Genomic DNA, 57,671 nt, shown 5'->3' with positions numbered 1-57,671 from the left:
CCTGTACCCCGGGATGGGAGAGATGGCGACCGGCAGAGACCAGATAGTAAGAGAGGGTGACGTCGGTGAGGGTCGCAATCCGCTCCACTCCGTAGAGACGGCCAATCTCGTCGGCCATCGCCAGCGGCGCCGGGAAGATCCCCATCCCCGCCTTGCCGAACGACTTCATCAGGGTGGAGTCATCAAACTGCCCCACCAGATGGGGATGAATGCCCTGCTGGCGATACCACTCCAGCAGCCGATCGTGGGTGGCAGACTTCTCTCCGGGGATCAGCAACGGCAGCCCCTCCAGCGAGGCGGGAAAGCCGTCCCGCGCCCGCGCCGCCAGCTCCGGGCTGGCAAAGAGGGCCAGCGGGCTGCGCCCCAGCTCGTGGTTGTAGCCACGCACGCCGCTGTCGGGAGGGAGCGGGCGATCGATCAGCACCATGTCGAGCTTGTGGCGGGCCAGCTCGCTGAACAGTTGCTCGGCCCGCTCCTCGTGACACACCAGCCGCAGCGGCGTCGCCAGCGCCATGGCGGGAGCCAGCAGCTCGAACGCCAGGGTGCGGGGTACCGAATCGGCGATCCCCACCTGCATGGTCAGCTCCTGACTAGCGTGGCGCAGGGTGTGCTCCAGCTCGGCGCCGAGCGAGAAAATCGCCCCCGCCTGCTCCTGCGCCTGCCGTCCGGCAGCGGTCAGCACCAGACGCCGCCCCACCCGGTTGAACAGCGCCACTCCGAGGGACTGCTCCAGCTCTGCAACCTGACCGCTGATGGTCTGCGGCGTGAGATGCAGCTGTTCGGCGGCCTGTGTCACGCTGCCGCTGCGTGCCACATGCCAGAAGTAGTAGAGCTGTTTGTAGTTGAGCATGCCGTTCCCTATCAGTTTTTACCGAACAACCATCAGCGAGAATCTGATTTTATCGAAACATTGCGGGCTCTAGCATGCAACCATTATCTGAACTGCCCTGCGAACCATCATGCTGGACGTTGTTGTACTCTTCTTTCTGTTTGGTCTGCTGGCCGGTCTGGTGCGCTCCGAGCTCAAACTGCATCCTGCCCTCTACGACACCCTCTCTCTCTTTCTGCTGCTGGCCATCGGCCTCAAGGGCGGCGTCGGTCTGGCCCAGCAATCCCTGCAACCCCTGCTGCCGCAACTGGCGCTGGTGATCCTGCTCGGCGTGGTGCAGACCCTGCTCGGCTTTGCCGTACTGCGCCTCAAGATGAACCGGGTCGATGCCGCCGCCACCGCCGCCCACTATGGCTCGGTCAGCGTCGCCACCTTTGCGGTCGGGGTGAACTGGCTCACCGAACGGGGCATCAGCTTTGAATCCCAGCTCTCCATCTTCCTCGCGGTGATGGAGATCCCCGCCATTCTGGTGGGCATAGTGCTCGCCCGCGGCATCAGTCGCGAGACCCGCTGGCGCATGCTGGCCCACGAGACCTTCCTCGGCAAAGGGGTAACCCTGCTGCTGGGCGGCATGGCCATCGGCTATCTGGCCGGGCCGGACGGAATTGCTCCTCTCAAGCCGCTGTTTGTCGACCTGTTCAAGGGGGCGCTGGCGCTGTTCCTGCTGGAGATGGGCCTGATCGTCGCCCGTCAGTGTCAGGATCTGCGCCGCCACGGCCTGTTCCTGCTCGGCTTCGCCCTGTTGATGCCGCTCGCTTCAGCGGGACTGGGGCTGGCAGCTGGCCAGCTGATGGGGCTCTCCCTCGGCGGCCTGACCCTGCTGGCTACCCTGGCGGCCAGCGCCTCTTATATTGCCGTGCCGGCTACCATGCGCATCGCCGTGCCTCAGGCCAACCCGGGGCTGTCCCTCAGCGCTGTGCTGGGGGTCACCTTCCCGTTCAACATCATGCTGGGGATCCCGCTCTACCACAGCTGGGCCCGCCACTTCACGGAGTAGCCACATGCAGACCGAGACCCGCACACTGCTGACCGTCATCACGGAAGCCAATCTGGAACCTACCCTGCTGCGCACCCTCACCCGCGAGGGGCTGCGCGGCTACACCATCACAGATGCCCGCGGCCGGGGGGATCATGGCGAGCGCAACGCCAGCTGGAGCGAGAGCGGCAACATCCGGCTGGAGGCGATCTGCAGCCGGGAGCAGGCGGAGCGGCTGCTGGCCCACCTGCAGAGTCGCTACTACCCCGATTACGCCATGATAGCCTTTCTGCAACCGGTCGAAATCGTGCGACCCGAGAAATTCTGAGCCGGCTTGCCGGCTCTTTTTGCTTACCAAAAGAAAACGTTTAACAGCAAGGAACCAACACACATGAACACCCCTCCGCTGATCGGCCTGATAATGGGCTCCGACTCCGACTGGCCCGTGCTGCAGGCCGCCGCCCGCATCCTCAAGGAGCACGGCGTGCCCTACGAGGCGCAGGTAGTCTCGGCCCATCGCACCCCGGATCTGCTGTTCGAGTATGCCGCCACAGCCCGCGAGCGCGGACTACGGGCCATCATCGCCGGGGCCGGTGGCGCTGCCCATCTGCCGGGCATGGTCGCCGCCAAGACCACTCTTCCGGTGCTGGGGGTGCCCATCCCATCACGCCATCTCAAGGGGATGGACTCGCTACTCTCTATCGTGCAGATGCCCAAAGGGGTACCGGTCGCCACCTTCGCCATCGGCGAGGCGGGGGCCGCCAACGCCGCCCTGTTCGCGGTATCTCTGCTCTCCGTTGCACAAGACGGCAACGCCCCCCGCTACCGGCAGCAGCTCGACGACTTTCGCACCCGCGAGCGCGACCGGGTGCTGGCCCTCACGCTGGAGGAGCCGACATGATCCTGCCTCCCGCCACCCTCGGAATGCTGGGGGGCGGCCAGCTTGGCCGCTACTTCGTGATGGCCGCCCACCGCCTTGGCTACAAGGTAGTAGTACTGGATCCCAACCCGGCCAGCATCGCCGGTGTCGCCGCCGATCACCATATTGTCGCCCCCTATGACGACACCGCAGCCCTGCACGAACTGGCCAGCCGCTGCGAGGCCATCAGCTGCGAGTTCGAGAACGTGCCCGCCACCACCCTCGCGCTGCTCGAAAAACAAAAACCGGTACGCCCGGCCGCCAGCGCGGTGCGCATCTGTCAGGATCGCCGCGAGGAGAAAGTCTTTCTGCACGGAGCCAACATCCCGATCGCCCCCTATCTGGCGCTACTGCCGGAAGAGCCCATCCCCGCACAGGCCAGCGAACTCTTGCCCGCCATTCTCAAGACGGCCCGCGAAGGGTACGACGGCAAGGGACAGTGGCAGGTGAGTAATCTGGATGAGCTGGCGACGGCGCTGGCAGCTAGTGGCGTGCCCTGCGTGCTGGAACAACGGCTGGCGCTGGAGGGGGAGTTTGCCCTGACCCTGGCCCGCAGTCCGAGCGGCGCCATCAGCGCCCTGCCACTGGTGCAGAACTGGCACAGCGGCGGCATCCTCGATCAGACTCGCTCCCCGGCCAATGTGCCGGTGCTGGAGAGCGAAGCCAAAGGAATCGCTGAGCGACTGATCGCGGCCCTCGATTACGTCGGGGTGCTGACGGTGGAGTTCTTTCTGGTGGAGGGGCGACTGCTGGTCAACGAGCTGGCACCACGCCCCCACAACTCGGGCCATCCCAGCCTCGACAATGCCGCATGCAGCCAGTTCGAGTTGCAGGTGCGGGCCCTGTGCAATCTGCCGCTGCCAGAGCAGATCGCCGTGCGCCCCGCCCTGTTAATCAACCTGCTGGGGGATCTCTGGCAAAACGGCACCCCCGACTGGGCCGCCCTGCTGGCGCTGCCCGGCCTGCATCTGCACCTCTATGGCAAGGGCGAACCCCGCCCCGGCCGCAAGATGGGCCATATCACGGTAACCGGTGACGACTGGCCAATGGTGGAGGAGAGCTGCCGTCAGGCCCGCCAGCTGCTGGGGTTGCCGCCGCGCTGATCGACCATCGGAAATGCAAAGACCCGGGCATGGCCCGGGTCTCTGTTTTTGCTTGCTGTGGCAGGGAGGCTTATCAGGCCCGCTCCACCGCTACCGGTGCCGGCAGGCGGATGGTGAGGGAGAGCACCAGCGCCACCACCAGCAATACCAGGATCAGGTGGAAGGTCGCCATAAAGCCGCCAAACAGGGAGGCCACGATGGAGCCGATGATGCTGCCCAGACCAAAGCCCAGATAAATGACACCGTAGTTCTTGGTCAGGTTGTTGAGACCGAAGAAGTCGCTCACCAGCGAGGGGTAGACGGTGATGGTGCCGCCGAAACTGAAGGCCACACAGGCAACCGCCACGAAGAACAGATTGGCGTTGAGCGGTACAAACAGCAGCAGCGCCATGCCCGCCAGGGTAATCAGCTGGGCGATGGTGATGACCCGGATGCGGGACATCTTGTCGGAGAGGATACCCAGCACCAGACGGCCACCCAGGTTGGCCATGGCGATGATGGCGACGGCATTGGCGGCGACTACAGCAGGCAGACCCACCATCTTCTCGCCGATATCCTTGGCCACGCCGATAACGTAGAGGCCGCTCATGCAGGCGGTGAGGAACATCAGCGCCAGCATCCAGTACTGCGGCTTGCGCATCGCCTCGGCCAGAGTGAAGTCACGACTCTCGCTCTGCTGCACGGAAGCGGCCTGCTTGGGTGCATCCTTCATCAGCATGCCGCCCACCAGCACCATGGACATGGCGATCAGCCCCCACAGCTGGAAGGTGGTCTCAAGGCCGGAGCTGGAGAGCAGCAGCAGGTTGATATATTTGAAACCGAGACTGCCGAGACCATAGGCCCCGATGGAGCAGGCGGAGATGAGCCCCTTGCGCTCCGGGAACCACTTCACGCAGTTGGAGAGGGTCATCAGGTAGCCGGTACCGTCGGCAAAACCGACCAGAATGCCCGCGCAGAGGTAGAGCATCGCCAGATTGCTGGCATGGGCAGTGAGGAAGAAACCGATGCCGAGCAGCACACCGGCACCCAGGGTCACGTTACGCACCCCGAACCGCTCCTGCAGCTTGCCCGCCATGGAGGAGGCGACTGCCAGCGACAGGCTGAGCAGGCCGAAAGCGAAAGCGACCTGACTCACCGGCTCGTCCAGCTTGTCGGAGAGCTGGGCGTTGAACAGGCTCCAGGTGTAGACAGAACCCAGTGCAAACTGGGTGATGATGGTACCGATCAGTGTCAGGTACCGGGTGCGATTCAGATCGATGGTCATGATGCGTCTCGGTCGATGGCCTTAAGGAAATTGAGGCCACTATAGGCAAGACGCAGTTCGCGCCGATCGATTAAGGCATGAAATGCAGATCGGCGGGAATGAATGACAATCAGAGCCGCATCAGCTGACGGAACGCCTTGATGTTGCTGCGACTGACCGGCACCTCGAACGGCAGATCATGGAGCCGGATGAGATAGGTGCTGTTAAACCAGGGGACTATTTCGCGGATCTTGTTGATGTTGACGCAGTAGGAGCGGTGGCAACGGAAGAACCCCTCGGCAGGCAGCCGGCTGACAAACTCGCTGATGGTCATGGTCATCACGTAGCAATCATCGCGGGTGTAGACATAGGTGAGCTTCTCGTCGGCCTCGGCGTAGTAGATCTGCTCGCAGGGGGTGACGATGATGCGCTCCCCCTTCACCAGATTGACGGTGCGATTGTGGGGGCTGCTCCCCTCACCGCTCGCCTCCCCCGTGGTGGCTGGCTGCGACTTGCCCGCATGCTCTAGCTTTTGCAACAGATTGATGATGCGGGGCTCATTGTAGGGCTTGAGGATGTAGTCGAACGCCTCCAGCTCGAACGCTTCCACCGCAAACTCCTTGTAGGCGGTGACGAAGACAATGTGGGGCGGATGGCTCGACTTGTGCAGGTTCTTGGCCAGCAGCAGGCCATCGATGGAGGGGATCTGGATATCCAGAAACACCACATCCACCTCGTGATCCTGCAGGTATTTGAACGCCTCCAGCCCATCTTCGAAGCTCGCCACTATCTCGATCTGGCTGTGCTGCCCCACCAGATAGGCCAGCTCTTCACGGGCCAGATACTCGTCTTCCACAATGATCGCTTTCAGCATGACAACACCTCTCGCGGCACACACTTATCCTCAACCATGATGGCTCTCAGCATGGCATCGACTCCTGATCCGGCAGATAGAAACTCACCTCGGTACCCGGCTCCAGCCGCTTGAGATGCAGGCCATCGCCATAGAGCAACTTGACCCGCTGATGCACGTTCATCAGGCCGATGCTGCGGCTCTCCACCCGACCGGCGGCCACCCCGTCGATCACCGCCTGACTGATGCCGTAGCCGGTGTCCCGCACCGCTACCCGGATGCCGCCCGCCAGCTGCTTCACCTCGATGGTGACCCGACCCGGCGCGCTGCGGGGCTGGATGCCGTGCAGGATGGCGTTTTCCACCAGCGGCTGCAACAGCAGGCTCGGCACCTGAATGTGCACATCGTCCACCTCGAACACCACCTCCAGCTTGTCGCCGAAGCGAGCCTGCTCGATGGCCACGTAGTCGCGCACCTGCTGCAGCTCCTCCTGAATGTCGATGAGTTCATCCCCCTTGTTGAGGTTGTAGCGCAGGTAGTCCGCCAGATTGGCGATCAGCTGGCGCGCCTGCTGGGGCCGGATGCGGATCAGCGACGAGATGGCGTTGAGGGCATTGAACAGGAAGTGCGGGTTGATCTTGCTCTGCAGCGCGGTGAATTCCGCCTTGCGGGTCATCTCCTTGAGCTGCTCGATGCGCGACACCTCCATCTGGGTGGAGATGAGCTGGGAGAGGCCCACCGCCATCTCCCGCAGGGAACTGGTGATGCTGTGGGTACGGCGATAGTAGATCTTGAGGGTGCCGCTCACCGAGCCGTTTTCCCGCAGCGGAATAATGATGACCGAGTGGAAATCGGAGAGGTGATACTGGCGCAAATCGTTGTTGATGATGATCTGGTCGAGCAGCACCGCCTGCTGGGTCATGCCGCTGATGGCGTGGTGCTCATCCAGCTCGTAATAGTCCTTGCCCACCCCGACATAGGCCAGCACGTCATGGGTATCTGTGATGGCCACCGCATCGGCGCTGATGTCGCGCCGGATCACATCGCACACCTGACTGAGGGAGTGGCGATCGATGTTCTGGAAGAAGGGCAGCGTCTTGTTGGCGATATCGAGCGCCAGCTTGGCCTGCTTGGCGGCAATCAGCTCCTTCTCGTCATCCAGATCCTGCACCAGCTTGATGATGAGGCCGATGCAGAGCGCCCCGGCGATCATCGGATAGGCGATATGGTTGACGATCTCCACCCCCACCTCATGCGGCTCGGTCAGCAGCCAGATCAGCAGCATGGTCAGCCCTTCGCAGAGCATCCCCGCCAAAATGCCGTAGAGCCAGAGCCGTGACTTGCGGCAGCGCAGATGCAGCCAGGTAGCCAGCAGACCGGCGATGATGCTGGCGATGAGGCACGGGATCGAGGTGTGGCCATCCATGTCGATGAGGTAGCGGTGCAGCCCCGAGATGACCCCGGCCGGAATGCCAACCCAGGGGCCGAACAGGATGCCACCGGAGATGATGGCAATGATCCGCACGTTGATCAGCGCCCCCTCCACCGGAATGCCGGTGTAGGTACTGAACACCGCAAACAAGCAGAAGATGGAGGCCACCAGCACCAGCTCTGCCGGGGTGTGATCCCGCTTCTGGAACAGCCGCTGGAACGGCCGGGTGCGGGTCAGGAAGAAGAGGGTCATCAGCATCAGCGCCGCCCGTTCGAACACCGCCAACAACATCATCTGATTCTCAAGCATCTGCGCCCCCTTGCGGCAACCCGACCGATCACCATAACCCTGACCAATAAATCGGGGCCGGATAAACCAGCCCCTGTGACATCAACAGTACTGACCGGCCACCCAGCCGGAGGACCAGGCCCACTGGAAGTTGTAGCCACCCAGCCAGCCGGTCACATCCACCACTTCGCCGATGAAGTAGAGGCCCGGTACCTTGCGCGCTTCCATGGTCTTGGAGGAGAGCTCGTTGGTATCGACGCCGCCCAGGGTCACTTCGGCGGTGCGATACCCCTCGGTGCCGTTGGGCAGGATCTGCCAGTCACCCAGCAGGTTGGCGATCGCCTCAAGTTCCCGCTCGTTGTATTGGCGCATCGGCTTGCTGACCAGCTGACCCAGCTCCACCAGCTTGTCGACGAAGCGCTTGGGCAGCTCGCGCCCCAGCACGGTTTTCAGCTCCTGCGCGGGGTGTGCCTGCGCCCACTCACGCAGGGCGGCCGGAATATCCAGCTCCGGCAGCAGGTTGATGTGGATCTTCTCGCCGGCATGCCAGTAGGAGGAGATCTGCAGGATGACGGGGCCGGAGAGGCCGCGGTGGGTGAACAGCATCGCCTCCTTGAAGCGGGTGCAATCCTCGGCGGTCACCGCCACCGGCAGGCTGATGCCCGCCAGATCGGCGAACGCCTCTTTCTCTGCCTGATGGAGGGTAAAGGGCACCAGACCGGCGCGGGTCGGCAGCACCTTGAGGCCGAACTGCTCCGCCAGCTTAAATCCATAAGGGGTCGCGCCCAGCTTGGGCATGGAGAGACCGCCGGTCGCCACCACCAGCGAGTGACAGCCGATCTCACCCTTGCTGGTGGTCAGCACAAAACCCTCATCCTGTTTGCTGACAGTGAGGATCTCGGTCTGGAACTGCAGGGTCACCCCGGCCCAGTCACACTCGGTGAGCAGCACATCGACGATATCCTTGGCACTCTCGAGGCAGAACAGCTGCCCCAGGGTGCGCTCGTGATAGTTGACCCCGTGGCGATCCACCAGATCGATGAAATCCTGCTGGGTGTAGCGGGCCAGCGCCGACTTGCTGAAGTGGGGATTCTCCGACAGGTAGGCGTGAGCGCCAGCCTGATGGTTGGTGAAGTTGCAGCGGCCACCGCCACTGATGAGGATCTTGCGGCCCGGCTTCTTGGCGTTGTCGAGCACCAGCACGGAGCGGCCACGGTAGCCCGCCTGCGCTGCACACATCAATCCGGCCGCACCGGCCCCGATCACCACCACATCGACCTGCTTCATCATCACTCACTTATCAAAATAGAAACGGCACTTGGCCAGAACCGAGATTGCCTCTGGCGGAACACAGCCATAGTGGCTGCACACCAGAATAAATAACGGCCCTTAAAAGGGCCGTTATTGTACTGGCTGAACACTAAGTGTCCACGACTATCAGGCGTTGCTGTCCATGATGCTGGCAGGGGCGCCCTTGGCCAGTTCGGCCAGCTCCTTGTCGATGAAGTAGAGGCCTTTGCCATCTTCACCCACCAGACCCAGACGGTCGACGATGCTCTTGAACAGCTTCTCCTCTTCATGCTGCTCAGCCACATACCACTGCAGGAAGTTGAAGGTGGAGTAGTCCTGAGTGGTGAAGGCTACGTGGGCCAGACCATTGATGCACTTGGTGATGTGATACTCGTGCTCCAGAGTGGTGCGGAACACGTCGCCCAGCGACTTGAACTCGTGGGGAGGGGCATCGATGGCACCCAGCTTGGGCATGGCGCCGGTCTCGCTCACATAGGTGAACAGACGCTCCATGTGCTGGCGCTCCTCGACCGCGTGCTGACGCAGGAAGGTCGCCGCCCCCTCAAAGCCCTTGTCTTCGCACCAGGCGCTCATCTGCAGATAGAGATTGGAGGAGTAGAACTCCAGGTTAATCTGCTCGTTCAACTTCTCGATCATGGCTTGGGCCAGCATCTTGTTTCTCCTCAGTGATTTGGTATCGATTGTCGCCACACTCCCGTCACGAATCAACCCGCCAACGAGAGGGAGATCCCGTTTCTTTCAGCTCAGGGGGTCAGCTCCCCAAGGGAGGCGACATCCACCGGCGCAGCATAATCGACGCCCGGCAGCTCGAAGCCGTTGAGCTGCATGAAATCCTGCCGCAGCCCGGCAAAGTCCCCCAGCGCGTGGAAATTCTCCGGCGTCACCTTGGGCCAGAGCGCCGAAACGGCAGCCTGAATGGCCGAGTCGAGCTCGTGATCATCCATCCGGATCAGCCGGTTGCCATCGGCCACCACCCCATTGGGCCCGTACATCTTGGCGGCAAACAGTCGCTGCATCTGCTCGATGCAGCCTTCGTGCACACCGCGCTCCTTCATAACCCCCATCAGCAGGCCGAGATAAACCGGCAGCACCGGAATATAGGCGCTCGCCTTGGTCACCAGCGCCTTGCAGACCGACACCCAGGCGTGGCCACCGATCTCGGCCAGCTGCAGGTTGATGGTCTCGGCGGTGGCGTGCAGATGCTCCTTGGCATAACCGATGGTGCCATCCCGATAGAGGGGATAGGTGGATTCGGGGCCGATATAGGAGTAGGCGACGGTCTGCGCGCCGGGAGCGAGACAATCGGCCTGCTGCAACGCCTGCATCCAGAGCTGCCAATCCTCGCCCCCCATCACGGTGACGGTGTCGCGGATCTCCTCCGGCGTGGCAGGTGCCAGCGACTGCTGCACCAAGGTATCGCGCTCCAGATCCAACCCCCAACCGCTGAATGGTTGGCCGGTGGTCTTGAGCACCGAGCGCACTTGCGTGCCGTCGGGCAGCACCCGGATGCCGCTCGCGAGCGAGTAGATCACCAGATCCACCTGCCCCAGCTGCTGGCGGATGGTGTCGATGGCCTGCTGGCGCATGCCATCGGAGAAGGCATCACCAATCAGATTGATGGCGATACGCCCCTCTTGCTCCGCCGCGTTGCGAAACCAGATGTTGTTGTACCAGCCGGCGCTACCCAATCCTTTGTCGGAGGGGCCACGCTCGAAGGAGATGCCAATGGTGTCGGCACCGGCACCGAAGGCAAGCGCAATGCGCGACGCCAGTCCGAACCCGGAGGAGGCACCCAGCACCAGCACCCGCTTGGGGCCGTTGAACGGGCCAGCAGCCTTGATGCGTTCGATCTGCTGCTGCACGGCGGCGCGACAGCCGATGGGGTGACAGTTGCGGGCAACACAACCTTGAATCTGCGGATGAATGATCATGGGAAGGCCTCCAAAGAAACTGGCTACAGCATAACCAAATCGAAGGAGATTAACTTGATGCCGGATCGCTATCAGTCAGAAAAGCGGCAAGAAATGAGGCAGAAAAACAAAAGGGAGCACGTGGCTCCCCAAAGCGGTATTCAGATGCTTTTTGTTGTTTTGTGTTCATTGCGAAGCACGGGCCCATCCTATGCCTCTCCCCCCTGATCGGCAAGCCGAGGGGTGTGACCGGCGTCAAACTCTTGTTTAATTTATAGGCAAATAGTGGTTAATAACTGAGTGGCTGACCCTGTGTCACACGTCATTAAACTCATTTAAATCCCAAAACTGTGCCTGAGGCACCATTTTAGTTTCAGCAGAGATTGGTATAGTGGGCTGAAGGATCGGTAAGGAGAACCCCCATGAGTGGAACAACCTATTACAAGCATATTCTGGCTGCGATCGACCTCTCTGAAGACAACCGCAAGGTGATCGACAAGGCGGTGGACAGAGCCCGCTCCAACGGCGCCAAGCTGTCGGTTATCCATGTCGATGTGGACCTCAAGGATCTCTACACCGAGATGATCGATATCGACATCGACAACGTGCAGGATCAGGTGATCGCCGAAGCGAAAGAGAAGCTGGAGGCCTTCCTCGCCTCGGTGGACTATCCCATCGAGAAGAAGCTGGTGATCTGCGGCGATCTGAGCGAGCGAGTCAATCAGGCGGTCAAGGAGTACGAGATCGACCTGCTGGTATGCGGCCATCGCCAGAGCTTCTGGAGCCTGCTCACCTCGAGCGCCCGTCAGCTGATGAATACGGTGCCCTGCGATCTGCTGGTCGTCCCCTTGCAGAAGTAATGAAACCGGCGTAGTTTGATTTGCTATGAATATGACCGCATTCAATCACAACTACTGGTGGTGCTGCTCCTAAACAGGCGGCACCGCGTTTCTATTGTAAATTTCCCAAAGAAAACACCGTGACCGCCGAGAGGCGGTCAACTGTTTTTATCCCTTTGTCGCCTCCCGGCTCACCCAACTGGAGAGAGTGACATGCACAACCCCGTAATCCTGACTGGCGATCGTCCCACCGGCAAACTGCACATCGGCCACTATGTCGGCTCCCTGCGCCAGCGCGTCGAAGCCCAGCACCACTACCGGCAATTCGTGATGATCGCCGATCTGCAGGCGTTGACCGACAACGGCCACAATCCGGCCAAGGTGACCGACAACGTGCTGGAGGTGATGGCCGACTATCTGGCGGTCGGCCTCGACCCGGCCAAGACCACCTTCTGTTTGCAGAGCGCCCTGCCCGCCCTCGCCGAACTCACCTGCTACTACCTCAATCTGGTCAGCGTCGCCCGGCTGGAGCGCAATCCCACCGTCAAGGCGGAGATCCAGCAGAAAGGGTTCGAACGCACGCTGCCGGCCGGTTTTCTGGTCTATCCGGTCAGTCAGGCAGCCGACATCACCGCCTTTCGCGCCAGCCATGTGCCGGTCGGGGAAGATCAGCTGCCGATGCTGGAGCAGACCAACGAAATCGTCCGCCGCTTCAACTCTCTGGTAGGCAAAGAGGTGCTGACCGAATGCCAGCCGATCCTGAGCGACACCGGCCGCCTGCCCGGCATCGACGGCAAGGCCAAGATGTCCAAATCCCTCGGCAATACCATAGAGCTCGGCATGTCGGCGGAAGAGATCAAACAGGCGGTGTTCGCCATGTATACCGACCCCAACCACCTCAAGGTGAGCGATCCCGGTCAGGTGGAGGGAAATACGGTGTTCGCCTATCTGGATGCTTTCCATCCCGACAAGGCGCTGGTCGCCGAAATGAAGGCGCACTACCGGCGCGGCGGACTGGGGGACATGCGCTGCAAACAGGTGCTCAATGACTGCCTGCAGACCCTGCTCGCCCCGATGCGGGAGCGCCGGGCCGCGGCCATTGCCGACAAGAAGATGCTGCTGGAACTGCTCTATCAGGGCACCGAGCAGGCCCGCATCATCACCGATGAGGTATTGGCGGAGGTGAAAAGCGCCATGGGGCTGGATTACTTCGCCAGCATCCGCTGAGCGGGAGTCCCGAGCGCATCGTCGCCGTAGAGGTCGAACACCAGCTGGTGCAACAGGCTCTTGAACCAGCCGATCGCCTCGTCGTGGGCGGTGAGCGGGTGCCCCGCCATCAGGTAGACGATCGGGATGGCGGGGTCGAGCTGGTGCATCCGCAGCGGGTAGTAGCGGCAGAAGTGGCGTCCGATCATCTCGGGCACCACCACCAGATAGCGGCCGGTCGCCATCAGCGGCGGCACCGCCATAAAGCTCGGCAACCGCACGCCCAGCTCCCGCTCCACCCCGAAGCGGGCCAGCCAGAGCTCCACCATCGCCTGACTGTGACCCCAGCTGGAGGTGTGGATGTGGGGACGGCTCACCAGCTCGACCGGGGTCAGCACATCGGGCAACTCGCTGCCGAGCGGCGACAGGCAGACCAGCGGGTTGTTGAACCACTCCTCCCGCCACAAGCGGGGTGAGAGGTGATTAGCCCCGGCGAAACCTATCACCAGATCCAGCTCACCCTTCTCCAGCTCCCGCTCGTAGTTGCTGTCGGCCAGTTCGCACACCTCCAGCCGACAGTGAGGGGCCTGCCGATGGAGCCTCTCCACCAGCACCGGCACCAGCCCGTGCTCCACCGAGCCCGGGGTAGCGATGCGGAAAATCCGCCGCGCGGTGGCGGGATCAAACCCCTTGGCCTGCCGCAACCCCTGCTCCAGCATCGCCAGCGCCTGGCGCACCGGCCCTGCCAGCGCCTTGGCCCGCTCGGTCGGCATCATCTCGCGCCGACTCATCACGAACAGCGGGTCATCCAGCGCCACCCTCAGCCGCCCCAAGGCGTGACTGACGGTGGATTGGGAGAGATGCAGCCGTTCGGCGGCACGGGTGACATTGCGCTCCTGCATCAGCATGTCGAATACGGCGAGCAGGTTGAGGTCGAGACGGGCGAGCGAGCTATCCATCGATATTAGCCATAGTTAAATGCCAACAATTCATTTTTACCATAGTAACAGATTGCCTAGAATGCGCTGGCTTAATACATCGGAGATTCAAATGCGTAGCTATCTGTTATTGCTGGCCATTGGCCTGCTGTGGGGTTCCCAGTTCATTTTCATGCACCAGGCCGTTGCCGAGTTGCCCCCCATTCTGGTGGCTGCCGGTCGTGCCCTGTGCGGCAGCCTGACCCTGGGTCTGCTCTGCCTGTTCATGCGGCTCAAGAGTGAGCACACCCCGTGGCGCACCTATATGCTGATCGCCCTGCTGGATGCCACCATCCCCTTCATCATGGTCGCCTGGGGCCAACAGTATGTGGATAGCGCCATCGCCGCCGTGGTCATGGGTTGTATCCCGTTTGTGACCATTCTGGCTGCACCGCTGTTTATTTCTGGTGAAAGAATCACCAAAACCGGCCTGCTTTCCGTGATCATCGGCTTTGCCGGTGTGCTCACCCTGTTCTGGCCGAAACTCTCCCAAGGCATGAACGCCGGTCTGCTCGGTGCCATGGCCATCCTGCTGGGTGCCAGCTGCTTCGCCATCGGCCTGCTGATGATCAAGCGCTTCGCCAAGGACCATCCGGTCGTGGTCGCCCGCAATATCCTGATCTCCTCGGCAATCCAGTTGCTGCTGGTCGCCCCCTTCATGGTTGACCTCAGCAGCCTGACCCTGCCGAGCACCCAGGCTCTGAGCGCGATCACCGTGCTGGGTACCCTCTGTACCGGTCTGGTCTATTTCCTCTACATGGCGCTGATCCAGAAGGCCGGCCCGACGTTCGCCTCCTTCAGCAACTATCTGGTGCCGCTGTTCGGCGTGATGCTGGGTGCCCTGTTCCTCGGCGAGCAGATCCACCCCACCACAGGTGTTGCTCTGGCCCTGATCCTCGGCTCGGTCGCCATGAACCAGTGGGCCCAACAGCGTCGTGTACAGCGTGAGGCAACCCTATGTCAGGCATCTTGACCACCCTGTGCGGCGGTCTGGTCCTGATTGCCGGCTGGCAGTATCGCCAGCGGCTGGCCGGGATCCTGGGCCTGCTGATGGTACTGCTGCCCTGGTTCTTCGATAGCAAGTTGCAAGCCATGCTGAGCTATGCCCTGAATGCCTGAAGTCCATCTCTGAATGTGTGACGAGAGTCTATCTCTCCTGTTTTTGGGACTGTTTTAAAAAACCTCCGATTTGTCCCCCGCTACCGGCGCTCTGCGCCGGTTTTTTTATGCCTGCCAGCCGGCGTCAGATCAGATAGCGATAGCTGAGTCGCTCGTTCTTGCGCGGCCCGGTGATCTGCCAGCTCAGCAGAAAACCGCCGTCGATCTCGGTCAACTCGGCGCTGTAGTGATCCGCCCCGCACAGATGGGGCTCGGCGGTCAGCCAGCGGCCATCCCCCTGCGGCAGCAGCTCGAACAGTTCGACCGGCGCTTGATAACGCAGATGGGAGAGGCGGATCCCCCGTTCGCTGCGCTGCCACCAGAAGCGGTTGTGCATGGCGAGCTCCCTGCCATGAGGCGTGGTGTAGCGACCCCGCTCGTTAAAGAGCCAGCCCCCCTGATGATCGGTCACCTGCACACCCCCCTCGCCCCGACCATTCCAGTCGGTCGCCGACCCCTCGCCATTGTTGGCGGTAAAGGAAAATGCTCCGACCTGTGGCAATCGCCCCCATAAACGCTGGATTGCCGCTTCCATCTCGGCCATCATAGCCCCCTTAAAATTGACAACTGACGATAAATCAAACACATGAACTACTTGATAGGGGTCACCCTGCTCTGGTCATTCTCCTTCAGCCTTATCGGGGTCTACCTCGCTGGCCAGGTGGATGCCTACTTCTCGGTGCTGACCCGCATCGCCCTCGCCAGTCTGGTGTTTCTCCCCTTCCTGCGCCGCCGCTGGCTGCGCCCCGATCTGGCGGCCAAGCTGATGGCGCTGGGCGCCATCCAGCTCGGCATCATGTATCTCTTCTACTACCACTCCTTCCTGCTGCTGACGGTGCCGGAAGTGCTGGTCTTTACCATCTTCACCCCCATCTACGTCACCCTGCTCCACGATCTGCTGGAGCGCCGCTTCAAGCCTGTTTATCTGTGGGGTGCCCTGCTGGCGGTGCTCGGGGCTGCCGTCATCCGCTTCGACGGCCTGACCGAAAGCTATGTGCTGGGATTTCTGGTGGTGCAGGGGGCCAACCTCTGTTTCGCCCTGGGTCAAGTGGGCTACAAGGTACTGCTGGCAAGGGAGGCGGAGCAACCGCCGCAACTGGCGGTGTTCGGCTGCTTCTATCTGGGAGCGCTGGTGATCGCACTGCCCGCCTGGTGGCTGCTGGGCAAGCCGCAATACCCAACGTCAGGGTTGCAGTGGGGCATTCTGCTCTGGTTGGGGGTGGGTGCCTCCGGCCTCGGCTACTTCCTCTGGAACAAGGGGGCGACGCTGGTCACCAGTGGGGTGCTGGCCATCATGAACAATGCGCTCATTCCGGCCGGCTTGCTGGTCAATCTGCTGCTCTGGGGCAAGGATACCGACCTGACCCGACTGACCATCGGCGGCCTGCTGATGCTGGCCTCGCTCTGGATCTGCCAGCGTGACAAGCGCGCCCAACCCTGACCACACTCAGCCGACGACGGTGTTGTGCTCCCGTCTGGCCTGACTGTGACAGCTGGCCAGTCGGGCCAGCAGATGATCGAGCTGCTCGCCAGCCTGACTCTGCACCAGCCCGATACTGACGGTGACCGGTCGCTGCGACAGCAGGCTGGCATCGGCAATCTCGAGGCGCAGCCGCTCGGCGATCTCCAGCCCCTTCATCCGCTCGGTGCGGGAGAGCATCAGAATAAAGCCATCCTCATCCCAGCGGGCGAAGGGATCTTCCCGCCGCAATTCTTGACGCACAATACGCGCCAGCTTGGCCAGCATGGCGTCGCAAGCCGCTTCGCCAAACAATTGCTGAATTTTGGCCATGTGATCGACCGAGAACTGCAGTAGACAGAAAGTGCCGCTCTCGGTCGCCAGCCGCTCCTCCAGAAGCTGTTCGAAGCGGCCACGGCTCTCCAGACCGGTCAGCGGATCGGTGCCATGTCGCTCCTCCACCAGCACGACAGCGGGATCGAGGTGACGGACAACCCCCAGCAGATAGCCCCGCTCATCGCGACGCATCCGCTCTTCCAGCCGGATGTAGTGGCCGTGATGATGCAGAATGCGGTATTCGAGGCGCAGACCACTGCTGCGGCCACTCTGGCAGGCGAGCAGGGCATCTTCCAGTCGGGCAACATCGTCGGGGTGAACCCGATCCAGCCAGCCAAGATCATCCGGCCAGCTCTCTCCCAATCCCAGCAATCGCAGGCAGGAGGGATCACGCTGTAGTCCATGTTGGGCTGACCAAGTCCAGATCCCCGCCTCCAGCAGCGCCATGGCATCAGACAGCAGACCCGGATCCAGCCGGGCAGTCACATCGACCAAAGGTGTCTTGAGCATTTCCATGGGGCGCCTCGAAACAGGATCTGAATACCTGCTCAATAAGTAACATTGGCGTTCACGCCGAGCAACAGGGTCAGAGCGCTTTTCCCTGATACCCGTTCATCAAGGTCTGCCAGTTCTCCGGTACGAAGTGGAAACTGGTATGCAGTTGAGACTCTTTATTGAATGAACGAAGCAAGCGTTCCAGATTGGCCTTCTGCCATTCGCCGGGGGAACGGATCGCACCCTTGTCAAAATCGATCACCCACACCTTGCCCTCTTTATCGAGCAGCAGGTTGTGACTGTTGAGATCGGCGTGATAGACCCCGGCATCGTGCAACTGACGCACCGTCTGACCTATCTTGTGCCACACCTCGGTCACCACCGGCCCCTGCTTGAGCAGCGCCACCATATCCTTGGCACCGCGAATTCGCTCGATCAGGATATCGGCGCGATAGAAGGGGCCCTGTTTGACCATACGGGCGCCAAACGGACGCGGCACCGGCAGCCCCAGCTCACACAACTTGGCCAGCAGGGTGTATTCGGCCATGGCGCGGCTCGACTCGACCCCTTCGAACCAAAAGCGATCCCGCACCACCTTGCCCACCATGCCGCCGCGATAGTAGTGGCGCAGCACCAGATGGCGGGACTCATCCTTGACGAACCAGGTCACTCCCCGTCCGATGGAGGTTCCCACCACCTGACGGTTGTTCTGCCACCAGGCAGGATCGAATAACTGGGGAGATGGGTCGCGAAAGGCCCCTTCGGCATACCAGCAGATCTGGTTGTGTTCGGTCTGTACTCGCATCGTGGAGATCCCGCTCGGTGGGTCGTTGATCGCCCCTGTTTATGGGCGATGAGGCTGCGACTGTGGCATGCCCGCAACATGTGCCAGCCATGGCGGCTGCTATTCAGGTGGCAAAGCCCGGCTGACGATTGTGCGCAATTTTACAATCCAGAGGGGAGTTTGCATAATGCCATCCACCCTTTTTGCCAGCCGTGCGCCACAACATGCCGCTATTTCAAACGCCTCCCTCCTCCATCTGCATCCTGCGGCTCTCCGCCATCGGGGATTGCTGCCACGCACTGGCGCTGGTGCGCGTCATCCAGCGGGAGTGGCCACAGACCCGTATCACCTGGATCACCGGCAAAATCGAGGCAACCCTGTTTGCCGATCTGCCCGAGGTCGAGGTGATCCCCTTCGACAAGAGCAAGGGGTGGCGCGGCTATCGCGATCTCTGGCATACCCTCAAGGGGCGCAAATTCGATGCCCTGCTCCACCTGCAGGCGGCGATGCGGGCCAGCATCGCGACCCTCGGCATCAAGGCCAAGGTCAAACTCGGGTTTGATCGGGAGCGGGCCAACGACGGCCAGTGGCTGTTCACCAACCACAAGGTGCCTTCGCCTGCCTCTCCCCACGTGCTGGACGGTTTCCTCGCTTTCGCCAAAGAGCTCGGCATCAAGGATCTGACCCCGGATTGGCAGCTGCCCATCAGCGCCGAACACCAAGCTTGGGCAAAGGAGAAGATTGGTGGCAAACCGACCCTGCTGATCTGCGCCGCCGCCAGCAAGGCGTTCAAAAACTGGACGGCTGCGGGCTATGCCGCACTGGCGGATCACGCAGCCAGCAAGGGTTTTCAGGTCTATCTCTGTGGCGGACCGGCCAAACTGGAGCGGGATCTGGCCGCCGAGATCCGGCAACTGAGCCAGAGCAAGCCGGTCGATCTGGTGGGGCAAACCAATCTCAAGCAGCTATTGGCGCTGATTGGTGAGGCGAGTCTGGTGCTGGCCCCCGACACCGGCCCAACCCATATGGCCACCATTGTCGGCACACCGGTCATCGGCCTCTATGCCCACCACAATCCGGCCCGCACCGGCCCCTATCTCTGCCGGGATTATGTCGTCAGCGTCTATCAGACCCTGATTGAGCAGGAGACCGGCAAACCGCTGGCCGAGCTCGGCTGGCGCACCCGCCTCAAGGATCCCGATGCCATGAGCAAAATCACCAGCGAGCAGGTCATCGCCGCCTTCGATCGCCTCTGCGCCGATCGTCAGCTGCCGTAGTGACAGGGCACCTCGGGAATTCCGAGCCATCAGGCAGGGATAACCTGATAGCCTCTGCCCTCAGCCAAAGGCACAATGCAGGCTGATGTGGGTTACGCTCCCGCAGCAAGCTACGAATACTTTGATCGGCTGGAATATGATTCCGGCCGTTTTTTTATTCGCCGCATTCTGGTAAAATTCGCCGCCTTTATATCCCCCTGACTCAATTTTTTCCGTGTTTTGCGTTTGGCTGTCTCCCTTTCGGGCACAAGACGGCGGTCTCTGCTACAACCAAAACAGCGGTTTCGATTAAAGGTAATAACATGGCGCAACAAGGCACTCTCTATATCATCTCTTCTCCGAGCGGCGCAGGTAAATCCAGTCTGCTCAATGCCTTGCTGACCAACCACAATCAAGCTGGCAAAATGCAGCTGTCAGTTTCCCACACCACGCGCGCTACCCGCCCGGGCGAAGTGCACGGCGTCCACTACCACTTCGTCCAGGTGGAAGAGTTCAAGGCGCTGATCGAACGCGGTGATTTTCTGGAGTGGGCCGAAGTGTTCGGCAACTACTACGGCACCTCACGCGCCGCCATCGAAGCCTGTCTGGCCAAGGGGATCGACGTATTCCTCGACATCGACTGGCAGGGTGCCCGCCAGATCCGCGAGCAAATGCCGACCAAATCCATTTTCATCCTGCCCCCCAGCCGCGAAGAGCTGGAACGCCGCCTGATTGGGCGCGGTCAGGACAGCGCCGAAGTGATTGCCGGCCGGATGGCGAAAGCCATTGCCGAAATGGTGCACTACGACGAGTATGACTATGTCATTATCAATGAAGACTTCGAGCAGGCGCTGTTCCAGCTCAGGTCCATTATTGAGTGCCAACGGCTGGAGATGCGCCAGCAACAGCAGGCACAACAAAACTTGCTGCAACAGTTACTGGCAGAGTAAGTCAAAAACGAGTAAACTTTTGCGTCATTTTTAAACACTGCTTTTCTGAATACAGAAAGCCCACATAACTGGAGTCCTGCATGGCACGCGTTACTGTAGAAGATGCTGTAAAACAGGTAGGTAACCGTTTTGACCTGGTGCTGGTCGCCGCGCGCCGCGCCCGTCAAATCGCGGTTCAAGGTAAAGATCCCCTGGTCGACGAAGAGAACGACAAGCCGACCGTGATCGCCCTGCGTGAGATCGAGCTGGGTCTGGTGAACAATCAGGTGATGGACACCCAGGACCGTTACGAGCAGCAAGAGCAGGAAGCCGCCGAGCTGGCTGCCGTCGCTGCCATCGCCGAAGGCCGCGGTTAAGTAAGTCTTTTCCCATAGTCGGCACCCGCCCGGGTGTCGACTGTTCATCCCCATTTACAACCGCTCGAAAACCTCGCAAACTCAGGGCTATACCCTCAATTCCACGAATTGCCGTTTTACCACTGCGGGGACTGTCTTGTATTTATTTGAAAACCTTAAAGAAATAGCCAGTTCCTACCTGCCGCCAGAGCAGGTTGAGAAGCTCAAGCAAGCCTATGTGGTGGCCCGTGATGCCCACCAGGGTCAGATGCGTTCCAGTGGCGAACCCTATATCACCCACCCTGTTGCCGTTGCCCGGATTCTGGGTGACATGCGCCTCGATCATGAAACCCTGATGGCCGCCGTGCTGCACGACGTCATTGAAGACACCTCTGTCACCAAGGCCGATCTGGCCGAACAATTCGGCAATGCGGTTGCAGAACTGGTGGCCGGGGTCTCCAAGCTCGACAAGCTGAAGTTTCGCGATCGCAAAGAGGCGCAGGCCGAGAACTTCCGCAAGATGGTGATGGCAATGACCCAGGATATCCGGGTCATTCTGATCAAGCTGGCCGACCGCACCCACAACATGCGCACCCTGGGCTCCCTGCGCCCTGACAAACGCCGCCGCATCGCCCGGGAAACCCTCGAAATCTTCGCCCCCATCGCCAACCGCCTCGGTATTCACACCATGAAGAACGAGCTGGAAGAGCTGGGCTTCGAGGCGCTCTATCCGATGCGATCCCGCGTGCTGCGCGAATCGGTGCGCCGCGCCCGTGGCAATCGCCGCGAGATCATCGACTCCATCCAGAGCGAAATCAGCGGTCGCCTGAAAGAGGCGGGGATCGAGCATCAGGTCAGTGGCCGCGAGAAGAATCTTTTCTCCATCTACAACAAGATGGAGAAAAAAGAGCTGCAATTTCATGAGGTAATGGATATCTACGCCTTTCGGGTCAAGGTGAAGGACATAGATACCTGTTACCGGGTGCTGGGGCAGATGCACAGCCTCTACAAACCGCGCCCCGGCCGCTTCAAGGATTACATCGCCATCCCCAAGACCAACGGCTACCAGTCGCTGCACACCTCGCTGGTGGGGCCGCACGGAGTGCCGGTCGAGGTACAGATCCGCACCGAGTTCATGGATCAGATGGCCGACAAAGGGGTTGCCGCCCACTGGGCCTACAAGCAGGATGGCGACAGTTCGGGCACTACCGCCCAGATCCGCGCCCAGCGCTGGATGCAGAGCCTGCTGGAATTGCAACAGAGCGCCGGCAGCTCGTTTGAATTCATCGAAGGGGTCAAAACCGACCTCTTCCCCGACGAGATCTACGTGTTCACGCCGGAAGGACGCATCATGGAGCTGCCCGCTGGCGCCACGCCGGTGGACTTCGCCTACACGGTGCACACCGACATCGGCCACGCCTGCGTCGGTTCGCGGGTCGACCGCCACCCCTACCCGCTCAGCAGCCCACTGCACTCGGGCCAGACGGTGGAGATAATCACGGCGCCGGGGGCTCGCCCCAACGCGGCCTGGCTCAACTTTGTGGTGACCACCAAGGCACGCTCCAAGATCCGCCAGTTCCTCAAGAACCTGCGCACCGAAGAGTCGGTGGTGTTGGGTCGCCGCCTGCTCAACCATGCGCTGGGCGCCAAGAATATCGAAGACATCCCCGAGCCGCGCATCAAGCAGGTGCTCGCCGATACCAAGCATGAGAACCTGCAGGGGCTGCTGGCCGATGTGGGCCTTGGCAACGCCATGAGTGTCATGGTGGCGCGCCGCATGTTGGGGGATGAACTGCCGCCGGAAGAGCAACCCAAGTCCAGCAGCAAGAAGATGCCGATCAAGGGTGCCGACGGCATGCTGGTCACCTTCGCCAACTGCTGCCGTCCGATCCCGGGGGATGCCATTATCGCCCACATCAGCCCGGGCAAGGGTCTGGTGATCCACCAGGAAGCCTGCCGCAACATCAAGGGCTACAGCAAGGAGCCGGACAAGTACCTGCCAGTGCAGTGGGAAGTGGACAAGGAGCAGGAACAGGAGTTCCGCACCGGCATCAGCATCGAGATCGTCAACCATCAGGGTGCGCTGGCCGAGCTGGCCAACGTGATTGCCGCCACCGGCGCCAATATTCACGCCATCAGCACCGAAGAGAAGGATGGCCGGGTCTATCAGGTCAGCCTGCTCATCACCACCAAGAGCCGCATCCACCTGGCCAACATCATGCGCAAGATCCGCGTGATGCCCAACGTGCTCAAGGTGAGCCGACAGAAGAACTGAACACAGGCGGCGCAAGCCGCCTGCTGCTTTTATAGAGACAAGCCATGACCCCCGAACGCTTCAAGCGCATCACCGATATGCTGGCCCAGCGTCAGCTCGATTTGACCGTCTGTATGGAAGAGGTACACAAACCTCACAATCTGGCCGCCATCGTGCGTACCGCCGATGCCATCGGCATCCACCGGGTACACGCGGTCTGGCCCAAAACCTGGATCCACAAGCGCAAGGGCACCGCCCGCGGCAGCCAGAACTGGGTGGATGTAAAACTGCACCCAGATATCGGCACAGCCGTTGCCGAGCTGAAAGCTTCAGGCATGCAGATCCTGGCAACTCACCTCTCAGACAGCTCGGTCGATTTTCGCGCCATCGATTACACCAAACCGACCGCCATTCTGGTGGGTCAGGAGAAACACGGCATCGGTGAAGAGGCGCTGGCGCTGGCCGACCACCATATCGTCATTCCCATGGTGGGCATGGTGCAGTCCCTCAACGTCTCGGTGGCTGCCGCCGCCATCCTCTACGAGGCGCAGCGCCAGCGCGAGCTGTCAGGTTGCTATCAGCGCGGCTGCCCGCTCACACTGGAGGAGCAGAACAGCATCCTGTTCGAGGGGGGTTATCCTATCTATGCCCAGCTCTGCAAAGAGAAAGAGATGCCCTACCCCCAGCTCGGCCCGGCCGGTGAAATTCTGGCGGACGAAGAGTGGTGGCAACGGATGCAGCTGACCCGCAAAGGGTGGGCGCAGCAAAGCGAACAGGACGATCCGCAGGAGGAGTGATGGAGAACCCTTTTGGCAGCTGGCTGGAATCGCAAATCATCCGGGATCACCTGACCAACCCGAACATAGAGGCCGGCGACTACAGCTACTACTCCGGCTACTACCACGGCAAACCGTTCGAGGATCACTGCGTCCGTTACCTGCTCGGCGATGGCTCGACCCGCGACACCTGGGAGAGCGGCCTCTGGGGCGAGGTGGATCGGCTGCTCATCGGCAAGTTCTGCTCCATCGGCTCGGGCGCCACCTTCATGCTGGCGGGCAATCAGGGCCACCGGCTGGATTGGGTCTCCACCTTCCCGTTCAATCCCGACACCTTTGGCGAAGGGGCCTGCAGCGGCTTTCTGCGCAAGGGGGACACCCGGATTGGCAACGATGTCTGGATCGGCTCGGAAGCGATGATCATGCCCGGCATCACCATAGGTGATGGCGCCGTCATCGCCACCCGCGCCGTGGTGACCAAAGATGTGGCCCCTTACACCATAGTCGGCGGCAACCCGGCCCAACCGATCCGCTGCCGTTTCAGCGATGAGCAGATCCTCATGCTGCAAGAGATGCAGTGGTGGGACTGGCCCCTGCCTAACTTGCAAGCCAGCATGGCGCTGCTCTGCTCGGGGGATATCGCTGCCCTTTATCACCATTGGCAACAGGAGTGTGCCTGATGAAACCCCTCTCTCTTTCCCTGTTGGCCCTGACCCTGTTTTCTGCCGGAGCCCTTGCCGTGACCAATACCTATCAGCTCACCAGCGAAGCCGATGTACCCAGCCTCTACCAGCAAACCCTGCCCGACTTCTGGCGCCAGCATGCGGTTGAAGGGGAGTTCAAGGGCAAGGATGGGGTGACCATCCGCTATGCCGCGCTACGGCAAGCCAAGGTCGATCGCGCCATCCTCATCGTCAATGGCCGGGTCGAGAGCTACCTCAAGTATCAGGAGCTGGCGTGGGATCTCTGGCGTCAGGGCTACAGCCTCTATCTCATCGACCATCGCGGTCAGGGGATGTCCGATCGGATGCTGGATGACCCGCAGAAGGGATATGTCGACCAGTTCGACGATTATGTGGTCGATCTCAAGCAGTTTCACGACCAGATCATCATGGCGGACCAGCCTGCCAAGCTGTTCCTACTGGCCCACTCCATGGGCGGCGCCATCTCGGCCCGCTATCTGGAACGCTGGCCCGATGATATCAAGGCGGCCGTGCTCTCCTCCCCCATGCTGGGCATCAATCTCGGCGGTCTGCCCAAGTGGCTGGCCAAGGGATTGGCGAGCACCATAGGCACGGTCGGCGGTTGGATTGGTGAGCCTCCCTACGGCCCCGGTCAGGGCGCCTATCAGGATCACGGCTTTGCCGACAACGAGCTGACTCACAGTCAGTCCCGCTATCAAGCCTTCCGCCAAATCTACGAGCAGCACCCGCAGATCAAGCTGGGTGGCGCGACCGCCCACTGGATTTATCAGGGGATCACCGGTGCCGATGCCGCCATCGCCGATGCGGGCGCCATCAAAACCCCGCTGCTGGTGCTGCAGGCTGGCAGCGACAGCGTGGTGGACAATGCCGCACAGGATCGCTTCTGCACCATAGCCAAGTGCGAAGGGGGCAAACCACTGCGCATCGAGGGTGCCTGGCACGAGCTGTTTATCGAATCCGATGACAAGCGCCAGCCCGCCCTGACCGCGATGGTCGACTTTTTCGCCCGCTTCTGAGCTGGCTATTTTTTGTAACCCTAAATAAATGGGGTGACAGTGCGGGCTAAGGTAAACTGCCCCTGTTTTCAATCAATGCCGAGGTAATGATGTTCAAGGTAGTTGTATCCGATCTCGATGGCACTCTGCTCAACAAGCAGCACCAGATCTCTCCCCGTACCCGGGATACCCTGCACCGTCTGGTAGAACAAGGTGTGAAATTCGTGGTCGCCACCGGCCGTCATCACGTTGACGTACGCAGCTTCCGCGATGCGCTGGGGATGGACATCTACCTCATTACTTCCAATGGCGCCGTGGTCCATGACAAACAGGATCAGCTGATTTTCAACCAGCCGCTGCCGACCGAGATCGCCGCCGAACTGATTGCGCTGGAGCGCGACCCCTCTATCCACCTCAATGTCTATCAGGGTGATGACTGGGTGGTGGAAGAAGAGCTGCCCTGGCTGCTGCAGTTCCACGACGAGTCAGGGTTCACCTACCGCCTGGTCGATGACCTGAAACAGGAACCGAAAGAGCAGATCAACAAGGTGTTCTACATCGGCGACCACGAGAAGCTGCTGAAGATCGAGGCACACCTCAACCAGCGCTATGGCGATCAGCTCAACGTCACCTTCTCATTGCCGGACTGCCTCGAAGTGATGCACGCCGGGGTGCACAAGGGTAATGCGGTGCGTGCCGTGCTGGAGCAGAACGGGTTCGATATGTCCGAGGCGATCGCCTTCGGCGATGGCATGAACGACTTCGAGATGTTGACCATGGTGGGACGCGGCATCGTGATGGGCAACGCCCATGACCGCCTGAAAATGGCACTGCCGGAGTATGAGCAGACCCTCACCTCCGACGAAGATGGCGTCGCCGTCTATCTGGAAAAGCTGTTCGAACTGGAGAGCGTCAGCGCTGCCTGAGCCTCTTCATACCGACATCCGAGTCAGCAAAGCCTCACCATGTGAGGCTTTGTTTTTTCAGGGTCTCCAGCCAGGGATTGGGCCGCTGCCAGCTGAAGCTCTGGTTCGCCCCGCCGTAGCATTCAGCCAGTCGCAGCGGCGTGCCGGGGGTATGGCGTCGTCCGGCCACATCGAGGCAGCGGGAGACCTTGCTGTTGAACAGCCTGTCTTTCTGCCACTCCCACTGCGCCTGACCGTCACAGGGTGCCAGCATCACTTCGCTGTCGTTTTTGGCTTGCAAACAGAGATCCTGCAAGCGCAACTCACCCAGATCCCACTCGAACAGTTGATCGTCTTTTCCGCTGCAAGGTTGTGCCAACACCTTTTTTTGGGACACAGCAACGCAAAAATCACCGCTGGTCAGCAAGGGGGAGAGAGAGCGCTCCTCCTGCGGTTGTGAAGCAATGGAACCCATCATCACATCGGTGGATGGCGGCTTGATGGTACAGCCCCCCAGCAGCAAGGCAGCCAGCAGGGCAGGAGAGCAAGCAAAGGAAATTTTGTTATTCATGGAAAAATGCCTGAAATGGGCCGATGACATCCGCTTGTCAGTGACTCGAGGCTGAAGCATAACCGAAAGGCGGGGCGCGCTGCCCAAATAGAGTGTAAACAGACGTAACAGGGAGAGAGTACTGGCACGGCGGAGGCCAGAAAGCAAAAAACCCCGCCGAAGCGAGGTTTTTCTAAATGTGGTCGGTGATAAAGGATTCGAACCTTTGACCCTCTGGTCCCAAACCAGATGCGCTACCGGACTGCGCTAATCACCGAGGCTATTTCTTTCAAAATAGTTTACTTCAAAAAAACAAAGACGACCTGATGGTCATCCTCGTCATACAGCAAGTATGGTGCGAAGAGAGGGACTCGAACCCTCACACCCGGGGGGCACTAACACCTGAAGCTAGCGCGTCTACCAATTCCGCCACCTTCGCGTACCTGACAAGCTGTAAAATGGGGTGGCTGATGGGGCTCGAACCCACGACAACCGGAATCACAATCCGGGACTCTACCAACTGAGCTACAGCCACCACAGCTGTTTTCGTTCCACAACAACGCCCGTTTAACCGACGCACTTTTGATGGTGCGCCCGACAGGATTCGAACCTGTGACCTCTGCCTCCGGAGGGCAGCGCTCTATCCAGCTGAGCTACGGGCGCTACGCTGTCGAACGGGGCGCATTATTAATGATGGTTGCTGGTTTGTCTACACTTTTCTGTCACCGAAACACTGTTCGTTGTTTTTTCAAGCACATTGCGCACTTTTCTTCCACTATTCCCCAGCTGACAGCCGAAAAGGGGCAGATCGCAGTCGCAAATCGCCTTGCTGCCTTGACTTGATTTGATGCCCATCTAGAATGAATGAACGTTCATTCAATCGAAAGTCACACTGATGATTCTGGATAAAAAAGAGAGCATCTTCAACGCGGCCCATGAGGTGCTGGGTGAACGGGGTTTTCATGGTCTGTCGATTGCGGAAGTCGCCAAGAAGGCCAATGTTGCCACCGGCACCATCTATCGTTACTTCGGCGACAAGGATGATCTGATCCGGCAACTGCACCAGCACACTATCTTGCAGTGTGTGCCCATGGTCATGGCCGATGTAGCAATCGATAAAGTTTCATTTCAACAATTTCGCCAATTATGGCTCAATATTCATGCCATTTTTGTTAACGAACCCAACGCTATCCGGTGCAAATTGCAGTACGAGAGCTCTCCGCTAGGGGCAGAATTGGAGACCAATCCTGTCATTCTGGCTGCCTGGGAGCCTCTGGACCGATTTTTTGAACAGGGCGTTGAACAAGGATTGTTTATTGATTTACCGATACGGGCACTCCAGGTGTTGAGTCTGGACAGTGTCATGCATCTGGCCCTGCAGTGCAGGGTGCACAACATCACGCTGACCGAATCGCAGTTGGAAACCGCGATCCGGGCCAGCTGGAATGCCATTTTATCCCCCAATCTTTCCACCTCAGGAGCCTGTTCATGAAAAAGTGGATGGCCATTATGTTGCTGATAGCGATCGCCTTGTTTGGCAGCGTCATCGGCTTCAATTTGTTCAAACAGAAGATGATTGCCCAATACATGGCCAACCGGCCGGAACCCGAGTTCCCCGTCACCGCCATGGTGACCAAGGCGCAGGATTGGGTACCGACCATCGAAGCGATCGGCTTCATAGAACCGAATCAGGGGGTGACCCTCTCCACCGAACTGGCCGGCACCATTGATGCCATCACCTTCGAGTCGGGCAAACCGGTCAAGGCTGACCAGCTGCTGCTGAGCCTGGACTCCACCGTGGAGCGGGCCAATCTGCGCGCCTCCCAGGCCAAGCTGCCGGCGGCAAAAGCCAAGTTCGATCGTTTCCAGAACCTCTACAAGACCAGCTCCATCTCCAAAGAGCAGCTGGATGAAGCCGAAGCGGCCTATCGCTCGCTGGAAGCGGATATCGAGAGTCTGAAGGCGACCATTGCCCGTCGTGAAGTGCGTGCGCCCTTTAGCGGCGTGGTCGGCCTGCGCAATGTGTTCCTCGGTCAGTATCTGCAGCCGGGCACCGATATCGTGCGCCTGGAGGATACCAGCGTGATGCGCCTGCGCTTCACCGTGCCCCAGACCGATATCTCCAAAATCAAGCTGGGCCAGACCATCAAGATCAATGTGGATGCCTATCCGCAAACCCAGTTTGACGGTCATATCACCGCCATCGAGCCTGCGGTCAACTTCCAGAGCGGCCTGATCCAGGTACAGGCAGACATTCCGAACAACGACGGTCAGCTCCGTTCCGGTATGTTCGCCCGCGCCAGCATAATTCTGCCGACGGTGAAAGATCAGATTGTGATCCCGCAAACCGCTATCTCCTTCACCCTTTACGGTCAGAACGTCTACGTGCTCAAAGAGGGCGAAGAGACCGACAAAGAGGGTAACAAGGTGAAAGTGCTGCGAGCCAAGCAGGTTGTGGTCAAGGCGGGCGAGCGCCGTGGCAACGATGTGCATGTGCTCTCCGGCATCCAGGCCGGTGACCAGATCGTACTGTCGGGTCAGGTTCGCCTGAGCAACGACACCAAGGTGCATGTGGTCGAGAACGATGCCCTGGCCGTTCCGGCACAAACCCCGATGCTGTAAGCGCGGAGATCTGCGATGCGATTTACTGACATATTTATAAAACGGCCTGTGCTGGCGATCTCGCTCAGCTTCCTGATCGCCTTGCTGGGCTTTCAGGCCATCTTCAAGATGCAGGTACGGGAATACCCCGAGGTGACCAACACGGTGATCACCGTCAGCACTGGCTACTATGGCGCCAGTTCTGATCTGATCCAGGGGTTCATCACCCAGCCGTTGGAACAGGCTGTCGCGCAAGCCGACAACATCGACTTCATGACCTCCTCCAGCCAGCTGGGCAGCTCCACCATCACTGCGTACATGAAGCTCAACACCGACCCCAACGCCGCGCTGTCCGACATCCTGGCGAAGGTGAACTCGGTGCGCTCCCAGTTGCCGAAAGAGGCGGAAGACCCGTCGGTCACCTCCTCCACCGGTTCAACCACGGCGGTGCTCTACCTCGGCTTTACCAGCCCGGAGCTCAACTCCAGCCAGATCACCGACTATCTGGAGCGGGTTATCAAGCCGCAGCTCTTTACCGTGGGCGGGGTCTCCAAGGTTGACCTCTACGGCGGTGTCGAGTTTGCCCTGCGGGTATGGCTGGATCCGGCCAAGATGGCGGCCTTCAACCTGACTGCCAGCGACGTGATGACGGTGCTCAACAGCAACAACTATCAGTCCGCGACAGGTCAGGCGACCGGTTACTTCACCCTGTTCAACGGCAACGCCGAGACCCAGGTCAAGGATGTCGACGAGCTGAAGCGTCTGGTCGTTGCGACCCGTGACGGCAAGGTGATCCGCCTTTCCGACATTGCCAAGGTGACCCTCGAGAAGAGCCACGACATCTATCGCGCCAGCGCCAACGGCCGCGAAGCAGTGGTCATGGCGGTCAACGCCGCGCCGACAGCCAACCCCATCAACATCGCCCACGATGTGCTGGCGTTGCTGCCGAGCCTTGAGCGCAATATGCCGAGCACCATGCGTCTCAACGTGATGTATGACTCAACAGTGGCGATCAACGAGTCCATCCACGAGGTTATCAAGACCATCCTGGAGGCAGCCGCCATCGTTCTGGTGGTCATCACCCTGTTCCTCGGTTCGTTCCGCGCGGTCATCATCCCGATCATCACCATTCCGCTCAGTCTTATCGGCGTGGTGATGATGATGGATATGTTCGGCTTCTCGATAAACCTGATGACCCTGCTGGCGATGGTGCTGGCGATCGGTCTGGTGGTGGATGACGCCATCGTGGTGCTGGAGAACGTCGACCGCCATATCAAGGAGGGGGAAGAACCGTTCCGGGCCGCCATTATCGGTACCCGTGAAATTGCGGTGCCGGTTATCGCCATGACGGTTACTCTGGCGGCGGTATACGCCCCTATCGCCCTGATGGGGGGCATCACCGGCTCCCTGTTCAAGGAGTTTGCCCTGACCTTGGCCGGTGCCGTGTTCGTCTCGGGCATCATCGCCCTGACTCTGTCACCGATGATGTGTTCCAAGATGCTCAAGGCCAACGAGCAGCCGGGCAAATTCGAGAGCACAGTCCACCACCTGCTGGAACGGATGACCGATCGCTACGACAGCATGCTGCACGCCGTGATGAAAAAGCGCCCCGTCATCGTGGTGTTCGCCGTCATCGTCTTCGCCAGCCTGCCGCTGCTGTTCAAGTTCATCCCGAGCGAACTGGCACCGTCAGAGGACAAGGGGGTAATGGCCGTGCTGGGTACCGCACCGTCCAACGCCAACCTGGACTACATCGAAAACACCATGGCGGATGTGAACAAGATCCTGGACGACCAGCCCGAGATCGCCTTCTCCCAGGTCTTCTCAGGGGTGTTCAACGCCAACCAGGCGTTCGGTATCGCCTCCATGGTGCCCTGGAGTCAGCGTGAAGCGAGCCAGAAAGAGGTGCTGGACCGGGTCGCCAATCTGGTGAAAGACATCCCGGGTATGGCCATCACCACCTTCCAGTTCCCGGAACTGCCGGGTGCATCGAGTGGTCTGCCGATCCAGTTCGTCATCACCACCCCGAACAGCTTCGAAAGCCTGTTCCTGGTGGCCGGTGAAATTCTGGCAGCGGCGCAGAGTAACGGTCAGTTCGTCTATTCGGATCTCGATCTGAACTACGACTCCGCCACCATGAAGATCCGCATCGACAAGGACAAGGCGGGTGCCTACGGCATCACCATGCAGGATATAGGTATCACCATGGGCACCATGATGGCGGACGGTTACGTCAACCGTATCGACCTGGATGGCCGCTCCTACGAGGTGATCCCGCAGGTCGAGCGCAAGTACCGTCTCAATCCGGAGTCCATCAAGGGCTACTACGTGCGAGCCGCCGACGGCAAGTCGATCCCGCTCGGCAGCCTGATCAGCATTGAAGTGGTTGGTGAGCCCCGCGCCCTGCCCCACTTCAACCAGCTGAACTCCGCTACCATTGGCGCCGTTCCGGCTCCGGGCGTGGCCATGGGTGATGCGATCAACTGGTTCCAGACCACCGCCGACGAGAAGCTGCCGCAAGGCTATCGTTACGACTTCATGGGTGAAGCCCGTCAGTTCGTCACCGAAGGCAATGCGCTCTATGCAACTTTCGCGCTGGCACTGGCCATCATCTTCCTGGTGCTGGCGATCCAGTTCGAGTCGGTGCGTGACCCGCTGGTCATCATGGTCTCTGTACCGCTCGCCATCAGCGGGGCCTTGATTGCCCTTGCATGGGGTATGGCGACCATGAACATCTACTCCCAGGTGGGCCTCATCACCCTGGTGGGTCTGATTACCAAGCACGGTATCCTGATCTGTGAAGTAGCAAAGGAAGAGCAGCTGCTGCGCGGCATGAACCGGATGGAAGCCGTGATGCAAGCCGCCAAGGTGCGTCTGCGTCCGATCCTGATGACCACTGCCGCCATGATTGCCGGTCTGATCCCGCTGCTCTACGCCGCTGGCGCCGGTGCGGCACAGCGTTTCAGTATCGGTATCGTCATCGTGGCCGGTCTCGCCATCGGTACCCTGTTCACCCTGTTCGTGCTGCCGGTGATCTACACCTATCTGGCTTCCGAGCACAAACCCTTGCCGGTATTCGATGAAACCATTCCGCCCAAAGCAAACGGCGGACATTAATCATCAATCACATGCGAAGGCCCCGATACGGGGCCTTTTTTATGCTTCGCAGGAAAGACGACATAAGTGCATGAAGCAGTTAAACTAAAAAACACCACATCCAGACCGCAAGGACGCCATGTCAGGACTCTTCACCAAGACCGCCAGGGCCGTAGGCCGCAACGGACTCTCATATCGCCTGCTCTCCTACATTCTGGTGTGCAGTACCGTATTGGCGATGATCATTACGGCGCTGCAACTCGCCTGGGATTACCGCAAGGATGTCGCCGTCATCGAAGACAGCATCGGCCAGATCGAGGCCTCGTTCCTGCAACCCATCGCCGCCAGCTTGTGGAACCTGGATGAAGAGCAGGTCAAAGTGCAAATTGAAGGGATCATGAACCTGCCCAACATGCAGTTCGTGATGGTCAAGGAGATGCTCGGCAACTCCGAAGTCCCGCTACTGACCCAGGGGGTCGAGCGGGAAAGTTACGATATCTCCCGCGAATTCAACCTCACCTATCAGGGGGAGATTGTCGGCAAGCTGTTCGTTGCCGCCTCTCTCGAGCAGATCTACCAGCGCCTCATCGAAAAATCGGTGCTGATCATGGTCAGCCAGACCATCAAGACCCTGGTAGTCTCATTTTGCATCCTGATCATCATTTACTATCTGGTGGTCAGGCACATCAACCGCATCGCCAACTACGCCCAGAAGTTCAACCTCGATCGGCTCGACATGGAGCTGGAGCTGGAAGGCCGCCCGCAACCACGCAAGAAACCGGACGAACTGGATACCCTGGTCTCCACCCTCAACCAGATGCGCACCCGGCTACGTGACGAGCTGGTCGCTCGTCATCAGGCGGTGGAACAGCTGCAACAGGAGCGGGATTTCTCCGCCACCCTGATCAACTCCGCCAACATGGTCATCTGCTGCATGGAACCGGATTTGACCATCGCCAGCATCAACCCGGCAGCCATCTTGCTGACCGGCTACCACCAGCAGGAGCTGTTGCAACACAACTGGCTGGATCTCTTTGTCAGCCCAGCGCAACGGGAAGAGCTGAACGATATTCTGGCAGCGGAAGGTTCACTAGCCGACAAAGAGGTCATCATGCATGACCAGCAGGCCCATGAGCTGGTACTGCAATGGACCTTCGCCCCCTTCTACGATGGCCCCAACCTCAAGTACCAGATCGGGTTTGGCTACGACATCACCCAGCTGAAAAAGGTCGAGCGGGAGATAATCCAGCTCAACGAACAGCTGGAAGGCAAGGTGGTGGAACGTACCCGCAGCCTGAGCGAAGCCAACAACCAGCTCGGCAAGGCGTACGACGACCTGAAACAGGCCCAGCAAACCCTGGTGGAGTCGGAGAAGATGGCCTCCCTCGGCTCGCTGGTGGCCGGGGTGGCACACGAGATCAACACTCCGATCGGCATCAGCGTGACCGCCTCCTCCTACCTGCAGGAACGGGTCGCCGACTTCAAGTCTCATATCGACTCCAAGCAGCTGTCGCGCTCCTATCTCAACGAGTTTACCGTCAACCTCGACGAGTCGATGCAGCTGCTGCAGAGCAACCTGCGGCGCGCCTCGGAGCTGATTGCCAGCTTCAAGCAGGTGGCTGTCGACCAGTCATCGGAAGCACGCTACAACTTCAGCCTCGCCGACAACCTTCATCAGGTGGTGGTATCTCTCGGTCACAAACTGAAAAAGAGCCAGTGCGAAGTGGATATCCAGTGCGATCCCAAGCTGTCGATCTTCTCCTTCCCGGGCAGCTTTACCCAGATCTACTCGAACCTGATCCTCAACTCTATCAACCACGGGTTCGACAGCTGGGACAAACCGAAGAAGATCACCATCAAGGTGGAACAGCAGGGAGAGGAGCTGTTTATCGACTATTCGGACAACGGCCGCGGCATCCCGCCCGAAATCTTGCCGCGCATCTTCGATCCCTTCGTCACCTCCAAGCGGGGTCAGGGTGGCAGCGGTCTGGGCACCCACATCATCTACAACTTGGTGGTGCAACTGCTGAAAGGCCGTATCAATTGTGCCAGCGAACCAGGCCAGGGCGCCCAGTTCCATATTCGCCTGCCGATCCAACATAACTGAGTGCTGGCTCTTGTGAGCCAGCCGCTTTATCCCCATCATGCTGTGATTGCATTCTTAATGAGCGGAGAACCTCGCAATGGCACAGCATTTTGACTATATCGCCATCGGCGGCGGCAGCGGCGGCATTGCTTCTGCCAACCGGGCTGCCATGTACGGTAAGAAAGTTGCCCTGATTGAAGCCAAAGAGTTGGGTGGAACCTGCGTCAACGTAGGCTGCGTACCGAAGAAGGCCATGTGGTATGCCGGCCAGATCGCCGATGCCCTGAAATATGGTGCCGACTACGGCTTTGACACTACCCTAAACCACTTCAACTGGGCCAAGCTGGTCGAGTCCCGCCAGGCCTACATCGGCCGCATTCACCAGTCCTATCAGAACGTGCTGGGCAAGAACCAGATCACCGTCATCAAGGGCTTCGCCCGCTTCGTCAGCAGCAACACCATCGAGGTCAATGGCGAGCACTACACGGCCGATCACATTCTGATCGCTACCGGTGGCCGCCCGGAAATTCCGGCGATCCCGGGTGCCGAGCTGGGTATCGACTCCGACGGTTTCTTTGACCTGCAAAGCCAACCCAAGCGGGTTGCCGTGGTGGGTGCTGGCTACATCGCAGTCGAGATCGCTGGGGTGATGCAGGCGCTCGGCTCCGAGACCCATCTGGTGGTGCGCAAGCACGCACCGCTGCGCAATTTCGACCCCATGATCCACGAGACACTGGTCGAAATCATGGCGCAGGAAGGGCCCAAGCTGCACACCCACGCCATTCCCAAAGCCGTGCTCAAGAACGCTGACAACAGCCTGACCCTGCAACTGGAAGATGGTCGCCACCTCACCGTCGACTGCCTGATCTGGGCCATCGGCCGGGTACCGGCTACCGACAACCTGAATCTGGCCGCCGCAGGCATAGCGCTGGACGAGAAGGGCTTTATCCCGACCGACAAGTTCCAGAACACTTCCGTCGCCAACATCTATGCGGTAGGTGACAACACGGGTCGCATCCAGCTCACGCCGGTAGCCGTCGCGGCGGGCCGTCGCCTCTCCGAGCGGCTGTTCAACAACAAGCCGAACGAACACCTCAACTACGATCTGGTGCCGACCGTGGTGTTCAGCCACCCGCCCATCGGCACCATCGGCCTGACCGAACCTGAAGCTATCGCCGAATACGGCGAGGGTCAGGTGAAGGTCTACCGCAGCCAGTTCACCGCCATGTACTCGGCACTGACCCAGCATCGCCAGCCCACCCGGATGAAGCTGGTCTGTGTCGGCCCGGAAGAGAAGGTGGTCGGTTTGCACGGCATCGGCTTTGCGATGGACGAGATCCTGCAAGGCTTCGGCGTCGCCATGAAGATGGGTGCCACCAAGGCAGATTTCGACAACTGCGTCGCAATCCACCCCACCAGTGCGGAAGAGTTTGTCACCATGCGCTGAGGCTGAGGGAGTTGGGACATAGAGGTCAAACCGACCACTGCATCCCCACTCCCCATCCGACCTGCACAGAAGAGTTTGTTACTATGAGGGGTTAATGTAGAAAACCCACCTACACACGTTCTTACTCTAGAAAAACTGATAGGCCGGAGCCTCGTTCTCTGGCCTTCATTTATCAACTCATCGATACACAGCCTCTTCTAAAACGTTTATGCCCCATTTCGAGTTAGCAGAGTGACTTGAGGTTGACTCTGACATACTGAGTTGACCGAATTTTAGTAATGATACAAAGTGTCTAAGATTAGTGGCTTAGAGTGACATAAGTTAAGCCAATGCGACTGCTCTTTGGAGATTAACATGGCAATGGAAGCAGGCGGGTATGCCGAGAAATTAGGTAATCGCTACGAAGCAAATTGGGTTGCTTATCAGTTACTGCGCTTGTTGGACGAAAAGATAGCATCTGTAACGATCGAACCATTAGGTAATGATGAAGTTGGTACTGATGTCATAGTTGAAAATTCAGACACAAGCCTTGAACATCATCAATGTAAAGTTGGAGCTGGTGATGCGGAACATTGGAGTGTTGCTCTTCTTTATGAGAAAGGAATACTAAAAAATGCCTTTGAACAAATTGAAAGAGGTAAACGAGAGTTTTATGTAATTTCTCCACTCCCATCAAAGCAGATGTCCGATTTAAAGGATAGTTCCCGAAATAGTCCAGAAGATGTTAATCAATATTACGAGCATCAAATATCAAAAAGCAAAACTCGTAAAAAAGACTTTGACTATATTTGCGACAAGTTAGGATTAAATACTAATAATGAATTGCATTTAGATAGTGCTCGTCAATTCCTAGCCAAGTTTCATGTGTTCGCATATACAATCGACACCCACTCGAATGAACAGCTCAATGATTATGCGAATAAGCTATTCGTAGGAAATTCAGTCAAACTTGTCAGTTTTCTAAAACACTACGCTGATAATGACGACAAATTGAGAACTAAGATAACCGCTCACGACCTTTTTCAAGATCTACAAAAATCAGGCTTTAAAGCTAAAGTACTTGAAGCTGACGATAGAATATCGCCAATAATTAACAATTTAAACACCAACTTTGAACAATCAATAACCCCTTATTTGATTGCAAATACCAATATTCATAGACCTGAACTAGATGAGCTCATTCAATCTACGCAAAGCCACGCAATAACTCTTTTAATGGCTGAGGCTGGAATGGGTAAAAGTGCCCTATTGCTCGAATTAAAGAATGATCTAGAGTTGCAAGGCGCAATTGTTGTACCAATTAGGCTAGACAGATGTAAGGTAGAAACTAGTGCTGATGCTTTTGGCCAAGCATTAGGTTTTTCATATACCCCAACGTACTCTCTAGCAAAATATGCTTTGAATAATAAAATTGTACTAGTGTTAGACCAATTAGATGCTATTAGGTGGACAGCTGCTCACTCAGACAATGCTCTTCATGTGTGTCAAGAGATCGTAAGACAAGTATTAACACTCAGGAATTCTAATGTCGATATTAGTATAGTATTCGCCTCAAGAGATTTTGATATCAGCGAAGATGTTGCTTTAAATGCTTGGTTAAGTTCGATAAATGATGAGTTAAACACAGTAAAACTGTCTAGTCTTTCAGAGGAAACGGTTAAAGAATTAGTTCAACCTTATGAGAAATATGAGACTTTATCAGCAGAGCAACAAGATACACTTAAAATTCCTCTCTGGCTTGGCATATACATATCTATAGCTCTTTCGGAAAAATGTGCCCCTGACTTTACGAACAAGCTTGAACTTGTTAAACGCTATTGGGACAATAGAGTATTAGAAGCAAATAAAATAACAGATCCCAACCAAAACTTGTTGGTGATAAATGAACTTTTACATCAAATGATTAGTAAATCAAAGTTCTCTGTATCAGAAACATCCCTACACAATATATCGCTAACTGCATTGAGCGCATTACTGTCTGTCGGTCTGATTACAAAACAAAACAAGCAAATAAGCTTTAGCCATCAAGCACTTTTCGATTACCAAGTAGGTGTCAGGTTATTTATCGCAGCACAGGATTCATTCGATAAACTTCTAGAAGAGATTGGTGACTTCTCCCAACAAACATTAACAAGAAGAGAGCACTTAAAGTACGCAATGAGCATGTTGCTTACAGAAAGCCAAAAAGATTTTTGCAACATAGTGTCTTCACTACTTCAAAGTAAAAATATAAGGTTTCACTTAAAGTATTTGCTATTTAACTCACTTAAAGAAATTAAAAACTTTAAAGCTCCAGCAAAAAATTTAGTTGATAGTATTGTTAAATCACCTGAACTTTTACCCCACCTATTATCATCAACATGCTACTCAAATCCTGAGTTAGTTCATTATTTGTCAGAACAAGGCGCTCTAAACGCATGGTTGGATAATGCTACAGATGAAGAGCTTGTATCGAAATTACTGCGAATCTTAAGATCTATAGCAGATCAAAAGCCTGACGTTGTGTTGAAAACGGTAGTTCCATACATTGGAATATCCCAAGAATGGAACAATAGAGTTTATGAGTCCTTATGCTGGGATATTGAAAACGATTCTGATGATATGTTTGAGATTCGAAAACAGCTATTAACGGCAGGCGTAAGTGCTCATTTCATTCACTGGAAAACATTAGCTAAGAAAACACCTATACGAACCTTAGATCTTATTGAAATGCTTCTTAAGCATTACAAGGAAGTTTTGGGTACAAAAAAATATATGTCTAGAGATAAGGTCGATGCCATATCTCACCGAGATATATTTACCAAGTCTGACTTAGAAGGTATTGAAAAAATTTCACACCAAATACCTTTTGAAGCATTAAACCGCTTACTTAATATAGTCCATTCTATTGTTCGCGATATTGATGATGAGCAAATACATGAGGCATGGCTGTGCCAAGACAGGCAATCAAACTACGATGCCGTTGAAAGCATTACTCATTGTGTTTTTTCAGTGATAGAGCAAGCCGCAAAACGCCTTAAAGATCAACCAGAAAAGCTCGCTGAAGCGATTGCTACACACCTAAACTCTGCAAGCCCAGTATTGAATCACCTGATAGCAAAAGTTCTAAAATATTACCCCACTAGTGAAGCCGACACTGTTGTTAGTTGGTTGCTCTATACCCCGAAAAAAAGATTGAACTGTGGAAATACCTATATTGAAGCGGAATGGAAACTACCAGGTGAGTTAATTGAGAAATTTTCTCCCCATTGTAGTGAATACTTATTTCTACAGCTAGAAGAAAAAATTTATAACTACACACAAAATAGATCTATTGATGACTATAAATGGCGCCTAGAGTGCAGACGAAAAGGTATTTATTATTCATATTGGGGTGAGCCTCAATACTTCTTATTACCTAAGTTATCGCAATCAAGACGCTCTGAAAAATCAAATCAGTTAATCGGCGTTTTGAATAGGAAATTTATTGAATACACCGAAAGAGACTTTTGTCGTGCTTTCCATTTAAGGCGCTCAGGAGGCATGGTAACTTCACCACTTCCATTAGGTAATGTTTTATCAAACCTTACTTGGACTAAGTTGATTTTAACTCCCAAAGAGAGAACCAATAGGAAAACTTGGCGTCAAGCAGGCAAGCAAGTTGTTCATGAATCAAGCGTAGAACAATTTGCCAGAAGCCTAGAGACAGCCGTAATTAATGAGCCAGAAAGGTTTGCTAGTTTAGCATTAACACTACCTCCCAATATAGATTCAGATTATATTGAGTGGATTTATTATGGCTTATCTAATACAGATAAAAATAGAGTTAGTGAACAATATAGAAGTGGGTGGCAACTTTGTCCTGTAGAACTTATAGAAAAAGTTATAAATCACTTTGGATATGAAGGATATGAATATCAAATAGTTAGAATTTTTGATAGACGAATAGCTGAAGATGGCTGGTCAAACAAAATAATTGATCTATTAGTAAAACTTTCAAAAACAGCTAAAGATCCTGAACCAGAAAAGCTAAATGTAATAGTAAATAACGAACCTAATGTAGTTGAAGATGTTCTTGTTAGAACCTTAGCTTCCAATGCAATAAATTGTTGCAGAGGCATTGCTTTTAGTGCAATTGGTCACTTATATTGGAAAAGTGAAAAGCTGGCAAGTGAATTAATTAACTCTTTGGATGACGTAATTAATGACCCTCATCCAGCAGTAAATTATTCAGCTTCTGAACTTCTATTGCCAATATACAATTACAACCGACAGTTGGCGCACCAAAAATTCTTAGCATTATGTAATAAAGATTTGAGAATGTCCTGTATCAGGGGTAATCATTACTTTTTTAACGATGGCTTCACAGAAGATAGCTCATTTCGCGAACAGTATCTAAATTTGACTTTAAGAATGAAGTGCTCGCCTTTTGATGAAGTGAAGAAAGAAGCAGGTCGTCAAATCGCTGCTCGTTGGTTTTTCTATGAACTATTTAGTGAACAAATTCATACACTTAAAAAGTGGGACACTCAATTAAAAAGTGGTGCAACAAGCGTAATTTCACAATTTTTAACAGAATCTCGTTATAATTCAACAATAAAAAAGTTACTTCCACTGTATGAAGTTTTGTCGAATGATGATGATAAGCTTATATTGGAAAAAATTGGTAGAAGTGTTAGTAACAAAAATTATTGGTCAAGAACTGATACTGCAGCATTCTTCTCAGTGTTAGCAAATGCAAAAGCTGCGTTATATAACCTTTGGCAAATATTCCACTATCTAGATGAAAACAAAGTCAACCTTGTTAGTATCTCTAACGAGTTATTGCAGCTTGTCAAAAACATCGTAAATTCTGATGCTATTGATAAAAACCAGCGAGCTATGAATATTAGGGATTCAGATTTAATCAAAGTTCTCCAGCGATTGTATGAAGAAGCAGGAGATGATGAAAATGATGAGGTTATTAACCAATGCCTAGATATTTGGGACCTTTTGCTAAAAAATCAAGTTTACTCAGCGATTAACGCAACAACTAAACTTAGCACAGGCATGCTTGGCTAAAAACATTTAAATAAATTAGCTCAAAGTATTTAAGTTTCGTCTCGAAATGAGACCAAGCCGGGTTAATAACGAGGATTAGAGTTGGAGCAAGTTAAATCTGCTTTTGATACTTGAAGTTGGAAAAGGCTACTAAATATTACCCTATAAGGCTTTCAATATTTATTTCAGAATCGACTTGTGGGAGTCAGCCAACACTATGCGCCAAGGGCAGATGAAGTTGGCCTGTCTGTACAGATCTAGTTATCACCTGTCACGAGCAGCCGGTTTTTTTCATATCAGCCCTTCGCCAGCCCGACAAACCTGCTCTTTTTACGCCGATTTTACGCCCGCCCCATGCCGCTTTATGGCGCCTTTACGCCTGTTTTACATACCCTTTTCAGCGTCAATGACACCAACAGAGTCGATATGATTTTACATCGGCTCTCGCAGCTAATTATCTCAATGGAGTCGATATGAATTGGCTATATCTGCTGCTCGTCCTCGCCTTGATGGCCTATCTGATGCGCGCACTCACGCGCAGTCACGAGTGAGGAACTAGAACATGTGGCAAGAAATAATCTATCCGGTGGCCTTCGTGCTGCTGGTTCTGCTGCCGGCACCGCTGCTGGGCAACTACATCTACCGGGTATTTGAAGGCAAAATTCTCTGGCTGGCACCGGTCGAGCGCGCCACGCTGGCTTGTTGTGGCACCGATGGACGGGAGCAGGACTGGAAGTCCTACGCCCTCAGCCTGCTGGCCTTCAACGGCGCCGGTTTCGGTCTGCTGTTCCTGATCCTGATGGCGCAGGGGTTGCTGCCCCTCAACCCGCAACAACTGCCGGGTCTGAGCTGGCAACTGGCATTCAACACCGCGGTCAGCTTTATGACCAACACCAACTGGCAAGCCTATTCCGGTGAGGCCAGCCTCTCCTACTTCAGCCAGATGGTAGGCCTGACCACCCAGAACTTCGTCTCCGCAGGGACGGGCGCCGCCGTCGCCATTGCCCTGTTCCGCGGTATCGCTCGTCAGCAGACCATCAACCTTGGCAACTTCTGGCAGGATCTGGTGCGTTTCTGCCTCTATGTGCTGCTGCCCATCGCGCTGATCATGGCGCTGGTGCTGGTGTGGCAAGGTGTGCCGCAAAGCCTCTCCGCCTATCTGCCGTTCCACGGTGTGGAAGGTCAGGAGCAGCTGCTGCCCCTCGGCCCGGCAGCCTCGCAGATCGCCATCAAGCAGCTTGGCTCCAACGGCGGCGGCTTCTTCGGCATCAACTCGGCACACCCGTTCGAGAACCCGACAGCCCTCTCCAACTGGCTGGAGATGGTCGCCCTGCTCACCATCGCCGCCGCCATGGTCTTTACTCTGGGCCGCTATGTGAAAGACATGGCCCACAGTCGCGCCATTCTCGGCGCCATGACCCTCATGCTGGTGCTGGGGCTCTTCGTCTCCCTCTCCCAGGAGCTGAAACCGGATCACGCCCTCGCCCAGCTCACCACTGACGCCAGCAACATGGCTGGCAACTGGGAAGGCAAGGAGAGCCGCTTCAGCCCTGTGCTCTCCAGCATCTGGGAAGTGGCGACCACTGCCGCCTCCAACGGTGCCGTCAACGCCATGCACGACAGCTTTACTCCGCTCGGTGGCATGGTGGGCATGGTCAACATGCTGCTGGGCGAGGTCATCTTCGGCGGGGTCGGCTCCGGTATCTACGGCATGATGCTGTTCGTGCTGCTGACCGTGTTCCTGTGTGGACTGATGGTGGGACGTACCCCGACCTATCTGGGCAAGCGCCTCGGTATCACCGAGATGAAGTGGGTCGTCGCCAGCATGCTGGTGATGCCGGTGGGGGTTTTGGTGATCGGCGGTGTCACTCTGCTGATGCCGGATGCGGCCACTATCATCGGCCATGATGGCCCGCACGGCCTGTCACGCCTCATCTATGCCTACGCCTCGGCTGCCGGTAACAACGGCTCAGCCTTTGCCGGCTTTGCTGCCGGTGACAACTGGCAGTGCGTTGCCATCGGTCTGGCCATGCTGCTCGGTCGCTTCGGCTACATCATCCCCATCATGGCCATAGCCGGCCAGCTCGCCCGCGCTCCGCGTCAGAAGATAAGCGAGGGGGATTTCCCGATCCGCGGCCCGCTCTTCATTACCCTGCTGATCATCACCGTATTGCTGATTGGCGGCCTCTCCTTCCTGCCGGTGCTGGCACTGGGCCCCGTGGCAGAACATCTGATGCTGGGAGCTTTCTAAATGAGCAAGTCCACTTCAATGAGTCCCGACACCATGCTGGTGAAGGGTAAAAAACAGCAATCGCAGATCCTGCAGGCCATGGTTGAAGCCATCTACCGCTTCAATCCCAAGGCGCTGTTTGGCAGCCCCATCCTGTTCACCCTCTGGCTGGCAGCAGTCATGGCGACGGTGGAGTCACTGCTGGGGCAGCCGTTCTCCGGTGTTGCCCCCTCGCTGGCCTGGCAGCTGACTGCCTGGCAGCTGACTGCCTGGCTCTGGCTCACCCTCTGGTTTGCCAACTTCGCCGAAACGCTGGCCGAAGGTCGCGGCAAGGCGCGGGCCGACAGCCTCAAGGCTGGCATGAGCCAACTCAAGGCCCGTCGGGTGGCTAATGCCAAAGATGGTCAGGGCGAATGGGTACCCGCCACCAGCCTGATGAAGGGGGATCTGGTGCTGGTACGCAGCGGCGAGATGATCCCGGCCGACGGCGAGGTGATCGCCGGTATCGCCTCGGTCAACGAGGCCGCCATCACAGGTGAATCCGCCCCCGTCATCCGCGAATCGGGTACCGATCGCAGCGGTGTAACCGGCAACACGACGGTCGTCTCCGACGAGATCTGGGTACGCGTCAGCAACAATCCGGGCGAAAGCACGCTGGATCGCATGATTGCACTGGTGGAAGGGGCCAAGCGCCAGAAAACTCCCAACGAGATGGCGCTGGATGCCCTGCTGGTCGGGCTGACCCTGATCTTCCTGCTGGTGGTCGCCACCCTGCCCTGGTTCCTCGACTACAACGGCACCCAGGTACCGCGCCTCTACCTGATCGCGCTCTTTATCACCCTGATCCCGACCACCATCGGCGGCCTGCTCTCCGCCATCGGCATTGCCGGTATGGATCGACTGGTGAAACTGAACGTGATTGCCAAATCGGGCCGGGCCGTCGAAGCGGCCGGTGACGTGCGCACCCTGCTGCTGGACAAGACCGGCACCATCACCTTCGGTAACCGGATGGCGGATGAGCTGATCCCGGCACCGGGTGTCGACCCCGCCCTGCTGGCACAAGCGGCCATGCTGGCCTCACTGGGTGACAACACCCCGGAGGGCAAATCCATCCTGACTCTGGCCAGCAAGAGCATGGCAAAGCCGAGCCAGCTGGAGAGCGACAAGGTGATCCCCTTCAGCGCCGAGACCCGGCTGAGCGGGCTGGATCGCAACGGTCATCAATATCGCAAGGGTGCGGTGGATGCAGTGCTGAACTACCTCAGCCTCGACCGCAAGGCGGTGCCGGAGCTGGTGCTCAAGTCAGTCGACAGCATCGCCCGTCAGGGTGGGACTCCGCTGCTGGTCTGCACTCAGGAGAAACTGCTGGGGGTGGTCTACCTCAAGGACATCATCAAGCCCGGTATCAAGGCTCGCTTCCAGATCCTGCGCCATATGGGGATCCGTACCGTGATGATCACCGGAGACAACCCGAAAACCGCCGCCGCCATCGCCGCCGAAGCCGGGGTGGATGACTTCATCGCCGAAGCAACGCCGGAGAAGAAGCTCGCCTATATCCGTCAGGAGCAGGCCGATGGTCGTCTGGTTGCCATGTGCGGCGACGGTGCCAACGATGCGCCCGCACTGGCGCAGGCTGACGTGGGTCTGGCCATGAACGAGGGTACCCAGGCCGCCAAGGAGGCGGGCAACCTGGTGGATCTCGACTCCAACCCCACCAAGCTGCTGGACGTGGTGCTGGTCGGCAAACAGCTGCTGGTGACCCGTGGCGCCCTGACCACCTTCTCCATCGCCAACGACGTGGCCAAGTACTTTGCCATCCTGCCAGCCCTGTTCATCGCCGCCTACCCGCAACTGGGGGCACTGAACCTGATGCAGCTGGGCAGCCCGCAGAGCGCCATCCTGTCGGCCATCATCTTCAACGCCCTGATCATTGTGGCGCTGGTGCCGCTGGCGCTGCGTGGTGTCGACCTGAAAGGCTCGGCCGCCAGCCTGCTGCGCCGCAACCTGCTGATCTACGGTGTCGGCGGCCTGCTGGTGCCGTTTATCGGCATCAAGCTGATCGATCTGGTCATTACCGGCCTGGGTCTGGTGTAACGACATAACCGGGATGCGGGACAGACCCGCATCCCCAGCCATCCATTTGGAGCAAGAGAATCATGATAGCAATCAGAACCCTGTTGACCCTGACCCTGCTGCTGGGAGTGGGTTATCCGCTGGCGGTCACCGGACTGGCCCAACTGCTGTTCCCCTGGCAGGCCAACGGCAGCCAGCTGACCGACAGCAAACAGCAACTCATCGGCAGCGCCCTGCTGGGGCAGAAATTCGAGCGGGCTGACTACTTCCATCCCCGTCCCTCCGCCAGCGATTTCAACACCATAGGCGGCAGCGCCAGCAATCTGGGGGTGAGCTCAACGCTGCGGGCAGAGTTTGCCGAACAGGCAGCCAAGGCTCAGCCTGGAACCCGCTCCCCCGCCATGCTGACCCGCTCCGCCTCCGGCCTCGATCCCCACCTGCCGCTGGATGCGGTGCTGGCTCAGGTCGACCGCGTCGCCAAAGAACGTGGACTGGATCCCGCCCAACTGACGGAGCAGGTCAAGTCGGCCACACAAGCTGGTATCCTTGGCCCGCAGGTGGTCAACATTCTCCAGCTGAATCTGCAACTGGATCATCAAAAGGGCGCCTGATGGTGCCCATTCCGGTTTGGTGATGACCTCGATTTTCGCAACGGGCGGTTGGCTCGATAGGGATAACAATGGCTGATGTAGCAAGCGCTGACGCCCTGCTGACAAGTCTGATGCAGGAGCATGGGGATGCGTGATGAGGTAAGGGCTGACGCCCTGCTGGCAAGTCTGGAGCAAGAGCACAAGGGCAAGCTGAAAGTCTTTCTCGGGGCCGCCCCCGGCGTGGGCAAGACCTACGCCATGTTGCAGGCGGTGCGGGAACAGGCCAAGGAGGGGGTCGACATCCTGATCGGCGTGGTGGAGACCCACGGCCGGCAGGAGACGCTGGCCCTGCTCGACAAACTCACCATCCAGCCGCGCAAGATCCACATGCACCGTCAGCAGCGGCTGGAGGAGATGGACCTCGACGGCCTGCTGGCACGCAAACCGGCCATCGCGGTCGTGGACGAGCTGGCCCACAGCAACGCGCCCGGCAGCCGCCACGAGAAGCGCTGGCAGGATGTGGAGGAGCTGCTCAACGCCGGTATCGACGTCTACAGCACCCTCAACGTCCAGCATCTGGAGAGCCTCAACGATCTGGTGTGGCAGCTGACCGGGGTCAGGGTCAAAGAGACCCTGCCCGATCAGGTTCTGCTCGATGCAGACAGCATTATCCTTATCGACCTCCCCCCCAAGGAGCTGCTCGGCCGCCTGCGCGAGGGGAAGGTTTATGTCCCTCATCAGGCCAAGGCCGCCCTGCAATCCTTCTTCTCCCTCAACAACCTCACCGCATTGCGGGAGCTGGCGATGCAGACCGCCGCCAGCCATGTGGAGGGCGATCTGCAACTGCAGTGGCAGGCGGCGGGCAAGAGCACCTTGCCGCTGCGGGGCAAGTTGATGGTTTGCCTTGGTGATCTGCACGGCTCGGCGCTGGTGCGCTATGGCCACCGCTTTGCCCAGCGCCGCCAACTCCCTTGGCTGGTAGTGCATGTCGACAGCAATGGCCGCCGCTCGGCCGATGTGGAGCAGGCGCTGGCGCTCGCCTCCCACCTCGGTGCCAAGGTGCTGACCCTCTCCAGTCCGGCGGTCGCCAACACCCTGCTGGAGACCGCCGAACAGCAGCAGGTCTCCCAGCTTCTGCTCGGCAAACCTCACAAGGCGCCGTGGCGCCGCTCGCTGGTGCAGCACCTGCTCAAGCAAGCGCAGGGGCTCGAAATCACCCTGGTCGATACCGAGAAGCAGAAGCCCGAAGTGGGAATGCGCGTCCCGACCCCGAAGGATATACACCACAGCCTGCTGGCAGTGGTGATCATGGGGATCACCTCGGCCGCCGCCTGGGGGCTCTCCTACTGGCTGCCGCCCGCAGCATTGCCGCTCATCTTTGTACTGGGGGTGCTGGCGACGGCCCTCACCACCAGTCTGGTGCCCGCCACGCTGGCAGCGGTGCTGGGCTTTATCGCCCACAATCTGCTGTTCACCGCCCCCTACTTCTCCCTGAGCGTCGCCAACCACAGCGATCTGCTCACCCTGTTTGTGCTGCTTATCGTCGGCATGACGGCGGGACGGCTCGCCTCCCGCCAGCGGCAACAGCTGATCGGTCTGCGCGAGACCCAGCAGCTGGGCAATGCCCTGCTCTCCCTCAGTCAGGGGCTGGCCACCGCCAGCAGCCCGGAGGAGGTGCTCAGACAAGGTGCCCAGGCCATTTCACTGGCGCTCGGCCAGCCGACCGTGGTGATCGACAAGGAGTTCAACGACAGGCTCGGCAACGAGAAGCACAGGCCCGGCCAGACCGACAAGGCGGCCATCGACTGGTGTCTGGCCCAGAAGCAGAGCGCCGGGGCCCACACCGCCACCCTCAATGCTGCAGAGGCCCAGTATCACCATCTCAGCGACGATCTGGTGATCGGCATAACGCTGGCCAATCCGCTCTCCTCCTCTGCCGAGCATCAGCTGCAGGCGCTGCTCACCGACATTCGCGCCGCGCTGGCGCGGATAGACCTCAACGAGCGGCTGGCCGACAGCCAGTTGCAGGCGGAGACCGACCGGATGCGCGCGGCCCTGCTCTCCTCGGTCTCCCACGATTTGAAGACGCCATTGGCGACCATCATGGGGGCTGGCAGCACCCTGCTGGAATATGGTGACCGGATCCCCGCCGAAGACCGCGACGAACTGCTCCACTCGGTGCAGGAGGAGGCGCGCCGCCTGCACAGCTATGTGCAGAATCTGCTGGATATGACCCGCATCGGCTCCCCCGACTTCCAGCTGAAACGGGACTGGGTCGATCTGGCGGATCTGGTGGAGAGCGCCCGCAAGCGGCTCGACTCCTCCTGGCGCCAGCACAAGCTGCTGGTCCATTTCGATCAGCATGTGCCCCAGCTCTATGTCCATGGCGCCCTGATCGAGCAGGTGCTGGTCAACATCCTCGACAACGCCTCCCGCTACTCGCCGGCAGGCACCCCCATCGAGTTCAAGGTGATGGTGGCTGAGCCCGACCTTATCATCGACATCATAGATATCGGGGTCGGTATCGCCGAGTCGGATCGGGAGAAGATCTTCAACCTCTTCTACACCCAGCCGGTTGGCGATTGCGGCAGCCGTGGCACCGGGCTTGGCCTCGCCATTTCCCGCGCTATGATAGAGGCCCACGGCGGCAAGATTTGGGCCTTCTCCGGCCCCAATGGCAACGGCACCTGCATGCGTATCTCCCTGCCGCTCGCTCTCAATTCACCGGAGGTCTGATGGTTGACCACCAGATCGGGTCACTCAGCCCCTCCCACCATTCGCCTCTGGAGGTTCGATGGCGCACATTCTGGTCATAGATGATGAAGCGGCGATCCGTCGCTTTCTGCGGATCAGCCTGATTGCCGAGGGGCATCAGGTGAGTGAGGCGGTGGGGGTCAATGAAGGGCTGGAGCAGTATCGCCACCTCAACCCCGATCTGGTGATCCTCGATCTCGGTCTGCCGGATGGCGATGGCATTCAGGTGTTGCAGGCCATTCGCGAACACCACCCCAATCCTGTGCTGGTGTTGTCGGCCCGTGATTCGGAGCAGGAGAAGGTGCGGCTGCTGGATGCCGGCGCCAACGACTACATGAGCAAGCCGTTCGGCATCGGCGAGATGATGGCCCGCATTCGCGTGCTGCTGCGCCAACGTGCTGGCGTCAGCAGTGGCGAACGGCGCCACTTCCCCCAATGCGGCCTGACGCTCGATATCAGCAGCCACAAGGTGACCATGAAAGAGGAGGAGATTCCCCTCTCCCGCAAGGAGTTCGCCCTGCTGCAGGCGCTGGTGTGCCACCCCGGCAAGCTGGTGATGCAGACCCAGCTGCTCAACGACATCTGGGGGCCGAGCCACAAGGAGGACACCCACTACCTGCGCATCGTTATCGCCAGCCTGCGTAAAAAGCTGGGGGATAACCCCCAGCAACCGACGCTTATCGAGACCGAATCAGGTATCGGCTACCGCTTTATCGGCAACTGACGTTTCACGTGGAACGACGCCCGCAGCAAAGCAGTGCCAGCAGACCGCAGCCACTCAGCAACAGGCCGAGATCCTGCAATCCGGCCGCCACCGCCAATCCCAGACTGAGCAGCAGGTAGTAACCAAGCCCGAACAGGGCGCCAGCACTGCCCGCCACCTCGCGATAGGCCAGCAGCGCCTGACTCAGCACGTTGGGGATCGCCAGTCCGAAGGCCACCACCACACCCATCATGGGCAACAGGAACCAGAGGCTGGCCTGAGTCGCCCAGACCAGCAGCCCGGCGACCAGCGCCAGAGCGCAAGCCAACCTGACCAGAGATGACGGCAGCCACCCCCTCCCCAGCAGATGCTTGTTGAGCAGGCTGCCAAGCAGAGTCGCCAGCGCCAGCAAGATCCCCGAATAGCCAAACTCGCCGGTGCTCAATCCCAATCCGGCAAACAGGAACGGCGCCAGACTGTAGTAACCAAACAGCATGGTGTTGAACAGGGCGACCAGCATGGCACTGCGCCAGAGCCCGCCATCCTTCATCATCCGGCATGCCAGCGGCCAGAGTGCAACACGCCGGGTGGTGGCCGGACGGGTTTCCGGCAACTGCCAGCAGGTCACCAGCAGCAAACCTACCGCCAGGACCAACAGACCGCTGAACACTCCGAGATAACCGAACCAGCTCGCCAGCTGCCCACCACTGAGCAGCCCCAGCACCGGGCTGAGTGAGAGCGCTATGCCCATTACCGAGAAGACCCGCGCCAGATCGCTGCCCTGATAGCTATCGCGCAGCATGGTCTGGGTCACCACGGATCCCACGGCTGCACCAAAGGCCGAGATGACTCGGGCCAGCAGCAGGGTTTCAAACTGGTTGGCCAACAGCGCCAGCAGGGTGCCGACGCCATAGGTGAGCAGGCCCGTCAGCATGGCGGGACGCCGCCCGATCAGATCGCAGAGCCGCCCCCAGCAGACCACGCCTACCGCAAACGCCAGAAAATAGACCGACAGGGTCTGGGATGCCTGCCCTTCGCTCACCTGAAACTGGGTAGCGATGTGGGTCAGTACCGGGCTGTAGATGGTCTCCACAATCTGGGGAAACATCATCAATCCCACCACCAGCCAGAGCGGTGGCAACTTGTTGTTCATGACAAACCTCCTTCACAAGAGGTCGCCATTCTAGAGAGATGCCGATTGTCTGATTACAATAAGCAGGACTATAAACATCAAAAATCGGACATATGGCCTTTATTCTTCCCGATCACCCTTTTGACCCCGACCAGCTGACGGGTAGCGTGATCGGCATCGCCTCAGCGCTCGGCTGGCACGACTCAGGTCTGCATCAACATCAACGCCATCAGCTGCTGTTCGCCCAATCCGGCTGCATGACCATGGAGCTGGAAGGTCGGGTCTGCCTGCTGCCGCCCACCCGCGCCGCCTGGCTGCCGGCGGGCACAGCCCACCGGGTACTGATGCGTGGTGTGGTGGCCTACCGCTCCCTCTACTTCCAGCCGCACCCCGAGTTGCCCGGCACGGTCGAAGTGCTGGCGGTCAATCCGCTGCTGCACGAACTGATCGAACGGATGGCGCTCTGGCCGTGGGACAAACCGCAAGAGCAGCAACGACGGACGGTGGCTCTGTTTATGGAAGAATTGAGGCTGGCGCCGCGGGAGTCATGGCAGCTGCCGCTGCCAACCGATCCCAGACTGGGCGGCTGGCTACAGCAGTTGAAACGGGGGGATGCCCTACCCGATCGGCTCAACCGGCTGGCCGAACGGGTGGGTGCCAGTGACAAGACCATTGGCCGCATCTTTATGCGGGAGACCGGCATGAGCTATCAGGCGTGGCGTCAGCAGTGGCGGCTGTTGCGCGCCATGGAGCTGCTGGCAGAAAGCGAGCCTATCAGCCGGATTGCCGCTGCGCTGGAGTTCTCCAGCGACAGCGCCTTCATCAGCTTCTTCAAACAACATACGGGACAGACCCCCCTGCGCTACCTCAACTCTCGGGGTGAGTCGCCACAGCCTGACTCGCCTCCACCACCAGGGTATCCAGCGCCAGCGGCTTGAGATTGTGCAGCGCATCCTTCACCACGGCATGGGATGCCTGTTGCAACTCGCTCTGCACATCTTGTTCCAGCTTGGCACTCTCCAGCTCGGGCCGCGGGTTTTCGTTGGCCATCACGTTCAGGCTCAGGGCACTCACAATCAGGGTAGCGATCAGGCTTTTCATCTGGTTTGCTCCGGTATGGTTGAGATGACCAGATAGCTATTCCAATAGTTGTGCCAATCCTCACGTAATTCATAACATGATGATTTTGTTTAAATTAACTATATCTCGATACCAAATTGAGTCGCAAAATGCATCCCGCTCGGTCATTTTTAAACCAACAGTTGGTACTTTTAACCACGCTTGATTTTTGCACCATGTTCCACGTGGAACGTCCCATCTTTTTGATCGACACCTGCTTTTAAACTGAGCTATGGTGCTACATCTTCGTAACTGACTCTGGATCTGTCACCGAATGGAATTTTCCTTGTTCGGCGAGAAGTTCACTCGCCACGCCGGTATTACCCAACTCATGGATGACCTCAATCAGGGGCTGACCAATCCGGACGCCATCATGCTGGGTGGCGGCAATCCGGCCCCCATCCCCGCCATGCTGGAACGCTTTCAGGCCGAGGCCAAGAGCCTGCTCGACAACGGCGAGCTGGTCAAAGCGATGGCCAACTACGACGGCCCACAGGGCAAAGACAGGTTCACCAAAGCGCTGGCTGCCCTGCTCAGCAAGGAGTTGGGATGGGATATCTCGGCCCGCAATATCGCCCTGACCAACGGCAGCCAGAATGCCTTCTTCTACCTGTTCAACCTGCTGGCCGGCGAATTTGCCGATGGCCGCAAGAAGAAGGTGCTGTTCCCGCTCGCCCCCGAATACATCGGCTATGCCGACTCGGCGCTGGCGGACGACTACTTCGTGGCCTACAAGCCCACCATCGAGAAGCTGCCCGATGGCCAGTTCAAATACCACGTGGATTTCGAGAGTCTGCAGGTAGGTGACGATATCGGAGTGATCTGCGTCTCCCGCCCGACCAACCCCACCGGCAATGTGCTGACCGACGAAGAGATCGAACATCTAGATCAGATCGCCCGCGACAAGGGGATTCCGCTGCTGATCGACAACGCCTACGGCGTCCCCTTCCCGGGCATCATCTTCAGCGAAGCTGAGCCATTCTGGAACGCCAACACCATCCTCTGCATGAGCCTCTCCAAGCTGGGCCTGCCAGGCACCCGCTGCGGCATCGTCATCGCCGACGAGAAGATCATTCAGGCCATCACCAACCTGAGCGGCATCATCAATCTGGCGCCGGGCAGTCTGGGGCCCGCCATCACCATCCCGATGATCGAGAGCGGCGACATAATCACTCTCAGCGAACAGGTGGTGAAACCCTTCTATCAGCAGAAGGCGGAGCTGGCGGTGCAGCTGCTGCGCGAAGCGATCCCCGACCCGCGCTTCCACATTCACAAGCCGGAAGGGGCCCTCTTCCTCTGGCTCTGGTTTGAAGGCTTGCCGATCCACTGTCAGGAGCTGTACGAGCGACTGAAGGCGAAAAACCTGCTGATCGTGCCGGGTCACTACTTCTTCCCCGGCATCGATGACCCCGAGTGGCGTCACAGCCGGGAATGCATTCGCCTCAATTACTCCCAGAGCGAGGAGCTGGTGCGTCGCGGCATCACCATTCTGGCCGACGAGATCAACGCCCTCTACGCAAGTTAATCCAATCCAGCGATACAAAAACAGAAAGGCCTGCAGATGCAGGCCTTTGTTGTTTATCGCGATCCGGTTTGCTTAACCGGGCAGCGCCAGTTGCTCGGGTTTACCGATGGGGATGGCACGGGGCTTGAGAGCCTCCGGCAGTTCGCGAGCCAGGTCGATGGTCAACAGACCATGCTCCAGCTTGGCACCCTGCACTTCCACGTGCTGGCTCAGCTTAAAGGCGAGCTCGAAGTCACGCTCGGCAATCCCCTGATGGAGGAACTGACGCTCACCGGCCGCAGCCCCTTTGCGCCCCTTCACCTTGAGGGTGCCGTTTTCGGTCTCCAGCTCCAGCTCTTCGCGCTCGAAGCCAGCCACGGCGACCGTAATGCGATAGCCATCCTGATCGCGCTTTTCGATGTTGTACGGGGGGTAAGCGGCGGTCTTCTGCTCGAACAGACCTTCCAGCTCACGGGCCATCCGCTCGAAGCCGACGGCGTTGGAATAGAGATGAGAAAAATCGAGGTTACGCATAATCCTATCCTTCTAATAAGCAACAGGTTCAACTCTCCACAGGCCCGTCGTCGGCACCCGGGAAATTTTAAAATTTCAGTGAATTCAGGCTATCAGCCGTTGATCTCGATCTTGCGCGGCTTCATCGCCTCAGGCACTTCACGCACCAGCTCGATGTGCAGCAAGCCGTTTTTCAGGTCGGCCCCTTTCACCCGCACATAGTCGGCCAGCTGGAAGCGGCGCTCGAAACCACGTTCGGCAATCCCCTGATAGAGATAGTTGCGCCCGGTGTCGGCCTGCTTGTTGCCCTTCACCGTCAGCAGATTTTCCTGGAAGCTCAGCTCCAGCTCTTCCTGGGTAAAGCCCGCCACCGCCATGCTGATGCGGTAGTCGTTGTCACCCAACTGCTCGATGTTGTAGGGGGGATAACCGGCATTGCCATTGCTGGCCGCAGATTCGATGAGATTGGCCAGACGATCGAAACCGATGGCAGAACGATAGAGCGGAGAAAAGTCGATAGAACGCATAGTATTACCCTCTTGTGAGCGATAACGGATTTTTTGCCCTCCTTATGGACGGGCGCCTGGTCGAAACCTCTGTCGAGCGTTCCGGCCTTGTTACCTATATAGGGGCTCACTTTTTCCTTTCAAGGGGATTTTTTCAAATTTTTTAAATGGCCTTGCCGACCTTTGGCACATCAACCAGTTGGCCCGATAGTGATGATAATCGACCCGTGGGCCACTGATGGCAACTCGCTTAGCGCCCCATAATTGGTTGCATATCCACCAGCCAACATGGAGCCATCCCATGAAGATTACCCAGGTTCGCAACGCCACCTTGCTGCTCGACTATGCCGGCACCCGCTTTCTGATCGACCCCATGCTCTCGGCCAAGGGGGCCTTCCCCGGCTTTGAGGGTACAGCCAATAGCCAGCTGCGCAATCCGCTGGTCGAGCTGCCGCTGCCGATCGATACGCTGGTCGATGTGGACGCCGTTATCGTCACCCACGACCATCCCGACCACTGGGATGACGCAGCCAGAGCCCTGATCCCCAAGCATCTGCCGCTCTTGGTACAACATCAGAAAGATGCCGATGCCATTCGTGCCAGTGGCTTTGAGGATGTGCGCCTGCTGAGCGACCAGCCCGAGTTTGCCGGCATTCGCCTGCAGCAGACCGGTGGCCAGCACGGCAACGACCAGTTGATGGCGGTACTGGGCGAGCGCATGGGAGAAGTGTGCGGCGTGGTCTTCTCCCACCCCGATGAACAGTGCCTCTATCTGGCCGGTGATACCATCTGGCATCCCCGGGTCGAGCAAGCCCTGCAACAGCATCAGCCCGAGGTCATCATCCTCAACTGCGGCGATGCACAGGTGCCCGGACTCGGTTCCATCATCATGGGCAAGGAGGATGTCGCCGCCGTTTATCAGGCCGCACCGCAGGCCACGCTGATCGCCAGCCATATGGAGGCGGTTAACCACGCGGTGCTGTCACGCCAGGAGCTGCGCGACTATCTGGCGAAGCGGGGCATGATGGATCGGGTACGGGTGCCAGAAGATGGCGAGGCGATATCACTGTGATCCACAAGAGGGCCATGTCAGAGATGGCCCTTCGGCTTTCACTGCCAAACGCTTATGATGAGTGGTCTGCGCGCAGAGAGGAGCCAACTCCATGACCACCCCGATCGTTGCCGTGGTGACCTTCGATCACTTCAGCCCTTTTCACTGCGCCGTCCCCTGCCTCATCTTCGGCGATATCCTGCCGGGCCAGCCGCTGTTCGAGCTCAAGATCTGCTGCGGTGATGGCAACCCTCATTCACACTCGGCGCAAGGCTTCACCATTCAGGCTCCTCATGGGCTGGAGGTGCTGGCCGAGGCGGAGATCATCGTCATCCCCTTCTGGCACGACCCGGCAGCACGGCCACCCGCAGCGCTGCTCGATGCCCTAATTGCCGCCAGAGCCAGAGGTGCCCGACTGGTCGGGCTCTGTCTTGGCACCTATGTGCTCGCCTACGCCGGGCTGCTCAATGGCCGCAAGGCATCTACCCACTGGGAGTACGAACAGGATTTCTGCCGCCGCTTTCCTTGCGTGCAGCTCGATACCAACGCCCTCTATGTCGATGATGATGGGCTGGTCACCTCGGCAGGTACCGCCGCCGGACTGGACTGCTGCCTCTATCTGGTACGCCAGTACCACGGCTCGGCCATCGCCAACAAGGTGGCGCGGCGGCTGGTGATCCCGCCTCACAGGGAAGGGGGCCAAGCCCAGTTTATCGAACAGCCGCTGCCCGCCTCCACTCGCGATGTCAGGATGAACCAGTTGCTCGATCACCTGCGTGCCCATCTGGCCGAACCCCACACCCTCGATTCTCTGGCGGCCCACACCCTGATGAGCCGCCGCTCCTTTACCCGCCGTTTTCATCAGGCTACCGGCCTCTCGGTGGGTGAATGGCTGCTGGCGGAACGGCTCAGGCGCAGTCAGGAGCTGCTGGAGATAAGCGGCCATTCCATCGATCGCATTGCCGAGCTGGTCGGCTTCAAGAGTGCCACCTCCCTGCGCAACCACTTCCGCGCCCGCTTTTCCATCTCCCCCAGCGAGTGGCGACGATCTTTTCGTGGCCAGAACTCCTGATGAAACCCGCTGTACCCGCTCACCTCGCTATGGCAGGCTAACCAGAGATCCCGAGGAGTCATTCCATGTCCCGTTCCGAACGCCTGCTAGCCCTGCTCCAGCTGCTGCGCGGCCACCGCTACGCCATCACCGGCAGCGAGCTGGCCAGCCAGCTTGGCATCAGCCTACGCACCCTCTATCGGGATATCGCCACCCTGCAGGCACAGGGAGCCCACATCGAGGGGGAAGCGGGCATCGGCTATGTGCTGCGTCCCGGCTTCATGCTGCCGCCATTGATGTTCAGTGAAGAGGAGCTGGATGCGCTGGTACTGGGCTCACGCTGGGTCGTCGCCCACGGTGATGGAGCCTTGAGTGCATCGGCCAGCAGTGCGCTGGCCAAGATAGAAGCCGTGCTGCCTGCCGACTATCGCCAGCAGCTCCAGAGCAATGCCCTGCTAATCGGTACCTCCCGCAGCGAGAGCCTCACCGATGAAGCCCCACTGCGCAGCGCCATCCGCCAGCAACGCAAGGTGACCCTGATCTATCGCGATCTCAAGGATGAGGCCTCAGAGCGCACCGTCTGGCCCTTTGCCCTCGGCTACTTCGAACAGGTACGGGTACTGGTGGCCTGGTGCGAACTGCGTCAGGGCTTTCGCCACTTTCGGGTGGATCGCATCACCCGGATGCAGCCGCAAGATTGCCGCTATCCAAAAAGCAGAGAGAGCCTGCTGAAGGAGTGGCGCGCCACCCAGCAAATCCCGCAGCCGAAATTTATTGCTGACAGAAACTGACAGCAGGTAGCGCCATGCTGACGGGGTCGGCGCCGATGCGCCATCTCATCAGCAAGGAGCATCACCATGTTAGTCCCCCAGTTCACCATCCTCTACGTTACCAACCCGACCCGCAGCGCGCTCTTCTACCGCGAGTTGTTCGGGCGTGAACCGGTGGAGGAGTCACCTACCTTTGCCATGTTCGTGTTCGAATCGGGCGCCAAACTGGCACTCTGGTCCAGCGCCACAGTCGAGCCCGCAGTAACCCAAACGGCCGGAGCGATGGAGCTGGCCTTCGCCCTCCCCGATGATGATGCCGTCGATCGTCTGTCTGCCGAGTGGCTGGAGCGCGGGCTCACCCTGATCCAGGCGCCGACCAAGATGGAGTTTGGCTACACCTGCATGGCCCTCGATCCGGATGGCCATCGTCTGCGCCTCTACTGCCCGGCTCCCGAACTGGGCTGAGCCGGCACCATCAAGACGGAGCCATGTTTCACGTGGAACGTGCCACCTTCTTCGCCAG

50 protein-coding genes and 4 tRNA genes (1 of these 54 running past the window's edge) are annotated in these 57,671 nt (G+C 58.3%); 34 read left to right on the top strand and 20 right to left on the bottom strand.

The features are described 5' to 3' along the window. Nucleotides 1-850, bottom strand: partial view of a transcriptional activator NhaR gene (gene nhaR, locus AACT07_RS17245; protein ID WP_069529133.1) — the 5' portion only. The gene continues 53 nt to the left of window position 1, outside the view; the window shows 850 of its 903 coding nt (coding positions 1-850); its start codon is at nt 848-850; its stop codon lies off the left edge, out of view. Nucleotides 851-959: 109 nt separating this feature from the next. Between nhaR and AACT07_RS17240 the strand changes: the two genes are divergently transcribed. From AACT07_RS17240 to AACT07_RS17225, 4 genes are all read left to right on the top strand, one after another. Continuing rightward, nucleotides 960-1,886 (top strand): sodium-dependent bicarbonate transport family permease, encoded by a 927-nt coding sequence (locus tag AACT07_RS17240; RefSeq protein ID WP_069529132.1) that lies wholly within the window; start codon nt 960-962, stop codon nt 1,884-1,886. Between the two features lie 4 nt (nt 1,887-1,890). Beyond that, nucleotides 1,891-2,193 carry a P-II family nitrogen regulator gene (locus AACT07_RS17235; RefSeq protein WP_005321666.1) on the top strand — a complete coding sequence of 101 codons (303 nt, stop codon included), beginning with the start codon at nt 1,891-1,893 and terminating at the stop codon, nt 2,191-2,193. Nucleotides 2,194-2,256: 63 nt separating this feature from the next. After that, nucleotides 2,257-2,766: a 5-(carboxyamino)imidazole ribonucleotide mutase gene (gene purE / locus AACT07_RS17230; protein ID WP_069529130.1), complete on the top strand. Its 510-nt coding sequence runs from the start codon at nt 2,257-2,259 to the stop codon at nt 2,764-2,766. Next, complete coding sequence (locus tag AACT07_RS17225; protein ID WP_069529128.1) at nt 2,763-3,887, top strand: 5-(carboxyamino)imidazole ribonucleotide synthase; 1,125 nt, start codon at nt 2,763-2,765, stop codon at nt 3,885-3,887. The genes purE and AACT07_RS17225 overlap by 4 nt, the downstream gene beginning before the upstream one ends. A 73-nt stretch (nt 3,888-3,960) precedes the next feature. On the opposite strand, the gene AACT07_RS17220 is transcribed toward AACT07_RS17225, so the two are convergent. The 6 genes from AACT07_RS17220 to fabV all read right to left on the bottom strand — a co-directional run bounded on the left by AACT07_RS17220 (nt 3,961) and on the right by fabV (nt 10,945). Next, the gene (locus tag AACT07_RS17220) at nt 3,961-5,151 is read right to left on the bottom strand and encodes an L-lactate MFS transporter (RefSeq protein ID WP_005339218.1); all 1,191 of its coding nucleotides are present in this window, start codon (nt 5,149-5,151) and stop codon (nt 3,961-3,963) included. Between the two features lie 109 nt (nt 5,152-5,260). After that, complete coding sequence (locus AACT07_RS17215) at nt 5,261-6,004, bottom strand: LytR/AlgR family response regulator transcription factor (protein ID WP_069529127.1); 744 nt, start codon at nt 6,002-6,004, stop codon at nt 5,261-5,263. A 46-nt stretch (nt 6,005-6,050) separates the two neighbouring features. After that, complete coding sequence (locus AACT07_RS17210) at nt 6,051-7,724, bottom strand: sensor histidine kinase (RefSeq protein WP_069529125.1); 1,674 nt, start codon at nt 7,722-7,724, stop codon at nt 6,051-6,053. Nucleotides 7,725-7,805: 81 nt separating this feature from the next. Continuing rightward, on the bottom strand, nt 7,806-8,990 hold the full coding sequence (locus AACT07_RS17205) for an NAD(P)/FAD-dependent oxidoreductase (protein ID WP_083250002.1): 1,185 nt from the start codon (nt 8,988-8,990) through the stop codon (nt 7,806-7,808). A gap of 150 nt (nt 8,991-9,140) precedes the next feature. Next, on the bottom strand, nt 9,141-9,665 hold the full coding sequence (gene ftnA / locus AACT07_RS17200) for a non-heme ferritin (RefSeq protein ID WP_005339225.1): 525 nt from the start codon (nt 9,663-9,665) through the stop codon (nt 9,141-9,143). A 92-nt stretch (nt 9,666-9,757) separates the two neighbouring features. Next, nucleotides 9,758-10,945: an enoyl-ACP reductase FabV gene (fabV, locus tag AACT07_RS17195; protein WP_069529122.1), complete on the bottom strand. Its 1,188-nt coding sequence runs from the start codon at nt 10,943-10,945 to the stop codon at nt 9,758-9,760. A gap of 401 nt (nt 10,946-11,346) precedes the next feature. Between fabV and AACT07_RS17190 the strand changes: the two genes are divergently transcribed. Together AACT07_RS17190 and trpS are read left to right on the top strand one after the other, a co-directional pair. Continuing rightward, nucleotides 11,347-11,784 (top strand): universal stress protein, encoded by a 438-nt coding sequence (locus tag AACT07_RS17190; RefSeq protein WP_005339229.1) that lies wholly within the window; start codon nt 11,347-11,349, stop codon nt 11,782-11,784. A 192-nt stretch (nt 11,785-11,976) separates the two neighbouring features. Continuing rightward, entirely contained in the window at nt 11,977-12,990 is a 1,014-nt protein-coding gene (gene trpS, locus AACT07_RS17185) for a tryptophan--tRNA ligase (RefSeq protein WP_069529120.1), read from the top strand. Here trpS and AACT07_RS17180 read toward each other — a convergent pair. Then, the gene (locus AACT07_RS17180) at nt 12,969-13,928 is read right to left on the bottom strand and encodes a LysR family transcriptional regulator (protein ID WP_005339232.1); all 960 of its coding nucleotides are present in this window, start codon (nt 13,926-13,928) and stop codon (nt 12,969-12,971) included. The genes trpS and AACT07_RS17180 overlap by 22 nt on opposite strands. Before the next feature lie 91 nt (nt 13,929-14,019). Between AACT07_RS17180 and AACT07_RS17175 the strand changes: the two genes are divergently transcribed. After that, nucleotides 14,020-14,919, top strand: coding sequence for a DMT family transporter (locus AACT07_RS17175; protein WP_005339234.1), 900 nt, complete (start codon nt 14,020-14,022; stop codon nt 14,917-14,919). Next, nucleotides 14,904-15,065, top strand: coding sequence for a hypothetical protein (locus tag AACT07_RS17170; RefSeq protein ID WP_005339236.1), 162 nt, complete (start codon nt 14,904-14,906; stop codon nt 15,063-15,065). The genes AACT07_RS17175 and AACT07_RS17170 overlap by 16 nt, the downstream gene beginning before the upstream one ends. Nucleotides 15,066-15,189: 124 nt before the next feature. Here the strand turns inward: AACT07_RS17170 and AACT07_RS17165 are convergent, their stop codons facing one another. Next, nucleotides 15,190-15,651, bottom strand: a complete 462-nt coding sequence (locus AACT07_RS17165) for a DUF6314 family protein (protein ID WP_083250001.1) — start codon at nt 15,649-15,651, stop codon at nt 15,190-15,192. A 39-nt stretch (nt 15,652-15,690) separates the two neighbouring features. On the opposite strand from AACT07_RS17165, the gene AACT07_RS17160 reads away from it, so the two are divergent. Further along, a complete protein-coding gene (locus AACT07_RS17160) occupies nt 15,691-16,545 on the top strand; it encodes a carboxylate/amino acid/amine transporter (protein WP_069529117.1) in 855 nt (284 codons plus the stop codon). 6 nt (nt 16,546-16,551) lie between these two features. Here AACT07_RS17160 and AACT07_RS17155 read toward each other — a convergent pair whose 3' ends face one another. Both AACT07_RS17155 and AACT07_RS17150 read right to left on the bottom strand, forming a co-directional pair. After that, a complete protein-coding gene (locus AACT07_RS17155; protein ID WP_069529115.1) occupies nt 16,552-17,415 on the bottom strand; it encodes a GGDEF domain-containing protein in 864 nt (287 codons plus the stop codon). A 70-nt stretch (nt 17,416-17,485) separates the two neighbouring features. Further along, nucleotides 17,486-18,199, bottom strand: a complete 714-nt coding sequence (locus AACT07_RS17150; RefSeq protein ID WP_005342265.1) for a 3-deoxy-D-manno-octulosonic acid kinase — start codon at nt 18,197-18,199, stop codon at nt 17,486-17,488. Between the two features lie 203 nt (nt 18,200-18,402). Between AACT07_RS17150 and AACT07_RS17145 the strand changes: the two genes are divergently transcribed. The 8 genes from AACT07_RS17145 to AACT07_RS17110 all read left to right on the top strand — a co-directional run bounded on the left by AACT07_RS17145 (nt 18,403) and on the right by AACT07_RS17110 (nt 26,374). Beyond that, entirely contained in the window at nt 18,403-19,455 is a 1,053-nt protein-coding gene (locus tag AACT07_RS17145; protein WP_069529139.1) for a glycosyltransferase family 9 protein, read from the top strand. Between the two features lie 302 nt (nt 19,456-19,757). Continuing rightward, nucleotides 19,758-20,384: a guanylate kinase gene (gmk, locus tag AACT07_RS17140; protein WP_069529112.1), complete on the top strand. Its 627-nt coding sequence runs from the start codon at nt 19,758-19,760 to the stop codon at nt 20,382-20,384. Nucleotides 20,385-20,464: 80 nt separating this feature from the next. Beyond that, complete coding sequence (gene rpoZ, locus AACT07_RS17135) at nt 20,465-20,740, top strand: DNA-directed RNA polymerase subunit omega (RefSeq protein ID WP_005307060.1); 276 nt, start codon at nt 20,465-20,467, stop codon at nt 20,738-20,740. Nucleotides 20,741-20,876: 136 nt separating this feature from the next. Further along, a complete protein-coding gene (gene spoT / locus AACT07_RS17130; protein ID WP_019446267.1) occupies nt 20,877-22,994 on the top strand; it encodes a bifunctional GTP diphosphokinase/guanosine-3',5'-bis pyrophosphate 3'-pyrophosphohydrolase in 2,118 nt (705 codons plus the stop codon). Nucleotides 22,995-23,038: 44 nt separating this feature from the next. Beyond that, entirely contained in the window at nt 23,039-23,770 is a 732-nt protein-coding gene (gene trmH, locus AACT07_RS17125) for a tRNA (guanosine(18)-2'-O)-methyltransferase TrmH (protein WP_069529110.1), read from the top strand. Further along, complete coding sequence (locus AACT07_RS17120; protein ID WP_069529109.1) at nt 23,770-24,429, top strand: CatB-related O-acetyltransferase; 660 nt, start codon at nt 23,770-23,772, stop codon at nt 24,427-24,429. The genes trmH and AACT07_RS17120 overlap by 1 nt, the downstream gene beginning before the upstream one ends. Next, nucleotides 24,429-25,469 (top strand): alpha/beta fold hydrolase, encoded by a 1,041-nt coding sequence (locus tag AACT07_RS17115; RefSeq protein WP_069529107.1) that lies wholly within the window; start codon nt 24,429-24,431, stop codon nt 25,467-25,469. Before AACT07_RS17120 ends, AACT07_RS17115 begins: the two co-directional genes overlap by 1 nt. Nucleotides 25,470-25,558: 89 nt before the next feature. After that, nucleotides 25,559-26,374 (top strand): Cof-type HAD-IIB family hydrolase, encoded by an 816-nt coding sequence (locus AACT07_RS17110; protein WP_005339262.1) that lies wholly within the window; start codon nt 25,559-25,561, stop codon nt 26,372-26,374. 34 nt (nt 26,375-26,408) lie between these two features. On the opposite strand, the gene AACT07_RS17105 is transcribed toward AACT07_RS17110, so the two are convergent. The 5 genes from AACT07_RS17105 to AACT07_RS17085 form a co-directional block, all read right to left on the bottom strand. Further along, on the bottom strand, nt 26,409-26,924 hold the full coding sequence (locus AACT07_RS17105; RefSeq protein WP_069529106.1) for a ricin-type beta-trefoil lectin domain protein: 516 nt from the start codon (nt 26,922-26,924) through the stop codon (nt 26,409-26,411). A gap of 179 nt (nt 26,925-27,103) precedes the next feature. Further along, nucleotides 27,104-27,180 (bottom strand) — tRNA-Pro (locus tag AACT07_RS17100). 76 nt (nt 27,181-27,256) lie between these two features. Further along, nucleotides 27,257-27,342, bottom strand: a tRNA-Leu gene (locus tag AACT07_RS17095). Nucleotides 27,343-27,362: 20 nt separating this feature from the next. Further along, nucleotides 27,363-27,438 (bottom strand) — tRNA-His (locus AACT07_RS17090). Nucleotides 27,439-27,489: 51 nt separating this feature from the next. Then, nucleotides 27,490-27,566, bottom strand: a tRNA-Arg gene (locus tag AACT07_RS17085). Nucleotides 27,567-27,798: 232 nt separating this feature from the next. Between AACT07_RS17085 and AACT07_RS17080 the strand changes: the two genes are divergently transcribed. The 11 genes from AACT07_RS17080 (at nt 27,799) to AACT07_RS17030 (ending at nt 49,523) form a co-directional block, all read left to right on the top strand. After that, nucleotides 27,799-28,395: a TetR/AcrR family transcriptional regulator gene (locus AACT07_RS17080; protein ID WP_005339267.1), complete on the top strand. Its 597-nt coding sequence runs from the start codon at nt 27,799-27,801 to the stop codon at nt 28,393-28,395. Further along, nucleotides 28,392-29,525, top strand: coding sequence for an efflux RND transporter periplasmic adaptor subunit (locus tag AACT07_RS17075; RefSeq protein WP_005355753.1), 1,134 nt, complete (start codon nt 28,392-28,394; stop codon nt 29,523-29,525). Before AACT07_RS17080 ends, AACT07_RS17075 begins: the two co-directional genes overlap by 4 nt. Nucleotides 29,526-29,540: 15 nt before the next feature. Then, complete coding sequence (locus tag AACT07_RS17070; protein ID WP_005355755.1) at nt 29,541-32,621, top strand: multidrug efflux RND transporter permease subunit; 3,081 nt, start codon at nt 29,541-29,543, stop codon at nt 32,619-32,621. Nucleotides 32,622-32,739: 118 nt separating this feature from the next. Continuing rightward, nucleotides 32,740-34,707 carry an ATP-binding protein gene (locus tag AACT07_RS17065; protein ID WP_069529104.1) on the top strand — a complete coding sequence of 656 codons (1,968 nt, stop codon included), beginning with the start codon at nt 32,740-32,742 and terminating at the stop codon, nt 34,705-34,707. Nucleotides 34,708-34,783: 76 nt separating this feature from the next. After that, on the top strand, nt 34,784-36,133 hold the full coding sequence (gene gorA, locus AACT07_RS17060) for a glutathione-disulfide reductase (RefSeq protein ID WP_069529102.1): 1,350 nt from the start codon (nt 34,784-34,786) through the stop codon (nt 36,131-36,133). 354 nt (nt 36,134-36,487) lie between these two features. Continuing rightward, nucleotides 36,488-41,173, top strand: a complete 4,686-nt coding sequence (locus AACT07_RS17055) for an ATP-binding protein (protein WP_069529101.1) — start codon at nt 36,488-36,490, stop codon at nt 41,171-41,173. 541 nt (nt 41,174-41,714) lie between these two features. After that, nucleotides 41,715-43,403 carry a potassium-transporting ATPase subunit KdpA gene (gene kdpA, locus AACT07_RS17050; protein WP_069529099.1) on the top strand — a complete coding sequence of 563 codons (1,689 nt, stop codon included), beginning with the start codon at nt 41,715-41,717 and terminating at the stop codon, nt 43,401-43,403. Beyond that, nucleotides 43,404-45,476 carry a potassium-transporting ATPase subunit KdpB gene (kdpB, locus tag AACT07_RS17045; RefSeq protein WP_069529097.1) on the top strand — a complete coding sequence of 691 codons (2,073 nt, stop codon included), beginning with the start codon at nt 43,404-43,406 and terminating at the stop codon, nt 45,474-45,476. Between the two features lie 62 nt (nt 45,477-45,538). After that, nucleotides 45,539-46,066: a potassium-transporting ATPase subunit C gene (locus AACT07_RS17040; protein ID WP_069529095.1), complete on the top strand. Its 528-nt coding sequence runs from the start codon at nt 45,539-45,541 to the stop codon at nt 46,064-46,066. 126 nt (nt 46,067-46,192) lie between these two features. Further along, complete coding sequence (locus AACT07_RS17035; protein ID WP_069529093.1) at nt 46,193-48,781, top strand: sensor histidine kinase; 2,589 nt, start codon at nt 46,193-46,195, stop codon at nt 48,779-48,781. A gap of 58 nt (nt 48,782-48,839) precedes the next feature. Next, nucleotides 48,840-49,523 carry a response regulator gene (locus AACT07_RS17030; protein ID WP_005355774.1) on the top strand — a complete coding sequence of 228 codons (684 nt, stop codon included), beginning with the start codon at nt 48,840-48,842 and terminating at the stop codon, nt 49,521-49,523. Nucleotides 49,524-49,527: 4 nt separating this feature from the next. Here the strand turns inward: AACT07_RS17030 and AACT07_RS17025 are convergent, their stop codons facing one another. Beyond that, nucleotides 49,528-50,655, bottom strand: coding sequence for a multidrug effflux MFS transporter (locus AACT07_RS17025; RefSeq protein ID WP_069529092.1), 1,128 nt, complete (start codon nt 50,653-50,655; stop codon nt 49,528-49,530). 92 nt (nt 50,656-50,747) lie between these two features. Between AACT07_RS17025 and AACT07_RS17020 the strand changes: the two genes are divergently transcribed. Further along, the gene (locus AACT07_RS17020; protein ID WP_069529090.1) at nt 50,748-51,572 is read left to right on the top strand and encodes an AraC family transcriptional regulator; all 825 of its coding nucleotides are present in this window, start codon (nt 50,748-50,750) and stop codon (nt 51,570-51,572) included. On the opposite strand, the gene AACT07_RS17015 is transcribed toward AACT07_RS17020, so the two are convergent. Beyond that, on the bottom strand, nt 51,502-51,735 hold the full coding sequence (locus AACT07_RS17015; RefSeq protein WP_069529088.1) for a hypothetical protein: 234 nt from the start codon (nt 51,733-51,735) through the stop codon (nt 51,502-51,504). The genes AACT07_RS17020 and AACT07_RS17015 overlap by 71 nt on opposite strands. A 292-nt stretch (nt 51,736-52,027) precedes the next feature. On the opposite strand from AACT07_RS17015, the gene AACT07_RS17010 reads away from it, so the two are divergent. Then, the gene (locus AACT07_RS17010; protein ID WP_069529086.1) at nt 52,028-53,278 is read left to right on the top strand and encodes a valine--pyruvate transaminase; all 1,251 of its coding nucleotides are present in this window, start codon (nt 52,028-52,030) and stop codon (nt 53,276-53,278) included. Between the two features lie 72 nt (nt 53,279-53,350). Here the strand turns inward: AACT07_RS17010 and AACT07_RS17005 are convergent, their stop codons facing one another. Continuing rightward, on the bottom strand, nt 53,351-53,791 hold the full coding sequence (locus tag AACT07_RS17005) for an Hsp20 family protein (protein WP_005339297.1): 441 nt from the start codon (nt 53,789-53,791) through the stop codon (nt 53,351-53,353). Nucleotides 53,792-53,883: 92 nt separating this feature from the next. Continuing rightward, nucleotides 53,884-54,297, bottom strand: a complete 414-nt coding sequence (locus AACT07_RS17000) for an Hsp20 family protein (protein WP_005339298.1) — start codon at nt 54,295-54,297, stop codon at nt 53,884-53,886. 280 nt (nt 54,298-54,577) lie between these two features. On the opposite strand from AACT07_RS17000, the gene AACT07_RS16995 reads away from it, so the two are divergent. From AACT07_RS16995 to AACT07_RS16980, 4 genes are all read left to right on the top strand, one after another. Continuing rightward, nucleotides 54,578-55,348, top strand: a complete 771-nt coding sequence (locus AACT07_RS16995) for an MBL fold metallo-hydrolase (RefSeq protein WP_069529084.1) — start codon at nt 54,578-54,580, stop codon at nt 55,346-55,348. A 91-nt stretch (nt 55,349-55,439) separates the two neighbouring features. Continuing rightward, nucleotides 55,440-56,399 (top strand): helix-turn-helix domain-containing protein, encoded by a 960-nt coding sequence (locus AACT07_RS16990; protein WP_069529083.1) that lies wholly within the window; start codon nt 55,440-55,442, stop codon nt 56,397-56,399. A gap of 65 nt (nt 56,400-56,464) precedes the next feature. Then, nucleotides 56,465-57,169 (top strand): helix-turn-helix transcriptional regulator, encoded by a 705-nt coding sequence (locus AACT07_RS16985; RefSeq protein ID WP_069529081.1) that lies wholly within the window; start codon nt 56,465-56,467, stop codon nt 57,167-57,169. Nucleotides 57,170-57,235: 66 nt separating this feature from the next. Next, nucleotides 57,236-57,613: a VOC family protein gene (locus tag AACT07_RS16980; RefSeq protein WP_005342312.1), complete on the top strand. Its 378-nt coding sequence runs from the start codon at nt 57,236-57,238 to the stop codon at nt 57,611-57,613. Nucleotides 57,614-57,671 lie beyond the last annotated feature (58 nt).

This window comes from Aeromonas sp. ANP5 (assembly GCF_963870295.1).
In the GTDB taxonomy this organism is placed as follows: domain Bacteria; phylum Pseudomonadota; class Gammaproteobacteria; order Enterobacterales; family Aeromonadaceae; genus Aeromonas; species Aeromonas veronii.
The sequence above is the reverse complement of the archived record's forward strand: the minus strand, read 5'-3'. Positions and strand labels throughout refer to the sequence as shown.

Coding starts and splice junctions, on each gene's coding strand:
- AACT07_RS17240 (WP_069529132.1), top strand. CDS start 960: ATGCTGGACGTTGTTGTACTCTTCTTTCTGTTTGGTCTGCTGGCCGGT.
- AACT07_RS17235 (WP_005321666.1), top strand. CDS start 1,891: ATGCAGACCGAGACCCGCACACTGCTGACCGTCATCACGGAAGCCAAT.
- purE (WP_069529130.1), top strand. CDS start 2,257: ATGAACACCCCTCCGCTGATCGGCCTGATAATGGGCTCCGACTCCGAC.
- AACT07_RS17225 (WP_069529128.1), top strand. CDS start 2,763: ATGATCCTGCCTCCCGCCACCCTCGGAATGCTGGGGGGCGGCCAGCTT.
- AACT07_RS17220 (WP_005339218.1), bottom strand. CDS start 5,151: ATGACCATCGATCTGAATCGCACCCGGTACCTGACACTGATCGGTACC.
- AACT07_RS17215 (WP_069529127.1), bottom strand. CDS start 6,004: ATGCTGAAAGCGATCATTGTGGAAGACGAGTATCTGGCCCGTGAAGAG.
- AACT07_RS17210 (WP_069529125.1), bottom strand. CDS start 7,724: ATGCTTGAGAATCAGATGATGTTGTTGGCGGTGTTCGAACGGGCGGCG.
- AACT07_RS17205 (WP_083250002.1), bottom strand. CDS start 8,990: ATGAAGCAGGTCGATGTGGTGGTGATCGGGGCCGGTGCGGCCGGATTG.
- ftnA (WP_005339225.1), bottom strand. CDS start 9,665: ATGCTGGCCCAAGCCATGATCGAGAAGTTGAACGAGCAGATTAACCTG.
- fabV (WP_069529122.1), bottom strand. CDS start 10,945: ATGATCATTCATCCGCAGATTCAAGGTTGTGTTGCCCGCAACTGTCAC.
- AACT07_RS17190 (WP_005339229.1), top strand. CDS start 11,347: ATGAGTGGAACAACCTATTACAAGCATATTCTGGCTGCGATCGACCTC.
- trpS (WP_069529120.1), top strand. CDS start 11,977: ATGCACAACCCCGTAATCCTGACTGGCGATCGTCCCACCGGCAAACTG.
- AACT07_RS17180 (WP_005339232.1), bottom strand. CDS start 13,928: ATGGATAGCTCGCTCGCCCGTCTCGACCTCAACCTGCTCGCCGTATTC.
- AACT07_RS17175 (WP_005339234.1), top strand. CDS start 14,020: ATGCGTAGCTATCTGTTATTGCTGGCCATTGGCCTGCTGTGGGGTTCC.
- AACT07_RS17170 (WP_005339236.1), top strand. CDS start 14,904: ATGTCAGGCATCTTGACCACCCTGTGCGGCGGTCTGGTCCTGATTGCC.
- AACT07_RS17165 (WP_083250001.1), bottom strand. CDS start 15,651: ATGATGGCCGAGATGGAAGCGGCAATCCAGCGTTTATGGGGGCGATTG.
- AACT07_RS17160 (WP_069529117.1), top strand. CDS start 15,691: ATGAACTACTTGATAGGGGTCACCCTGCTCTGGTCATTCTCCTTCAGC.
- AACT07_RS17155 (WP_069529115.1), bottom strand. CDS start 17,415: ATGGAAATGCTCAAGACACCTTTGGTCGATGTGACTGCCCGGCTGGAT.
- AACT07_RS17150 (WP_005342265.1), bottom strand. CDS start 18,199: ATGCGAGTACAGACCGAACACAACCAGATCTGCTGGTATGCCGAAGGG.
- AACT07_RS17145 (WP_069529139.1), top strand. CDS start 18,403: ATGCCGCTATTTCAAACGCCTCCCTCCTCCATCTGCATCCTGCGGCTC.
- gmk (WP_069529112.1), top strand. CDS start 19,758: ATGGCGCAACAAGGCACTCTCTATATCATCTCTTCTCCGAGCGGCGCA.
- rpoZ (WP_005307060.1), top strand. CDS start 20,465: ATGGCACGCGTTACTGTAGAAGATGCTGTAAAACAGGTAGGTAACCGT.
- trmH (WP_069529110.1), top strand. CDS start 23,039: ATGACCCCCGAACGCTTCAAGCGCATCACCGATATGCTGGCCCAGCGT.
- AACT07_RS17120 (WP_069529109.1), top strand. CDS start 23,770: ATGGAGAACCCTTTTGGCAGCTGGCTGGAATCGCAAATCATCCGGGAT.
- AACT07_RS17115 (WP_069529107.1), top strand. CDS start 24,429: ATGAAACCCCTCTCTCTTTCCCTGTTGGCCCTGACCCTGTTTTCTGCC.
- AACT07_RS17110 (WP_005339262.1), top strand. CDS start 25,559: ATGTTCAAGGTAGTTGTATCCGATCTCGATGGCACTCTGCTCAACAAG.
- AACT07_RS17105 (WP_069529106.1), bottom strand. CDS start 26,924: ATGAATAACAAAATTTCCTTTGCTTGCTCTCCTGCCCTGCTGGCTGCC.
- AACT07_RS17080 (WP_005339267.1), top strand. CDS start 27,799: ATGATTCTGGATAAAAAAGAGAGCATCTTCAACGCGGCCCATGAGGTG.
- AACT07_RS17075 (WP_005355753.1), top strand. CDS start 28,392: ATGAAAAAGTGGATGGCCATTATGTTGCTGATAGCGATCGCCTTGTTT.
- AACT07_RS17070 (WP_005355755.1), top strand. CDS start 29,541: ATGCGATTTACTGACATATTTATAAAACGGCCTGTGCTGGCGATCTCG.
- AACT07_RS17065 (WP_069529104.1), top strand. CDS start 32,740: ATGTCAGGACTCTTCACCAAGACCGCCAGGGCCGTAGGCCGCAACGGA.
- gorA (WP_069529102.1), top strand. CDS start 34,784: ATGGCACAGCATTTTGACTATATCGCCATCGGCGGCGGCAGCGGCGGC.
- AACT07_RS17055 (WP_069529101.1), top strand. CDS start 36,488: ATGGCAATGGAAGCAGGCGGGTATGCCGAGAAATTAGGTAATCGCTAC.
- kdpA (WP_069529099.1), top strand. CDS start 41,715: ATGTGGCAAGAAATAATCTATCCGGTGGCCTTCGTGCTGCTGGTTCTG.
- kdpB (WP_069529097.1), top strand. CDS start 43,404: ATGAGCAAGTCCACTTCAATGAGTCCCGACACCATGCTGGTGAAGGGT.
- AACT07_RS17040 (WP_069529095.1), top strand. CDS start 45,539: ATGATAGCAATCAGAACCCTGTTGACCCTGACCCTGCTGCTGGGAGTG.
- AACT07_RS17035 (WP_069529093.1), top strand. CDS start 46,193: ATGCGTGATGAGGTAAGGGCTGACGCCCTGCTGGCAAGTCTGGAGCAA.
- AACT07_RS17030 (WP_005355774.1), top strand. CDS start 48,840: ATGGCGCACATTCTGGTCATAGATGATGAAGCGGCGATCCGTCGCTTT.
- AACT07_RS17025 (WP_069529092.1), bottom strand. CDS start 50,655: ATGAACAACAAGTTGCCACCGCTCTGGCTGGTGGTGGGATTGATGATG.
- AACT07_RS17020 (WP_069529090.1), top strand. CDS start 50,748: ATGGCCTTTATTCTTCCCGATCACCCTTTTGACCCCGACCAGCTGACG.
- AACT07_RS17015 (WP_069529088.1), bottom strand. CDS start 51,735: ATGAAAAGCCTGATCGCTACCCTGATTGTGAGTGCCCTGAGCCTGAAC.
- AACT07_RS17010 (WP_069529086.1), top strand. CDS start 52,028: ATGGAATTTTCCTTGTTCGGCGAGAAGTTCACTCGCCACGCCGGTATT.
- AACT07_RS17005 (WP_005339297.1), bottom strand. CDS start 53,791: ATGCGTAACCTCGATTTTTCTCATCTCTATTCCAACGCCGTCGGCTTC.
- AACT07_RS17000 (WP_005339298.1), bottom strand. CDS start 54,297: ATGCGTTCTATCGACTTTTCTCCGCTCTATCGTTCTGCCATCGGTTTC.
- AACT07_RS16995 (WP_069529084.1), top strand. CDS start 54,578: ATGAAGATTACCCAGGTTCGCAACGCCACCTTGCTGCTCGACTATGCC.
- AACT07_RS16990 (WP_069529083.1), top strand. CDS start 55,440: ATGACCACCCCGATCGTTGCCGTGGTGACCTTCGATCACTTCAGCCCT.
- AACT07_RS16985 (WP_069529081.1), top strand. CDS start 56,465: ATGTCCCGTTCCGAACGCCTGCTAGCCCTGCTCCAGCTGCTGCGCGGC.
- AACT07_RS16980 (WP_005342312.1), top strand. CDS start 57,236: ATGTTAGTCCCCCAGTTCACCATCCTCTACGTTACCAACCCGACCCGC.